This is a genomic window from Roseovarius conchicola (assembly GCF_041403425.1).
GTDB lineage: Bacteria > Pseudomonadota > Alphaproteobacteria > Rhodobacterales > Rhodobacteraceae > Roseovarius > Roseovarius conchicola.
On sequence record NZ_JBGEHK010000004.1, the window covers coordinates 295,276 to 350,455 of the forward strand.

Sequence of the window (55,180 nt, forward strand, 5' to 3'; positions counted from 1 at the left end):
GTCGAAGAAGCTGCGGCACCTGTTTCGCTGCGCAAGCCAGCCCCCAAGATTGCTGCGACCACCGTGCCGCAGGACAAGGAACGCAAACGCAAAGAGCGGCTGGGCGAGATCAAGATTGATCTGCACCGCTCGCTTCTGGACAACCTGAACCTGGCCGCGCTGGAAGACGCCACCGAAGCGGATCTGCGTGCCGAAATCGGCGCAATCACAGAGGAAGTGCTTCAGGAACGCAGCATCGTTCTGAACCGCGAAGATCGCACCACGCTGACCCAGGAACTTTATGACGAAGTCAAAGGCTTGGGCCCGCTTGAAACCCTGCTGCAAGATGAGACCGTGAACGATATCCTCGTGAACGGACCACACCAGATCTTCGTGGAACGCGCCGGTAAGTTGATGCTGTCGGACATCACCTTCAAGGATGAACGCCACCTGCTGCGTATCATCGACAAGATCGTCTCGGCCGTTGGTCGCCGCGTGGATGAATCCAACCCCTATGTTGACGCCCGTCTGGCTGACGGGTCGCGTTTCAACGCGATGGTCCCGCCGGTTGCCGTGGATGGCAGCCTTGTCTCCATTCGTAAGTTCAAAAAGGACAAGCTGGGGATTGACGACCTGGTCGCCTTTGGCGCCTTTTCTGAAGAGATGGCCGCCTATTTGCAGGCCGCTGTGGCCACACGTCTGAACGTAATTGTATCGGGCGGGACCGGTTCCGGTAAAACCACGACACTGAACGCGCTTTCATCCTTCATCGACAACGATGAACGCATCCTGACGATCGAGGATACGGCGGAACTTCAACTGCAACAAACCCACGTGGGCCGGATGGAAAGCCGCCCGCCGAACGTGGAAGGCAAAGGCGAGGTTTCCCCGCGCGATTGTCTGAAAAACGCTCTTCGGATGCGTCCTGACCGCATCATCGTTGGTGAGACGCGTGGCGAGGAAGTGATCGACATGCTGCAGGCCATGAACACCGGCCACGATGGATCAATGACCACGATCCACGCCAATAACCCGCGCGATGCGATTTCGCGTCTGGAAAACATGGTGGCGATGGCCGGCATCGAAATGCCGCTCAAGGCCGTTCGTTCGCAAATCGCTTCGGCTGTGCATCTGATGGTGCAGGCCTCGCGTTTGCAGGATGGTTCGCGCCGTATGACCTCGATCACCGAAGTGACGGGGATGGAAGGCGAAGTGATCTCCATGCAGGAAATCTTCCGCTTTCAGCGCGTGGGTCTGAGCCCTGACAACAAAATCATCGGGCATTTCACCGGTACCGGTGTCCGGTCGAACTTTTCCGAACGGTTCCGCCTGTGGGGCTACGATCTGCCTCCGCAGATCTTTGAACCAATTGCCGCGGAGTAAGGCACATGACCCTCAGTGCAGAACCAATTATCTATATCCTGATCTTCGTGGGCGTTCTTGTCCTCGTTGAAGGGCTTTACCTGACGGTGTTTGGCCGTTCGATCAGCCTGAACAGCCGGGTTAATCGCCGCCTCGAGATGCTGGACAAAAACACCAATCGCGAACAGGTGATGGAGCAGCTGCGCAAGGAAATGCAGCAGCATATGCGGTCCAAGAAAATCCCGCTTTATTCGATGCTGTCGGACAAGGCACAAAAGGCTGCAATCGCTTTTACACCCACCCAGCTGATGATGGTCATGGCCGGACTTAGCGCGGTGGCATTTATCGGTCTCTCGGTCGGCACGGCCAGTGGGTTGGCGGTGCGTATCGTGCTGTCCGTCGCGATGGGTGTTGGCGGGGTCTACACTTGGGTCAGCATGAAGGCTGGCAAGCGTATGGCGCTGCTGGAAGAACAACTGCCCGACGCAATTGAACTGATGGTCCGCTCATTGCGTGTAGGTCATCCGTTTTCCTCGGCCGTTGCAATCGTGGCCAGCGAGGTGGCCGATCCGCTCGCGACCGAGTTTGGTATGATCGCGGACGAGGCCGCTTACGGGCGCGAAATGGGCGAAGCGCTTCAGGAAATGGCGTCCCGACTGGATATGCAGGATTTGCGCTTTCTGGCGGTTGCCGTGACCATCCAACAACAATCCGGGGGTAACCTGGCGGAAATTCTGGACGGTCTGGCCAAGGTGATCCGCGCCCGCTTCCGCCTGTTCCGCCGTGTGAAGGCAATCACGGCCGAGGCACAATGGTCCGGCAAGTTCCTATCGGCTTTCCCGTTGATCGCCCTTGTCTGCATCAACCTGCTGGATCCGCATTATTACGACGAGGCCATGGAACACCCCTGGTTCATTCCGGCGTGCCTGGTGGTTGGGGTTTTCCTGACAGTTAACCTGATCGTCATGCGCGCCCTTGTAAACATTCGGGTCTGAAGAGGTAAAGATTATGCAATTCTTAACAGATATTCTTGGCCCCTTTGGCCCGATCATCGCCATGGGCACAGTTGGGTTCATCCTTATTGTTCTCGTCATTTTTGCGATCTTCAAAGAAAAGCAGGACCCGCTCGAGCGCCTCAAAGAGGCCAACCGCGACACGGGCGGCGACGACAGCAAGGCACGATTGCGGGCCGGCACAAAGAACAAGAAGCTGGAAAAATATGCCAACTTCCTTGAACCCCAAAACGAAGAGCAACTTAGCCAAATCCGCCTGACACTCATGCAGGCAGGTTATCGCCATCGTGATGCCGTGCGGTATTTCCATTTCGCACAGATGGCATTGGCCATCGGTTTTCTCATCCTCGGAGTGATTTACTTCCTGCTTGTGAAGGCGGGGGATGACTCAACCACGCAACAGGCGCTGACCTGGATCCTCGGACCCGGCTTGGTGGGGTACATGATCCCGAAATACTGGATCACCAAACGCCGCGAAAAGCGCCAGCAAGAGATCGAGGAGGGCTTTCCCGACAGTCTCGATATGATGCTGGTCTGTGTAGAAGCCGGCCAATCCATGGACCAGTCGATCATCCGCGTCTCGAAAGAGATGTATGTGTCCTTCCCGGCGCTGGCCGAGGAATATGAAATCGTCGCCCATCAGATCAAGGCCGGGCGCGACAAGCCAGCGGTGCTTGGCGAATTGGCAAAGCGGTGCGGCGTGCAGGATATCGCAAGTTTCACCACTGTTCTGATCCAAAGCCAGTCCTTCGGGACCTCGATTGCCGACGCCTTGCGGGTCTATGCGGGCGAGATGCGTGACAAACGGGTCATGCGTGCCGAAGAAAAAGCCAACAAGTTGCCGACAAAGATGACATTGGCAACGATGGCGCTTACAGTTCCGCCATTGTTGATCATTCTGGTTGGCCCGTCGGTTCTGGGCATCATGGAACTGTTTACCATGGGTATCGGAGGAGGCTCCGGAGGGTAAACGAAGACAGAGGCGCGATGTTGCGAGCGGGGCTCATCATTCTTGGCATTGCCGCGGTCCTGACGGGCTGCGGCGAAACCACATCCAACAACGGCCCCTTTGCGCCCGGCGTCGCCCGGAATGAGCAGGGTGTCGATCCGATGCTGGTCGGCCACCGGCTGATGGATGCAGGTGAACATGAGCTGGCCATCAAGTCGTATTCTCAGGCCGCGCTTGAACAAGGCATGACTGCCGAAGTGCTCTCGGGGATCGGCAGCGCCTATCTGGCTTTGGGCCGCGTCGGACAGGCCGAAGAACTGTTGCGCGATGCGATTGACGCCGATGAGACCTCGCCCGAAACGTGGAATAATCTGGGTGTTGCCCTGATGGAGCAGGGCGAAACCGCCGAGGCAGCACAGGTATTCCGTCGCGCATATGCCATAGACAATGGCCAAAGTGACTCAATTCGTGACAATTTACGCTTAGCACTCGCAAAAACAGAAAATCCTGTTTATGATGCTGAGATAGAGCAAGACTACAAAGTGGTACGGCGGGGCAGCAGTGACTTCCTGATCCGCAAGATACCCTGACTTGAGGCAGAGGCAGTAAAAGGACGCAAGAAAAATGCGCCACCCTATTCTTCTTTCCATCTGCGCGGCAGGCGCATTCGCTTTGGCTGGCTGTGAGAAATCCGGCGACCAGGAAGAGGTCGATCGCGCCCTTCAGGATCTGAATGTCGTTGATGAAACCAATCTCAACGATGTCATGTTGACCGTGGCAGATGCTGACGAGGCCGTGACTTATTTCAAACGCGCCACGACCGGACAACCGGACCGGATTGACCTGCAACGCGGATTGGCCAAATCCCTGATCCGCGCCGGGCGCAATGGCGAGGCCGTCGCCGCATGGCAGAAAGTTGTCGATCACGAGGACAGCACGGTGGATGACAAGGTCGACCTTGCCGATGCCCTGATCCGCAACAATGAATGGGATCGCGCAGATGAGATGCTTGATTCCGTCCCCCCCACCCATGAGACCTTCAAACGCTACCGGCTTGAGGCGATGATTGCCGACAGCAACAAGGAATGGAAAAAAGCCGACAGTTTCTATGAAACCGCTGTCGGCCTGACCACCCGCCCTGCCAGCGTGATGAACAACTGGGGGTATTCCAAGCTGAGCCGCGGTGATTTCCCTGGCGCTGAAAGACTGTTCGCCGAGGCGATCCAGAATGATCAAACGCTGTTTACGGCGAAAAACAACCTGATCCTGGCCCGCGGCGCGCAAAAGAAATACAGCTTGCCGGTGATCCCTTCGACCCAGGCGGAACGCGCGCAATTGCTTTATACGATGGGGCTTTCTGCCGTAAAACAAGGCGATACCACCATCGGCAAAGGCCTGTTGCGCGATGCAATCGACACCCACCCGCAGCACTTTGAAGAGGCCGTACGCTCGCTTCGGGCGCTGGAAGAAAACGCGTAAAAAGGCACCCCGGTGTCGCTTGCACTGACATATGCCGAAGGCTTGCTGTTTTTGCCCTTCGTGGCACCGATCTGCCTTTGGGTGATCTACAGCGACCTCTCAACAATGAAAATCACCAACATGTCGAACCTCGCCCTGTTGGTGATTTTCGTGGGTCTCGGGCTGTTTGTCCTCCCGATCGAAGCCTATGGCTGGAGGTTGGCGCAATTTGCCATCGTGTTGGTGATTGGGATCGTCGCCAATGCCATGGGAGTGATGGGCGCTGGTGACTCCAAATTTCTCGCCGCCGCGGCGCCCTTCGTGGCACCCGGAGATGGCATCGACATTCTGCTGATGCTGGGCGGGGTCACTATCGTCGCCGTTATCGCGCACCGGATTGTCAAGAACACCTCCTTGCGCCAAATGGCTCCGGACTGGGTCAGCTGGTCGCGACCCGGCAAATTTCCGATGGGTCTGGCGCTTGGCAGCACGCTGATCCTCTATCTTGCGCTGGGAGTGGTTCAGGGCACATAACACCCCCTGCCCCACACCTGCCGCGCCGGTTCCACAATTTCAGCACGTTTCTCTGCCAGTTTGCCCGGTGACGGGGTGCGCGACAGGCGTAGCCCACGATTTTGAGGCAAAAAAACAAGGTCTACGCAGATGAATATGCAAGTCAGCGGAAACGTTCAGGCTCCCCCGCCCCCAAGCACGCTCGAAGACATGCAGCTTCCGATCGTGATGATGCGGGATATCCTGCTGAAAACCATGTTCCGCAAGAACCTCGATCTGGTCAGCGAAATCGCCACCGCGATCTGCCTTCCTCGCGCTGTGACACAAGAGCTTGTCGACATGGCACGTCAGCAAAAACTGGTCGAGGCGACCGGGACACTGAATGCCAATTCGGGCGGCGAAATGGGCTATCAACTGACCGATGCGGGCAAATCGCGCACGCTGGATGCGCTGAGCCAGTCAGAGTATTTTGGCGCCATGCCAGTACCGCTGACGGTGTATCGCGAACAAATCAAACGCCAGTCGATCCGTAACATTCAGGTCACACGCGATCAGCTGACCAATGCGATGGGCCATCTGGTTCTGCCCAACGAATTGCTGGACCATCTGGGGCCGGCGGTATCGGCCGGGCGTTCGATCCTGATGTATGGCCCTCCGGGCAACGGGAAATCCTCGATCTCGAACGGTATCCGCGACGCGATGGGCGACAAGATCTACGTTCCGCGTGCGATTGAATATGCCGGGCAGGTGATCACCGTTTACGACCCGATCGTGCACTCCAAAGCAGAAGTCGAGATCGATGACCCCAATTCCCTGCGCCGCACACGCAGTTTCGACACGCGGTATGTGCGTTGCGAACGCCCCACGGTGATCACCGGGGGTGAATTGAGCCTTGATATGCTGGATCTGGTCTATAACCCGACCGCGCGGACCTATCAGGCGCCGCTGCAGCTGAAATCGACCGGCGGCATCTTTATCGTGGACGACCTTGGTCGTCAGGCCGAACCGCCACAGGCGCTGATCAACCGCTGGATCGTTCCGCTGGAAGAAAACAAGGATATTCTGGCCCTGCAATCGGGTGAGAAATTCGAGGTGCCGTTTGACACGCTGGTGATTTTCTCAACCAACTTCCACCCGAACGAGATCTTCGATAAGGCCGCTCTGCGCCGGATCTTCTTCAAGATCAAAATCGATGGTCCCAATCAGGAAGACTTCCTCAAGATTTTTGCCATGGTTGCCCGCAAACGTCAGGTTCCGCTGGACGAAGCAACACTCGTGCACCTGCTGAAGAAAAAATATCCCACGATCGACAACATCTACGCGAACTACCAACCGATCTTCCTGATCGACCAGATGATTTCGATCTGCGAGTTCGAGGGAATCCCCTATCAGATGTCCCCGGACCTGATGGACCGCGCCTGGGCGAACATGTTCGTCAAGGAAGAAAAAATCATTCACTAAAGTCAATGCGATTGGCGGGCCATATGATCGGCCCGCCAATTGCAGATTTAGTTACTCCAATTCGCGATAACCTCGTAGCCAGCTGGTTTCGGCGGCTCGGCCAGATGGTCAGCAAAAGCCGACCAAAGCTCAGCCACTTTCGGGGCATTCGCCTCAGACATGGCTTCACTCTCGACAACCGAGATCACATACCCGCTGCCATCATCTTTCATGACGTTGATGAAATTCTGGATCCCCGGCATGGCCATGATCTGACCGCGCAGCGAATGCATCAGTTGCGTGGCAGCGTCTTTTGACTCTGGTTTCATTCGGTATTCAGTTACGCGTGCAAACATCAGTTTCTCTCCCAAATTCAGTTATTCAAATTACCGGTGTCAAAACCGGCCTGTCTTTACTAGCATATTCTTTCAGGAATCCGAAAAACAGCAGATATCAACATCAGAAAAGCTGAAGTTAGCTTGGCAAAAAACCCCGCAATCGCTCTACATACGACCTATGACCACCTTGTCCAAAACCTTCACCGATTGGTTCGCCGCGCGCGGATGGTCGATCCATCCGCATCAGCAGGCGATGTTAGACCGGGCCGACGCCCCGGCACTGCTGCTGATCGCCCCAACCGGCGGCGGCAAGACTTTGGCCGGGTTCCTGCCCACGCTAACCGATCTTGCAACGCGTGAGCATACCGGCCTGCACACGCTTTACATCTCGCCGCTCAAGGCGCTGGCCGCCGATATCAAGCGCAATCTGCGCACCCCTGTGGATGAGATGGGCCTGTCGATACGCATCGAGGATCGCACAGGTGACACGTCATACACACAAAAACGCCGCCAGCGGGCCGACCCTCCGCACATCCTGCTGACCACTCCTGAAAGCCTTGCCCTGCTGACCTCATACGAGGATGCACCGCATATATTCGCCGGTCTCAAGCGTGTCGTTGTCGATGAAATCCACGCCCTGGCAGATAGCAAACGAGGCGATCAACTGATGCTGGCCCTGACCCGGTTGCAGGCGCTGTGCCCTGATCTGAAACGGGTCGGCCTGTCAGCCACGGTGGAGGATCCAAACGCCATTGCAACCCTGCTGGCCTGCCATCCCGATCCCTGCGATATCCTGTTGGCCGATCCCGGTCCGGACCCGGATATCTCGATGCTGGAAACCGAGGCCCATCCCCCCTGGTCTGGCGGTGGCGCGGCCCATGCCATCCCCGCTGTGATCGAGCAGATCAAGGCCCACACCACCACGCTGATTTTTCACAACACCCGCGCGCAGGCGGAAATTTTCTTTCATAATCTGTGGCTTGCCAATGATGAAGGCCTGCCCATCGGCATTCATCACGGCAGCCTTGATCGGGTGCAACGGGAACGGGTGGAAGGTGCGATGCAACGCGGCGAGCTGCGCGCGATTGTCTGCACAGGCAGCCTTGATCTCGGCATCGACTGGGGCGACGTGGATCTTGTCATCCAGATCGGCGCGCCCAAAAACGTCAAACGCCTCATCCAGAGGATCGGCCGCGCAAATCACCGCTATAACGCGCCCTCCAAGGCCCTTCTGGTGCCCGCCAACCGGTTTGAGGTGGTCGAATGCCTCGCCGCTCTTGAGGCCGCCCGCGATCATGATCTCGACGGTGAGGCACGCGGTCCCGGCCCGCTGGACGTGCTGTGCCAACACATCCTGATCCGGGCCTGCGCCGGGCCATTTGAAGCAGATGCGCTTTATGCCGAAATCACCACTGCCGGGGCCTATGCCAAGCTGTCGCCTGATGAATTCGATGATTGCCTGAGGTTTTGTGCCACCGGCGGCTATGCCTTGCGTGCCTATGATCAGTGGCAACGCCTGCTGCAACGCCCGGATGGCCAGTGGCAGCTACGCGATCCGCGGGCCGCCCGGCTGATCCGGATGAACATTGGCACAATTCAGGACACGGACACGCTGAAAGTGCGCCTGAAACGCAGCAGAGGCGGGAAGCCTTTGGGCGAGGTGGAAGAGAGCTTTGCCGCTACATTAACCCCCGGCGACACCTTCCTGATCGGCGGGCAGATCGTGCGGTTCGAATCCCTACGCGAAATGGTGGTCGAGGTCAGCCGCGACGCGCGACGCAAGCCCAAGATCGCCACGTTCATGGGCACGAAGTTCGCCACCTCGACGCAACTGTCACAGCGCATTCTGCATTTGTTTCAACAAGACGATTGGCCCGACCTGCCCGATCATACCCGAGAGTGGTTGCATCTTCAGCGCAGCATGTCGGCCCTGCCCGAACCGGGGCGATTGATGATCGAAAGCTTCCCGCGGGATGGGCGCGAACATGCCTGCGTCTATGGCTTTGCCGGGCGCAATGCACAGCAGACCCTGGGCTTGTTACTGACCAAGCGGATGGAGGAATTGGGGCTGGCACCCCTTGGGTTCGTCGCAACCGATTATGCCACGCTGATCTGGGGGCTGGAACCGCTCAGCGACCCGGCACCGCTGTTTGATCCCACCGCATTGCGCGACGGGCTTGAGGCGTGGTTGCAGGGGAACGCCTTGATGAAACGTACCTTTCGTGCCTCGGCCACCATAGCAGGGCTGATCCAACGCAACTCGCCACAGGCGCGCAAATCAGGGCGGCAAGCGACCATGTCGTCGGACATCATCTATGACACGCTGGCCAAGTATGACCCCGATCACCTGCTGCTGCGCATCACCCGGACCGAGGCGATGCGCGGGTTGATCGACTTTGGTCGGGTCGAGGACATGCTGGCACGCATCGGGCCACGGATTGATCTGCATCGCCTGCCGCATGTCTCGCCTCTCGCGGCCCCTCTGTTCCTGGAAATGGGCAAAACGCCGGTTGAAGGTATGGCGCAGGATCGCCTGATGGCTGAGGAGGCCGAGCGTTTGATGGCTGAGGCGGGGCTGACAACATAAGGCTTGCAATCACGCGCCTGCCAAGCCAAGAACATAGCATGAACGGGTATGATTTCACCCTTGCAGGCGTTCGCTTGATAGCCCTTGGATCGGGGGCGCTGTTTTGGCCTGATCAAGGGCTGCTTTGTGTGTCAGACCTGCATCTGGGCAAATCCGAGCGCCGTGCCCGGCTGGGCGAGCCGCCCTTGCCCCCTTATGAAACCCGCGACACCCTGATGCGGCTGGAGGCGGATTTGGCGGCCACCGGGGCCACAACCGTGGTGTGTCTTGGCGACAGTTTTGATGATCTGGCCGCCGCGCAGGCCCTCTCGGACAGCGAAAAACTGTGGATCGCCCGCCTTCAGGCCGGACGGCGCTGGATCTGGATCGAGGGCAATCACGATCCGGGTCCGCTTGATCTGGGCGGGACGCACCTGTCCGAACTGCCTTTGCCGCCGCTAACCTTCCGCCATATTGCCAGGCCGGGCCACAGTGGCGAGGTATCCGGCCACTACCACCCCAAAGCCACCTTGCAGGCCCGCGGGCGCAGTGTGACCCGGCCTGCCTTTCTGGTCGACAGTGATCGGATGATCATGCCCGCCTATGGAACCTATACCGGCGGTTTGCGCAGCCATGATAGCGCCCTCACACAACTGATGCGCAAAGAGGCGCTTGCGGTGCTGACCGGCACTACCCTGCATGCAATGCCAATGCCGCGTTAAGCTGTAGGCACTGTTTTGGGAACAATCCCCGCCTCTTCCAGTGCAGGGCGGTATTTGCGGCTGACCGGGATGCGATCACCATTGCTCAGCACCACCAGGGTTTTTTGGCGGTCGCCGCGGTCCACGCCGACGATGGCCGCCAAAGCAACCCAGTGCGAGCGGTGCGTGCACATGCCCTCAACCGGTTCCATCTCGTTGATCGCATCCGTCAGGCGCAGGCGCAGGGTCGCGCGCCCCATTTCCGTGGCCACTTCCACATGATGGTCATTCGCCGACAGACGCAACACCGGTGCGCGCAGCTCGGGCGGCAGCCGACGCAACAGGCGCGGTTCGACCATGGCCCTTTCCCGCGCCGCAGTGATCAGTTCTTCATCCGTTGGACAGGGTTGCAGCCGCCGGCGCAGCGCAAATATCGCCACCGACAAGATAAAGGTATTCGCGGTGATGGCCGAGCCGTTCACATAAAGCCCGTCAGCAAACTGCGCCAGATACATCCGCAGCCCGAAAACACATGGTGCAAAGACAACCGTCATTATCATCGAGGCAAGCAAATCCGTCGTCCACGGCCGCTCAAGCCCGACCAGCGCCACGCTTAACGCATATACGCCAAAGCCCAGAAAAATGGCGCCGGCGACCACACAAAACCAGTAGAAAGTGCGGAGTTCCCAATCCATCGCCTCGTAGGTGCCAAACGGGCCCGCGACGACTGTCCCCAGCCAACAAACCGCGAAAATGAAGCCAGTGATCGGGGAAAACAGCCGCTCATAAGTGACGGCGAAACTCTTTCTGATCTCTTCCAAATTCGGCATACTCACAAAACCTGCCTTCATTTCTGATAGTTGACAGGCGGGAACTCAACCCAAAATAACTTCACAATCCTGTAACTACCGTTAGGATGCAATTCGAGAGGTCAGTGCAATATGGGAAATCCCGTAGAACTTTCCCCAAATATCCATGAAAAGATCATGGCGAGCTTCGACGCTCAATCGATGATGGCGACATTCGGAGCCTCGTTGCAGATGTCCAGCCCCGGTCTGGCCCAGATATCTGCCCCGATTCTTCAAGGCAGCCTTCAGCAACAGGGCTTTGCCCATGCGGGCCTGACCTTCGCCATTGGGGACAGCGCGGCGGGATATGCGGCCCTGTCGCTGATGCCCGAGGATCACGAGGTTCTGACCACCGAGATGAAGATCAACCTGCTGGCCCCCGGCCAGGGCGATTTGCTGATTGCACGGGGTCGCGTGGTCAAGCCGGGACGGCGATTGATGGTTGTGCAGTCGGATGTCTTTGCCATCACCGACGGCGTTGAAAAACACATTGCCCTTCTGACCGGCACGATGATGCCGGTGGCGATGGGGTAGGTATTTTATATTTCGCTTATATAAGCAAATCGATATATAAAACCTCATGCTGCACACCACAGATCAGAAATTCGCTGCACTTGCCGACCCGACACGCCGCGCATTGTTGGCACGCTTGTCCCAGGGGGCGGCAACGGTCGGTGAATTGTCCGCCCCGCTGGATATGAGCCAACCCAACGTGTCCCGCCATCTGAAAATTCTGACTGAGGCGGGACTGATCACCCGCGAAGTTCAGGCACAGTACCGGGTGTATCGCCTCGCCCCCGATGCGCTCGATGGCATCGACGCGTGGATCGCAAGGCTTCGCACGGCGCTGGAGGCGAATTACGATCGCCTCGACACAGTCCTGTTTGACATGCAAAACCGTAAGAGCTGAGGATACCATGCCCCTTGAAATAGAGCTGCACGGCGAAACCGCCCTGATTGTCACCCGCCGCTTTACCGCGCCACCCGCCACCGTTTACACCGCTCATACGGATGCTGATCTGGTGCAGAAATGGATGCTCGGACCGCCAGGCTGGTTCATGCCAGTCTGCGAATATGACGCGCGGGTCGGCGGCAAAATCCGCATCCAGTGGCGCTCGGAGGATGGCGAGGAACTGTTGCTGACGGGTGAATTCCTGTCGCTCGATCCGCCGCATCGGATGGTCCATACCGAAATCTTCCACATGCCCGATCCTGCGCCCACCAATACCATCACCACAACTTTCAAGGACGATGGAGAAGGTGGATGTCTGCTGCATATGGTGATGGAACTGCCTGACGCAGATGCGCGTCAGGCGATGCTCGACATGGGGATGGCCGAGGGTATGGAGCAAAGCTATGCCCGGCTGGACGCCATTCTCTGAACGACGCCCACGCCCGGATCGTCTCAGGCAGTCAGTCCTTCCGGTTCCGCCAGCCCGTTGGCCCGGCAACAGGCCGTCACGGTGTTGGCCAGCAGGCAGGCAATGGTCATCGGTCCAACGCCACCCGGCACAGGCGTGATCGCCCCGGCCCGTTCGGATGCGGAGGCAAAGTCCACATCACCCACCAGCTTGTTTTTGCCGTCGCGTTCGATCCGGTTGATGCCCACGTCGATCACGGTGGCACCTTCCTTGATCCAGTCGCCCGGCACCATTTCAGGGCGGCCCACGGCGGCCACCACAATATCGGCGCGACGCACAACATCAGGCAAATCCTTGGTGCGCGAATGCGCGATGGTCACGGTGCAGCTGTCGCCCAGCAGCAGCTGCGCCATCGGCTTGCCCACGATGTTGGAGCGGCCAATGACCACCGCATCCATGCCAGACAGGCTGCCATGATGATCGCGCAGCATCATAAGGCACCCCAACGGCGTGCAAGGCACCATTGATTTCTGACCGGTGCCCAGCAGGCCCACGTTTGAAATATGGAACCCGTCCACGTCCTTGGCCGGATCAATCGAATTGATCACCAGATCCTCGTTCAGATGCCCGGGCAGCGGCAATTGCACCAGAATGCCATGTACCTCCGGATCTTTGTTCAGCTTGTCGATCAGCGACAGCAACACACCTTCCGAGGTATCGGCATCCAGTTTGTGCTCGTAAGAATTCATACCCACTTCGACGGTCTGCTTGCCTTTCGAGCGGACATAAACCTGGCTTGCCGGGTCTTCGCCCACCAGAACCACGGCCAGCCCGGGTGTGATGTCATTTTCTTCCTTCAGACGTGCCACATGGCCTGCCACTTTCTCACGCACGGTGGCCGCAAACGCCTTGCCGTCGATAATCTGCGCTGTCATTTTCGTCTTTCCTTTCAAACAGGTAAGGCGGGGAAACCCCCGCCCTACGCTATGATTGGTAGGGCGGGGTTCACCCCGCCGCTCATTTCTTAGAACAAGCCTTCGATCTGGCCGTCTTCATTCAGATGAATGCTCATCGCCGCAGGCTTGCTGGGCAGGCCCGGCATGGTCATGATCTCGCCGCAGACCACAACAACGAACCCGGCACCAGCACTCAGGCGCACTTCGCGGACCGGTACGGAATGTCCCGTGGGCGCCCCGCGCAAGTTGGGGTCGGTCGAAAAGCTGTACTGCGTTTTCGCCATGCAGACCGGCAGATCGCCATAGCCCTGCTCTTCCCACAGCTTCAGCTGATCGCGGATTTTCTTGTCGGCCAGAACCTCATCGGCGCGGTAAATGCGCTTGGCAATGGTCTCCACCTTCTCAAACAGCGACATTTCGTCCGGATAGATCGGTGCGAAATTGGCATTGCCCGCATCCACAACCTCAACCACCTTCCTGGCAAGATCCTCCGATCCTTCCGAACCGAATTCCCAATGCTTGGACACAACGGCCTCCGCCCCATGATCGTTTACATACGCGGCCACGGCATCCACTTCGGCGTCCGTGTCGGTGACGAAATGGTTGATTGCGACAACCACGGGAACGCCAAAGGATTTCAGGTTTTCGATGTGACGGCCAAGGTTCGGACAGCCCGCCTTCACGGCTTCTACGTTTTCCGGCCCCAGATCTGCTTTCGCAACACCACCGTTCATCTTCATCGCCCGGATCGTGGCCACCAGAACCACCGCCGAGGGCGCAAGCCCGGCTTTGCGGCACTTGATATTCATGAACTTCTCGGCACCCAGATCGGCGCCAAACCCGGCTTCTGTCACCACGTAGTCGGCGATTTTCAAAGCTGTAGTGGTGGCAATCACCGAGTTACAGCCATGCGCGATGTTGGCAAACGGGCCGCCATGCACAAAGGCCGGGTTGTTTTCCAGTGTCTGCACCAGGTTGGGCTGCATCGCGTCTTTCAGCAAAACAGTCATCGCACCCTCGGCACCAATATCGCGGCAGAAGACTGGCGAGCGGTCGCGGCGATAGGCCACGATCATGTCGCCCAGACGTTTCTCCAGGTCCTTGAGATCCTTGGCCAGGCACAGGATCGCCATAACCTCGGAGGCCACGGTGATGTCAAACCCGTCTTCGCGCGCAAAGCCGTTGGACACGCCGCCCAGAGACGAGGTGATCTGACGCAAGGACCGGTCATTCATGTCGACAACACGGCGCCAGGTGACACGACGGGTATCAATCCCGGCCTCGTTACCCCAGTAAATGTGGTTGTCCAGCATCGCGCTCAGAAGCGAGTGCGCCGAGGTGATCGCATGGAAATCGCCAGTGAAGTGAAGGTTCATATCCTCCATCGGAACGACCTGCGCATAGCCACCACCGGCAGCCCCGCCCTTCATCCCAAAATTCGGCCCCAGGCTGGCCTCGCGGATACAGACCATCGCCTTCTTGCCGATCCGGTTCAGGCCATCGCCCAGACCCACGGTCGTGGTGGTCTTACCTTCGCCCGCAGGCGTGGGATTGATTGCGGTCACAAGGATCAGTTTGCCGTTCTCATTGCTCTGAACCGAGTTGATATAGGCCTGACTGACCTTCGCCTTGTCATGGCCATAAGGCAGCAGATGCTCCGTCGGAATGCCCAGCTTGTCACCAATCTCCTGGATCGGTTTCTTCTGCGCCTCGCGGGCAATTTCAATGTCGGACTTATAGCTCATGTCGGTTCCCTCATGCAGACAAGGCGGAAATGCTGATCTGCTATAGCTGGTCTGCCACGGTATACAAATTGCGAATCCGACATTTCCACCGCTTGTTGCGGCGGGCCCCCGCCCCGGCGTTTCGGATCGGAAACAGCATGCCCCTCGAATAAAGGCACAGCGGCTACGTCCCTGCTCTTAAAATACTCACGTCAATGACCGCTTATCCAAGCGCCACGTCCAAGGCGGGCGACATCAAGAGGACACCGGGACATGCGGCACACGCGCAGGCGCATTCCATCAGGTCAGGTTTGCTTGCCCGTCAGACAGCTTTCCAGATGGGTCCAGACTCTTTGGTCCGGCACATGCAATACAAGCTCATCACCCACCGACAGCGGCCCTTCCCGCTCGACCCAGGCGGTCACGCCGCGCCGCCCCTTGGCCGCAGTCTTATAGGCTTTGCCATAGCCGGGCTTGTCCTTCTCAACCTCTTTGGCGGGGTAAAGGCAAGGACGGTTCAACATATCAATCACCAGTGACGTCCCCGCCGCGTTCATCAAACGCGACGAGGGTGGGACATGGGTGAAATCGTCGATCCCTTCGATGATCATCGACGCGCCCACCCATTCCGGTTCCAGCCCGTCCAGCCCCATCTCGGCGGCCGTCGCGGCCATTTCCTCAACCGAGAGGATCGAAAACTGTCGCACATTGCGGATTTCCGTACCCTCGGGGAACTGCGTCACCGTCCGCACACAGGAGGGGCGGGTCAGACCCGAATGCACTTCGCCCTCCACCCCGGCATAGCTGGCGTGAATGGTCGTGTTCAGAGGAACCGATCGGATGCCCTCGCCGCCTTCTTCAACCCGGCCCAGCCAAGTGATTTTTGCTTTGTGATTGGTCGGGATCAGGGCTGGCATGATATCTTCCTCGCGCGATCATTGATCCGGCCACTCTCAGTGCACCGCACGCCTGCGTCAAATGAGAAATTGTGATCGCAGTCATGAATTTCGCGCAGAAGACAGAGCAACCTAAAGCCTTATGAGCACCCTGTGTTTCGCGACACTCTCTGAGCCAGGTTCGTCGCGAAACGCTTTAAACTGTCAGCGTGAAAAACATCCGCCGGAACGGGAACAGAACCGAGCCATCATCGCGCACCGGGTAGGCCGCGTGCATCACCTCTTCGTAGCGCGCAATCAGCGTGGCTTTTTCATCGCCCTGCAGCGCCTGCAAGACAGGCCGCGCATAGGTATGTTCGGTGAAACGGCGCACCGGATGGCTACCCGATTCAGCCACAAGGCGCTGATAATACTCAGTTTCCCACAGCCGGAATTTGCCCAGCGGGGCCAGCAATTCGTCGTATTTCACCGGCGCCATGACCCCCGGTGTGCCCATCTTTTCAACCCGCCCCGGAAACAGCTCTTCGGCGAGGCTCAGCCAAACGCGATGCGATGGTGCCTTGTTCTGATGCGGCATCTGCACGGCCAGGGTGCCGCCCATGCCCAGCATCTGCACCAGCTTGGGCAATAGTTTTTCGTGGTTGCCCACCCAGTGCAAAACCGCGTTGGAAAAAATCAACCCTGGGGCGCGACGCGGATGCCAATCGGCGATATCGGCCATCTGGACACTGGAATATCCCTTGGTCTGGCGGGCTTTGTCCAGCATCGCCGGAGAGGCATCAACACCGATCACATCGCGCGTGCCGGCCCGTGCGCCCAGCGCCTTGGCCATCGCCCCGTTGCCACATCCCAGATCAACAATGTCACCCGCGCCCATCTGGCCCACATTATTCAGCAGGTCCAACCCGGGGCGCAGACGCAGGTCTCCGAACCGAGCATAGGCGCTCGGGTTCCAGTCGGCGGTTTTGGTGACGGTCCCGCTCACGCCGAAGGTTCGGGCTCCGGCCCGCCCTCGCCCAGACCGGGTGAGGACTTCGGCTTGGTCTTCGGGATCGCGGTCAGCGATGGTTTTTCCGCGGCCTCGGGGGTGCCGCTTTCGTCATCATCTTCCTCAGGCGGCTCGCCGCGCATCACCCGCTGGATTTCCTCACCGGTCAGTGTTTCGTATTCCAGCAGGCCTTGGGCCAGACGCTCCCAATCTTCCTTGCGGTCGCTGAGAATCTTATAAGCCTCTTCATAGGCCTCATCTATCATGCGTTTGACCTCGTCCTCGATCAGCTCTTTGGTGGCTGCCGAGATCGAGAACCCGCCCGCTCCGTTGCCCATATACCCCTCGTGGGCCTGCTGGTAATCGATGTTGCCAACCTTGTCGGACATGCCCCAGCGCAGCACCATGGCGCGCGCCAGTCCGCTGGCCTGTTGGATATCACCCGCCGGGCCGTTCGACACCTCATCGGCACCGTATTTCAGGATTTCAGCGGCCTTACCGGCCATGGTCATGGCCAATTTCTGCTCACACTCTGAGCGGTGCCAGTTCAGACGGTCAATCTCGGGCAGGCTGACCACCATGCCCAGCGCGCCACCGCGCGGGATGATCGTGGCCTTATAAACCGGATCGCATTTCGGCAGGGTCAGGCCCACCACCGCGTGTCCAGCCTCGTGATAGGCGGTCTTTTCCTTCTGATCGTCGGTCAGCACCATCGAGCGCCTTTCGGCTCCCATCATCACCTTGTCCTTGGCGTTCTCAAAATCGATCATGGTCACGAAACGACGGCCCACGCGGGCAGCCATCAGAGCCGCCTCGTTCACGAGGTTGGCCAGATCGGCACCCGAGAATCCGGGCGTGCCACGAGCGATAATACGCAGGTCCACGTCAGGACCAAGCGGCGTTTTGCGGGCATGCACACCAAGGATTTTCTCGCGGCCCTTGATATCGGGGTTCGGCACGGTGACCTGACGGTCAAAGCGGCCCGGACGCAGCAGCGCAGGGTCCAGAACATCCTTACGGTTGGTGGCCGCGATGATGATCACACCCTCATTGGCCTCAAAGCCATCCATTTCCACCAGCAACTGGTTGAGCGTCTGTTCGCGCTCGTCATTGCCGCCGCCATAGCCGGCGCCACGATGGCGCCCGACGGCATCAATCTCGTCGATGAACACGATACAGGGCGCGTTTTTCTTGGCCTGTTCAAACATGTCGCGCACGCGGCTTGCGCCCACGCCCACAAACATCTCGACAAAATCCGAGCCCGAGATGGTGAAGAACGGCACGCCCGCCTCGCCCGCAATCGCACGGGCCAGCAGCGTTTTACCGGTCCCCGGTGGGCCCACCAGCAGCGCGCCCTTCGGGATCTTGCCGCCAAGGCGCGAGAATTTCTGCGGGTTGCGCAGGAATTCCACGATCTCTTCCAACTCTTCCTTGGCTTCGTCGATGCCCGCCACGTCATCAAAGGTGACACGGCCATGCTTCTCGGTCAGCATTTTGGCCTTGGACTTGCCAAAGCCCATCGCCCCGCCACGGCCCCCGCCTTGCATGCGGTTCATGAAGTAAATCCAGACACCGATCAGAAGCAGGAAGGGCAGCAGGGACAGCAGGAAAGTCTGGAAGCCGGATTGTTCCTGACTTTCCGCGCTTACCGGCACGTCGGCCTCGATCAGCTTGTCGGTCAGATCGGCGTCGGCAGGCTTGATCGTCACGTAATCGCGCCCATCGGTGCCGCGGAAGCGCACACTTTCGCCATCCAGTGTCACCTGATCGACATTTCCGTCCTCGACCTGCGCAATGAAGTCAGAGTATTTCACGGTCTGGCTTTGCAGGGTGTTCCCTGATCCGCTGAACAGGTTGAAAAGCGCCAGGATCAGCAGGAACAGAACCAGCCAGAAGGCGATATTTCGTGCGTTGCCCAAGGAAAGTCTCCTCAAAAAATCGGGTGGCTTTGCGTCTATCACAAGGCCCACCTGTCTTAAATAGAGATCATAGCACTATCTTCAATGAGATAATCAGGCTGAAGCGTTCAAACACTGTTTCCCGCCAATCGGCTGAAAAAGGCCTCCGGTCCGCGCATCAGCCGCGCCTGCCAGCCGTTTTTCAACCCGGCAAGCGGAGCCGAGATCACACGCGGTCCCTCCCACAAAGCGGGACTGGCCATCAGGCTGGCCGCAGGACGACCGGTGGCCTTTCGATCGGGACAATGCGCCAGACCCGCTTCACCCAGGGCCGCGATCTCAAGCCCATCCTGCACCGGACCTTCAAACTGCCAACGGCCATCCCAAAGCGTGCCCACCGGCACTCGCATCTCGGCCACGGCCTTCCATTCACGGGTGATCCGCACGCCCTCGGGCCGTGCCAGAACCCGGCAACCACCAAGCGTCATGTCCTGCCCGGACCGGATCGCCGACAACAACCGCTCCAACGCCTCGCCCCGTGGCGGATAGTCAGCCCCACTGACCCAGATCAGCCCTGTTTTGACAACTCTGCGCAGTGCCTCGGGCGTGACGGAGTGCACACCATCATTGTCGATCAAAAGATCACCGTGATAGAAACCCACGATCCGGCGGGCATCCTGTAAAACATAGCCGTTCAAAGCGTCCCGCGCCTCACGCAACTGATCGGCCACCTGCGCCAGGCCGGTGCCTGTGATGCCATGCGGTCCGAGATCGGCCAATAACTTGCGAATCCGCACACGTTCAAAGGTGTTATCTTCGTTGCTGGGGTCTTCGGCCCAGCAGATGTTCCGCCCGCGCAGAAAATCGCGCAGCAGCTCGCGCGTGACACCAAGCAAAGGTCGATGGAAGCGCACGCCCGATACATCCCGCACCGCGGCCATGGCGGATAAACCGTCCAGCCCGGCAGCGCGCGCTAGGCGCATCAGAAACGTTTCGGCCTGATCATCGCTTGTGTGGCCAAGAACGATGTCGTTCAGATCATGAGACGTCGCCCAATCCGCCATCAGAGCATAACGCGCTCGGCGGGCCTGATCCGGCAGATTGCCCTGCCCGTCCCAGCCACTCCAACGCAGAATATCATGCGGAATGCCCAGATCGGCGCAGAGCGCGGCCACTTGCCTTGCCTCATCAGCGGCCTCAGCGCGAAGCCCGTGATCCACCGTGGCAACGCGCAGATCGGCGCGGCCCCAATCCGCCAGAAGCACCAATAGGGCGACCGAGTCACCCCCGCCCGAAACGGCGACTCCCATCTTTTTCGGAGGGTCAGGCGCGAAATGTGCGTCGAGAGTGGAGATCAGATTAGCGGAATCCGCCGTCACGGGCAGCTCAGGTTGGCCATCGCCGATTGCGCCTCAAGCACGGCATCCGAGTTGGGGAACCGTTGACCAACCTCACCCAGAGTCACGCAAGCCTCGTCGGTCTGGCCCAAGGCTCCAAGGCTGCGGCCCAGATTGTAAAGCGCATCGGGGGCCATTGGCCCTTCGGGTGCTGTGCTGAACACATCAAGATAGGCGCGTGCCGCCCCAGTCAGATCGCCCGCCCCTTCCAGAGCATCACCACGCATGATGCCTGCTTTATCGGTCAGCGGGCCACCGGGATAGTTCTGGCGGAACGTCTCGAACAACTGTGCGGCCTCGGCCCAATTGCCGGCGGCCAGCGCTTCTTCCGCTTGGTTGAAATCGGCCTCTTCGCCGACGGCCATCTGCACATCAGGTTGTTCGGTGGTCTGCCCGATGGTGGTGCCAACGTCAGTGGTTACCTCGACCCCGCCCAGCGTCGTGCCTTCGCTCAGCTGTCCCAGATCGCAATCGGCTTCAAGCTCGCACAGGCGAAACTCAAGATCGCCAAGGCGGTTGGTGCCGTCCTTGACCACGCTTTGAATGCGCAGATCCAGCTGCTCGGTTTGGGCGGTCAGGCGCTGCAATTCGCTTTCAATCGCATTGACCCGGTCAATCAACGACCCACCCGCAGTCGCGGTACCGGCCGAACCGGTGGTCGACAGCTCACGGTTCAGGCGCTGTATTTCGACGTAAAGCACCGACATTTCCTGCCGGATATCGGCCAATGTCTGGTCCGAGGATTGCGCCTGCCCCATGGCGGGCAAGCTCAATCCAACAACAACGAGTAAACTGAAAAACCGGCGCATTTTACGTTCTTTCTTAGCTGGTCGGCACGACCGACACGACCGTTACAGCGCGGCGGTTCTTGGCGTAGCAGGCTTCTTCGCTGCAAATCTCGATCGGGCGTTCCTTGCCATAGCTGACCACTTTCATGCGGTTGGCAGGCACACCCCGACTGTTCAGATATTCCTGTACCGCATTGGCGCGGCGTGCGCCCAGCGCCAGGTTATACTGGCGGGTCCCTTGTTCGTCGGCATGACCTTCGATCAGGGCGGTATATTCCGGGTTGTTGGTCAGCCATGTCGCCTGTCCATCAAGGGTGGACTGGCCCAGGGCCGTCAGGGTGGATTGATCCACCGCGAACAACACGCGATCACCAATGGTTTGCTGGAAATAGGCAGGCGATGTCGGATCATTGGCCGATCCGGCAACAACGCCGGCCCCACCGTTCAGGTTCACATCGTTGGTGTCATCAAACCGGTCCGGATTGGTACAGGCGGCCAGCGCAAGACCTGCACATAGCATTGTAATCTTTGTTGTCAGTTTCATGGAGTTGCCCCACTCATTGTTGTTTTACTCATCTGCTCTTGACGTTGTTTTAACATATCTTAACACCGCTTCGCACCTATTTCTGCAAGGGTGACCAGGCCGGGTCACTGGCCCCGGTCTGCGTGGACACCTGACGCAGGTTGCGCCCGGTGATATCCACCGAATAAAGGCTGGCGCGGCCTTGTTCCCCTTGGGTTTCACGCGTGAACATGATCACCCGGCCATTCGGGGCCCATGTCGGCCCCTCATCCAGAAACGATGCCGTCAACAGGCGTTCTTCACTGCCATCAAGACGCATCACGCCGATATGGAACCGCCCCTTGGATTGCTTGGTAAAGGCGATCAGATCGCCACGCGGCGACCAAACCGGCGTGCCATAGCGGCCATTGCCACCACTGATCCGGCGCGCTTCGCCGCCACCCGCAGGCATGATATAAAGCTGCGGCGTGCCCGAGCGGTCGCTTTCAAACACGATCTGGCTGCCGTCGGGGCTATAACTCGGAGCCGTCTCAATCGACGGGGCCGAGGTCAACCGCGTGCTGGCACCACTGGCCAGATCCATGGTGTAAAGGTCGGTGTTGCCCCCGGTGCTGAGCGAATAGACCACGGTTTGCCCATTCGGCGCAAAGCGGGGTGCAAAACTCATCGTGCCTTCCTGATTTTCCAGCACCCGGCGACCGACATTGGCCACATCCAGCACGTAGATGCGCGGGAAGCCGGTTTCATAGCTGGTGTAAAGCACGCGGTCGCCCGTGGGCGAGAAGCGCGGGGCCAGCACGATCGAGGCGCTGTCGGTCAGATATTTCACGTTGGCGCCGTCATAATCCATGATCGCAAGGCGTTTCTGGCGGGCATCCTTGGGGCCGCTTTCAGCGACAAACACGACGCGGCTGTCAAAGTACGGTGCCTCACCGGTGATGCGCGAATAAACTTGATCGGCCACCTTGTGGGCAATCCGCCGCCAGCCTTCCTGCGTGCCAACCAGCTGCAGGCCCTGACCCAGTTCCTGCCCGGAAAACACATCATAGATACGGAACTGTACGATCACCTGCCCACCAGCATCCAAACTGACCGCGCCGCTGATCAACGCCTGCGCATTGATCGCTTTCCAGTCGGCATATTGCACCGGGCTGGCAAAGCTGGTGATCTGGCTGATGAACGCATCAGGGGGGATTTCACGGAACAGCCCCGTGCCGGTCAGATCGGCGGCAATCACGTCGGAAATTTGTCGTCCCAGATCACTTGCCGCCGCACCGTCGCCGACAAAATCGGGCACCGCAAAGGGCAGTGGTTCGATCACACCTTCGGTGATTTCAATCCTCAAAGGCCCACCATCCTGTGCGATAGCAGGCAGGCACCAGATACTCAGGGCCAGCAAAAGGGTCAGTACACGTACCATCATTTGATCCTCATCTTCTCAGGATTGAAGGTCATTTCAATATCACGCCAGCGATCATACTTCTCAACTGGCAGGTCATAGCCCCGGGCGCCGCAGCGGATAATCGCGCGCCGGGCGGCCTCGTAGGCCTGTTGTGCTGCTGCACCGCTGCCACCGGACGAGCTGAGCATCTGGATCGAGTTGGTCTGCGGCTTGCCATCCTCGGACATTTTCACACCCACGACCACGGTGGTATTCAACGCCTCGGAACTTAAGGAACCCACATTCCAGCACTGCTCGACAGCTACCCGCAGGGCGTCTTTTTCACCGCTCGTCAAAGGCGGACCAGTCGGTTCGGGGTTTGTGTCGGTGCCATCTGTGCCCAAGGCCTCGGCCAAGGCGTCATTCACCGCATCATTGCTGGGTGTCGTGTCCTCAGAGGGTTCAGGTTGGGCCGCGCGCTGAGGGCGCGTTTGCGGGCGGACCGAGCGGCTGGGGGCAGCCTGAGCCACTTCATCGGCCTCGGTCACGATCTCGGTTGTCGCCTCTTCGGGTGAGGTCGCTTCAGTGTCTTCCTGAACCGTGCCGGCATCCTCGGACGGCGTGGTTTCTTCCTGCACGACATCGTCAATCGCCACGTCCGGATCGGGCTGTGCCACGGGTTCGGGGGCAACACGGGGCGCCGGGCGCGGCTGTGGACGGATATCGGGTTCGGGCAACAAGACCGCCATGTCCTCGGATGGCGTTTCAAGCACCGGCGGTTCATCCGCCACTTCGGTGTCCGGCGCTGGTTGGGGCACATCGGGAACCGCGTCAGGTTCGGTCGCCTCGGCCACATCCGGCTGGGTCACCTCGGGTGGATCATCCGGCGTGGCGGCCATATCAGGCGTGGCATCTTCGATTTCGGGTGCATCCGGGGTAACGATATCAGACGCCGCATCAGGACTGTCCTGACGCGCAACAAGGGCAGCGTATTCCTCAGAGGATATCGCCATCACCTCGGTCACCTCAAAAGGCAGCGGTTCGGACGAGAAAACCCCGCCAAACAACGCCCAGCCGATCACGCCGATATGGCCGGCCCCGGAAACGATTTGCCCTGTATTGAGAGGCGGGATCATCATCTGCCCGGTTCACCCGTCCTGCTCGTCAAGCTCGGGGCCGCCAGCGTCAGTGACCAGACCGATATTGGCAAAACCACCCCGGTTCAGCGCGCCCATGACCTGCATCACCTCGGCATAAGGCACGGTGCCATCTGCGCGCAGGAACACCCGCGTGCTGTCACGTTCCGTGGCGATGGCGCGCAGGCGGTTGACCAGTTGCGCGCGCTCGATCTCGGTGGTCTGGATCATCACAACGCCATCGGCGGTGACTGTCACCGTCAGCGGTTCTTCCTCTTCACCCGGCAACGCATTGGCCGCAGTTTTCGGCAGTTCCACAGGCACACCGACGGTCATCAACGGGGCAGCGACCATGAAGATGATCAACAACACCAGCATCACGTCGACAAAGGGCGTGACGTTAATCTCCGACATCGGGCGGGATCGGCCCCGCCCCCTGCGGCGGCGACCGCCCTCACCCGTTTTCTGGACGACTCCGGCACCCATGGCCTAGGAATCCAACTGGCGGGAAAGGATGGTGGCAAACTCGTCCGCGAACGCCTCGTAAGACGCGACGATCCGGTCACTATCGGCGCTGAGCTTGTTGTAAAACACCACCGCCGGGATCGCGGCCAAAAGGCCAAGCCCCGTCGCCAGAAGCGCCTCGGCAATACCGGGGGCGACAACGGCAAGGTTGGTGTTCTGTTGCTCGGCGATCTCGATAAAGGCGTTCATGATGCCCCAGACTGTGCCGAACAGGCCCACGAACGGCGCGACCGAGCCAACCGTGGCCAGAACCGACAGGCCACTTTGCAGGTCCTCGGATTCCTTGGCGATGGCCACATCCATCGAGCGATCAATCCGCGCTGTCGCCCCGGCGATCAGACCGCCGTCATTGCGATGGCTGCGTCGCCATTCCATCATGCCGGCGGCAAAAACCCGTTCGGATTGCCCCGCCGGATCGGTGCCGATCTCATCAAACAGCTCGTCCAGAGGTTCACCTGACCAGAACCGCCGGTCAAAGATCTCGGCCTCTTTCTGCGCCTTGCGATAGGTGATGATTTTCTGAATGATGATCGCCCAGGCCCAGAAAGAGGCCGCGATCAGCATCAGCATCACAAGTTTCACGATAAAGGTTGCGCGTGCGAATAGCGCCCACATGGAGAATTCCATCTCCTGTGCCAAAGCCAGAGTTTCTGCTTCCATTCTGCCTGCTCGTTTTATGTTGGCCGGTGCGTTGCGGCCTTATTGCGTCTTAAATTAGCCTATTTCCAAGGGGAAAGCCAACACGATCGCGTCATACGCGGCAAAAAGCGTGCTTTAATGGACGGTCCGGCGGATATTTGCCGGTAAACGGGCGGGCTGTCCGGCGTCATTCACACATACCAATGTCACGACGGCCTCGAACAGCAAGGTATCCGCGCGATAAAGGTTTTGCACCATGATCAGCCGGGCACCTGTCACGGTCTGCACGGTCGTGCGCACCTCAAGTTCGTCATCGAACTTGGCCGGTGCGTGGTAATCGGCCTCAACCCGGCGCACGGCAAAAACCACCCCGTCCTCCTCACGCATGGCGTTTTGATCAACCCCGATATCGCGCACCCAATCACTGCGCGCGCGTTCTATGTATTTGAGGTAATTGGCATAATAGACGATGCCCGCCATGTCGGTATCTTCATAATAGACGCGGATCGGAAAGCTGTGAATCATGGATTAAGCCTTAGCTTTCAACAACGCAGCAAGCAATATTCATTTGAGGGAGAAGACGCCGTGAATGATTGCTCTTAACGACAGCATATCCAATGCCCAAGCCTGCGGTGCCGCCCAAAGCACACCTCCTTTCCTTCCGACGAAAGGGCTGAGTTCAGAACAGCCCATCGGCAGTGCGTCGGATCAAAATCGCCTTGATGAAAAGACGAAAAGGGGCGAGAGAACCCGATAAGCGGGTGGCCAGCTGACCGATAACTGCACAAGGCGCGCATCCACCAGTTCAAGAAAAACTCACAGTATAAATAGGCGTTTAGCGTTTGACCCTCTCGCCGAGCCCGGTGTATTCAAAGGCGGAAGCGCGCGTAACAGTGGATGAGGGCAAGATGACCAACCTGCTTGAAGAAACTCTGGCCGCCGCTACGAAAGACGGCCCCGCACGGCTGCGCAATGACGCCCCAGACGTGATACTGCCGGAAGGCGCCGAACTGCGCTATGCGGCAGTGCGGATGGATGATCGCGGGTCACTGATGGAAGTGTTACGAAACTCGGACGAGCCTGACACACCGATTGAGCAAGTCTATACCGTGTCAGTTCGGCCAGGCCTCGTGAAGGGATGGGCGTTGCATAAACTGCACGATGACAGGTATTTTATTCTGAGCGGGGATCTTTTGGTGGTTCTTTACGATGTGCGCCCGGAAAGCAAAACCTGTGGGCAGATTTTCAAACTGGTACTGTCCGGAAACAGGCCGGCGATGCTTAGAATTCCTGCCAATGTCTGGCATGCAGACCACAATGTCGGAACCAGCGATGTGTTGATGCTCAACCTTCCGACCATGGAATACGATCTGGAAGACCCCGATAAATTCCGGTTGCCGATCGACACCGACCTGATCCCCTACAGCTTTGGCGCGGCATCGGGCTGGTAAAGTGGCAGTGTTTTCAGTCCTTTTGCCAACCCATAATCGGCCTGAAGTTCTTGAATATGCGATCCATTCGGTACTGGCCCAGACATACGACAAGTTCGAGCTTTTGGTAGTCGGAGACGGCTGTACCGATCACACCGGCGATGTCGTCGGCAGCTTCAACGATACGCGCATTCGCTGGTTTGATCTGCCCAAAGCACCCGGCTTTGGTTATGCGAACCGCAATCTCGCCCTGGCCGAAGCGACAGGGGATTTGATCGCGTTTTTGGGCCATGACAACTTGTATCTTCTGGATCACCTTGAGCGGATGGCGCATCTGTTTGACCAGAACCGGCAATTTCGCATCGCCTATAGCCGCCCTTTATGGATCAATGATGAGGGCACGATTTTTCCGTCCTACGTGAACCTGAAGTATCCCCCCATCTATCGTCAGTTCATGACCCGGAGGAATGTCCTGCCCGCGACAACGGTGGTCTATCGGCGAGATTGTCATGATGAGGTCGGAGGCTGGCCCGAAGACCAAGAGAGAAACGGAGACTGGCATCTCTGGCGCAAGATACTCGACGGGCACGGGCCTGGCGTTGTCGGAATTGTGGCCGATCCGACCTGTCTGCATTTCCGGGCCAATTGGCGGGACAAGCAGAACTGGGCTCCGGCCCCGATCCCCTACCTGGAAAAGATGCACAAATCTGTCCAGCATTGGCCCGCCGGACTGCAGTTGGAGATCGGTCCTTCCACTAATGTTCCGCAAAAACCATGCTGGGAACTGATGCAGCAGGACCCGCCGAGGTTTGCCCAGCAAATACGGCACGGCTTTCGATACTTGCAGGATATCCTGGCTTACAACGCAGGAATGGACCCGAATTTCACCCGTTAAAGCGTGATGTCGGCTCGCCTGTTACTTCAGTTGATCCCAGAAAATCTCAAGATGGCGCGAGACGATCTCGTTATAGCGCCCGCTGTCGCGCAATTCGGCTAGGCCCGCGTTGAGGCGGTAGAGATGCGTCGTCCCCCGCCAATGGGTTTTCGAGATGATCACATGCAGCTTTTCTCGGCTGAGCGGCAGGTCGATCGGCACTGCCCGTCCGCGCAGGCCCATCGCCACGATCTTGGTCGCCCCAAGAAACACATTCACCGTTACCGCATCCACGTCGCCCGCCATCAGCGCCTCGAAACAGGCTTCGGGGCTGTCAGGCTGCACCAGAGTGATCGCCCCCTCGGTGAGCCAGCGCCGGTCCGCCCGATCCAGATCATGCGTGGAGTAACCCGCCGGGCGGCATAGGGTCTTGCCCAGAACATCGGAATCCGTTTCGTAATTGAAACTGCCCCCCTGCCGCTTGAACAGCATCATGGGCAGGTCCATCAACGGCTCGGAAAAGTGGAAACTGGCGCACATCTGGTTGCCGGTATCAGTATCGCAATCAGGCCGGATCCACGGGAACCCCATGTCATAGGTCTTTTCGTCCAGCAGCGGGAACAGATGCTTGCCCCAGTCATCCTCCCACGCAATTGCGTAAGGAACTGGTGACGGGCTCATCTCCAGCGCGGCGTTGACCAACTCGGTCGCCAGCCCTTCACCGGGCCAGCTTTTGTCAGCAAAAGGGGCATAGTTGCTGCCGGTCAGCAGCGTCATCTCGGCGCTGACGGTTTGTTGCAAGGGCGTGGCGTCGGGCTCAATGCTCTGCGCAGGGCATGGGATATAGACATCCTGCCCCACCGACACCTGCTCAACGCCGCTCAGAACGCCTTGATTTGAATAGTAAATCAGCGTCCACTTCTCGCGGTCGCCATAGTGGAATTCCGCCACCGAAAACAGCGTATCGCCGGGCTGAATCTTGTAAGTCACATCGCACAGGGCACGGGCCGCCCCCGGCAGTCCAAGCGCCAGAGAGAGAGCCAGCCCTTGTATCCATACGCGAAGTGCCATTCTAGAACTCGGCCCAGATGCGGGTCATGTGGGTGTCAATGATCTGCTGATAGTTGCCATTCTGCTTGATCCCGCGCAGACCCGCGTTGATCGTCTCAAGCATTTGCTCGGCTTGCGGATGGGTCTTGTGAATCAACACATGCAGCCCTTCTATGGCCAGCGGGCGGGCGCTGACGATCTCGACCTGATCCTTGATTCCAAGCTCCTTGATCACGGTGCGGCCGGTGAATTCGTTCAGCACCACAGCGTCCACCTCCCCGGCGACCAACATGGTAAAGCAATCGGCCACCGAACGGGGTTGTTTGAACTCGATCAGATTGTCGCTCAGCCAGCGCCGGTCGGGCCGGTCCAGTTGATGCACCGCATAGCCAGTCGGGCGGCAAAGTGTCTTGCCGTGCACATCACTGTCTTGCGTGAATGGGATCGGATCAGACTTGCGCGTGAACAGCAGCATCAGCATTTCAAACATCGGGTCCGAAAACAGGAAATTGGCACAGCGATATTCATCCGGCGTCGCCGCGCAGTCGGGTTGGATCCATGGAAAACCCATGTCCAGCAAGGCGTTAGACAAGAGCGGCTCCAAATGTGAATCCCAACCTTCAACCCAGTGGATCGCATAACCTGCCTCGGGTGCGGCCTGCGCCATCGCCGCGTTGACGACGTCCGTCAGCAGCCCGCCATTGGGAAGATCGCGGTCACTGAACGGGGCGTAATCGCTGCCGGTCATCAGGTTGATCTTCGGGCGTGTCGCAGCGGTGTTGCCTCCTGTCGCAATGGGTTGCGAGACGCGGGTGGATGCCAGTTCGCTCCCGCCCTGAAGCCCGGCAGGACGCCCGTCAACACAGCTTATCGACAGGGTCATACCCACGCGGATCGCATTGGGGTTGTCGCCGATCTTATTCAGGTTGTTAGAGTGGATCACCGTCCACATGCCCGCGTTGCTGTACAGGGCGTCAGCGATCAGGGACAAGCTTTCACCACGCTTGACGGTGTAAGTGCCGCCGCAGGTGGCGGCGGAAGCAGGTGTCACGAATAGAGCAACGGCAAGCACAAGCCAGCCAGCGATGGTGGTCCGCATCAACAATCTCCCCAGATTACGGGAAATAACGCGAATATAGTAGTTTAGGTCAAGCGATATGGCATATTTTGTGGGCTATACATTGCGTGCCAGCCCCCTGACCCCGTGCGAAATAGGGTCATATCATTGAATCCGCTCGGCAAATCAGGTCTGCGCCAGACGCGCTGACAATCTCAGCGCATGGGCCGGGTCTTGGGCAAGGGGCGGTAGAACCGGATCATAGGCGGCACGGATGACCCCGGCGATGTCGGGACGCAGAATCACCATATCGCTTCCGGGCACCGCGGCCAGCGGCGAAGCATCCCGGAACGCCATGTCCGACCAAAGCAGGATGGTCTGCACGATCTGGCTAAGTGCGAGTGTCTCGGCGGGTACAGCGCTCAGTTCTTCATCCATGCGCAGAAAGACAAAACTGGCCTTGATCGCGCCGCTCTCATCAAAGCGAAAAAACCTATATTGATTAGCACCTTGCGTCTTCAACTTGTCCACCAACGGGACCAGATCAGGGACCAGACGGTTAAGATCGGGCACCTCGGTCAACTCATCCCAATCGAGGAAGAAAAACATCATCAGATTGGCACCCAGTTCAGGATCGGTTTCTGCCATCTGGTGATTTGCCAGCGTTACCACCGCCTCGATCGCGCCTTTGACGATTTCCAGTGTTGCATCATCAACCCCGAAGACAATCGGTGCGATCGGCCGCCCCCACCGGGCACAGGCAAATGCGCCATCCGAACGGGTGAACAAGGCTTCGATCTGGTCAGGTGTCATGGGTGGCTCCGCAAAAGCAAAAGACGTTCAGAAGACGTATCCTCTGCGTTTTGTACAAAATGGGGCAAGTTCCAAGTGCGAATTTCCCATTTTGTACATGTCTGGCAAGGCGGTCAGTGCAGGCGCTTGACCCCTCCCAGCATGCTTGCCGCCGCAAAGCAAACGGCCGCGATGCATACGATTGTGGGACCGGCTGGCGTATCGAACACATATGCTGTTCTGAGACCGACGATGGCCGAGCCAGCGCCGATGATCGCAGCGGTCACAGCCATGCCTTCGGGTGTGCGCGACAGGGGTCGGGCGGCGGCGGCGGGGATGATCAGCAGCGCCGCGATCAGCAACACGCCGACAACCTTGATGGCGACAGCCACCGTGATTGCCAGCGCCAGGGTCAGAACCAGCTTTTCCCGCTTGGGATCAATCCCGCAGGAATAGGCAAGGTCTTCGTTCAGCGTGGCGGTCAGCAAGCCCTGCCACCGCCAGACGATCAGGCTGACCACAAGGGCTGCCCCGCCCCAGATGACCACCAGGTCCCCGCGCGAGACCGACAGAATATCGCCGAACAGATAGGCCATCAGGTCAATGCGAATGCCGGACAGGAAAGACACCGCCACTAGGCCGAATGCCAGCGCGGAATGGGCCAGAACGCCAAGCAGCGTGTCCATGGCATAGCCGCGCCCGGACAAGGCCGAGACGGTCAAAGCCATGATCAGGGCAACCGCGACAGCGCCAACGAAGATCGACATCGACAAGGCCAGGGATAACGCAACCCCCAGGATCGCGGCATGGGCCGTGGCATCGCCGAAATACGCCATGCGCCGCCAGACCACGAAACTGCCCAGCGGGGCTGCGGCGAAGGCCACACCGACGCCCGCCAGAGTGGCCCGCATCATGAAATCATCCAGCATTACTCGGCGGCCTCTTTGGAAGAATGGTCATGATCACAGCCGTGATCATGCGTATGGTCGTGATCATGCCGGTAAAGGGCGAGGGCGCCACCGGTACCGCTTCCGAACAGCGCGCGATACTCGGGCGCCGATGACACGATGTCGGGCGAACCCTGACAGCAGACGTGACCATTGAGACAGATAACCCGGTCCGAGGCCGCCATGACCACATGCAATTCATGGCTGATCATGAGCACAGAGCATCCCGTTTCGCGGCGCACGTCTTCTATCAGGCGATAAAAGGCGGCAGAGGCTGGCTGATCCAGCCCTTGTGTCGGTTCGTCCAACAGCAGCAGGTCAGGGCTGTTGGCCAATGCACGGGCCAGCAAAACCCTTTGCAATTGGCCGCCGGACAGCTGGGACATCTGCCGGGAGGCGATATCCGGCACACCGGCGCGCTCCAGAGCGGCGGCAGCCGTGTCCTTGTTGGTGCCGTACGGCAGGCCCAGAAACCGCGCCACAGTGATCGGCAATGTCGGATCGACATGCAGGCGCTGGGGCACATAGCCGATCCGCAGGCCCGGTTTTTTCACCACCGACCCCTGCGCGGCGGGTATTGCACCAACGATGGCGCGCAACAGGGTCGTCTTGCCTGACCCGTTCGGGCCGACCACGGTGACGATCTCGTTTGGCTGCACGACGAGGCTGACATCATGCAATGCGCGATGCGCGCCATAGCTGACGCTGAGCTGTTCGACAGAGATCAGGGTCATGGGGTGGCCTTGTCGACGCAGGTGGGGCACAGGCCTTCGGCCTCGACCACCGTTTTCTCGATCACGAAACCCGCCGCCTTGGCCGCATCGCCCAGTGCCCCGCGCGCGGGCATCGACTGCGTTTCGGCCACCGAGTCACATTCGCGGCAGATCATGAAGGCGGGCGAATGTGCGCTTCCGGGATTCGCGCAGGCGACAAAGGCGTTCAGTTTCTCGATCTTGTGGACAAATCCATTCGCCACGAGGAACTCCAAGGCGCGGTAGGCCACGGGGGGTTGCGAGCCGAACCCCTCTTCCCGCAGACGGTCCAGAACCTCGTAGGCGCCAAGAGCACGATGCTCCTGAAGCAGGATTTCAAGCGTCTTCCGGCGCACCGGGGTGAATCGCAGGTTTTCCTTTGCGCAGCGGGTCTCGGCCGCGGCCATGCCGTCTTGCACACAGACGTGATGATCGTGCTGCTCGAAGCCGAGCGCATCGGTTTTGGGATCCGCGTTCTTGGCGCTGTCACTTGTCATGTTATAGCATTTCAGTTATCGGGTATGTAACGTTATACAATCACATGGAGACTCCGATGTCCAGAAAGCTGTTTTCCGTTGGTGCAGTCGCGACACTGATCGGCAGCACCGCGCTTGCCGATGTGCCGGGCGTGGCCACTGATATCGCCCCGGTTCATTCGCTCGTGGCGCGCGTGATGGAGGGCTTGGGCACGCCTGAGCTTGTGATCGCACAGGGGGCCAGCCCGCATGAATACAGCCTGCGCCCGTCCGAGGCCGGTGCCCTGCAAGAGGCCGATCTGGTGTTCTGGATCGGAGAGGACCTGACCCCGTGGATGGAAGGCGCGATTGATACCCTGACCGAAGATGCAGCGGTGATCGCGTTGCTTGACGCGGAGGGCGCGACCCGGCTGGCGTTTCGTGAGAGCGCGCTGTTTGAGGCACATGATCATGGCGATGAACACGAGGACCACGATGATCATGAGCACGAACATGACGACCACGCCCATGAGGAAGATCACGATGGCCACGCCCATGGCGAACATGATCCCCATGCCTGGCTTTCACCTGAAAATGCGGCCGTTTGGCTGAACGTCATCGCGGCCGCGCTGTCTGCTGCTGATCCTGACAATGCGGGGGGTTACTATGCCAACGCTGCCGCTGGCATTGAAGAACTGACCGCGCTGTCCGACGAGGTCAGCGCCACGCTGGATCCGGTGCGAGGCGAGAGCTTTGTGGTGTTCCACGATGCCTACCAATATTTTGAAACCGCGTTTGATTTTCCGGCCTCCGGTGCGATCTCGCTGTCTGACGCGTCGGACCCCAGCCCGGCCCGCATCGCGGAAATTCAGGGGCGCATTGCCGATGAGGGCATCGCCTGCGTTCTGTCCGAGCCGCAGTTCAATCAAAACCTGGTGGCAACCGTGATGGACGGGACCGAGGCCAGAACAGCGGTGCTTGACCCGCTTGGTGCGGATATCGAACTGGGTCCCGAATTCTATCCGCAACTTCTGCGAAACCTTGCCAACTCGCTCGCAGAATGCTTGTGAAGCTGTGATCCGCATGGCAGCGTGAACCATCGGTGAAAGAAGGTGGTTTTTTATGCGGTATCGCTTTGCCCTCTTGATGATGCTTGCGCTGGCCTATGGGCCAGCCTCGGCGCATCCGCATATCTTTGTCGATACCAAAACCGGCTTTCACGTCAACGAGGATGGTTTGCTGACCGGCCTTGAGATCTCCTGGACCTACGATCCGTTCACCACGCTTTTTCTGTTCGACGTGCTTGACCTTGATCGCGACGGGGATGGCGAACTGAACGACGAGGACTACGCCGCCATCCTGCGGGGTGAAACCGAATGGGCGGACGATTACGTGGGCGATATCTATCTTGAGGTGAACAAAAAGGTGCATCCGCATCTCAAACCGGTTGATGCCGAGGCCGTGTATCGCGACGACCAGATCACCGTCCGGTTCGACCTGCCCCTTGCAGAGCCTGTCCAAGTGCCGGGCCAGGAAGTTGTTCTCAGGGTCTATGACCCCAATTACTATTACGCCTATTCGGTCGTCGAAACCACCGGGCAGCAATCTTTGCCCGCGCCCTGCGAAACATCGCTTCATGCCTTTGAGCCCGATGCCGTCACCAGTGATCTGCTGATCACGCTTGGCACCCTGTCCCGTGAAGAAACCCCGGAACAAGCCAATGTCGGGCGGCTGTTTTCCGACGAAGTGGTGCTGTCGTGCGACTAAGCTGGATTGTACCCGGTGCTGTTGTTTTGGCCGCAGGGTTTCTTCTGTGGGCGTTGGTACCGTGGTTCGAGCTGTCGCAATGGGCCGCGGCGCAGCAGCGCGAGTTTCAGAATGCCATGGCGCGGGCCTTGCGCGCCATCCGGGACGGAGAGCCGCGGGCGCTGTGGTTGCTTTGCAGCGCGACAGCGGCGTACGGCATCGTTCATGCGATCGGCCCGGGGCATGGCAAAGTGTTGTTGGGTGGCGCGGCTTTTGCAAGCGGCGCGACATTCCGGCGGCTGGCGGTTCTCACCCTGGCATCCAGCCTTGCACAATCCGTCACGGCGATCCTGCTGGTCGGCATATTGGTGTTCGGCGTGCGGATCGGCGCAGGAGACGCGGCAGACCTGACGGAAACCTGGCTTGCACCGCTCAGCCTTGTGGCCATTGGCGCGATAGGCGCGCTTCTGATCTGGCGGGGCCTGCGCGCGTTCGGCAGGCTGGCAACAGTGAAGAGTGACAGCCACTCCTGCGGATGCGGCCACTCGCATGGTCCGTCGGTGCAGGATGTCACGTCGCTGGAAACGTTTCGGGACGCGCTGGCCCTGATCGCCAGCATCGCGATCCGCCCCTGTACCGGGGCCTTGTTCGTGCTGGTCATTGCCGCGCGGTTTGACGCGTTTGCGGCAGGATGCCTTGCGGTTCTGGCCATGGGATTGGGCACGGCGTCGTTCAACCTGATCGTGGCGGGTGGTGGGACGCTGGCGCGCCGGTTTGCACTGGTCGGCCAAGGTGCCGGATCGGAAAGCGCCTTACGACTATCTGCGCTTTTTCACATCTTCGGCGGGGGCCTGATCATCATGTTCAGCCTGTTGACCCTTTTGGGCTAAAAGCACGTTGCCGGGAAAGATCAAATCATACCGAGGAACAAGCGCGCGTAGAAGGCGGGCTTATCGGTCAGGCTGAAGCTCTGCCAATCCGGAACGGCTTTGAAAGCCGAACTGACGGGCTGCGATATCTCCCAGTTCGGGGGAGGTGCGTAAGAGGTCGGCAACCCCGCGTGCGATGGCGCGCCGCGTAGATCCTGACGCGGTCTTGTACTGAATGGCCAGAGCCTGCAGAAGCCGTTCCCGGGTCGTCGCCGACAGGCCGTCAGCCTTCAAATGGCGGTCGAGAATATCCTGAACGGCCGCCCGCCCTTCCAACTCGATCATGGCGGTCGCATAGGCGCCCATGTAGGGCACTTCGCGCTGGATTGCCGCGTCCAGTTCTGATGACAGATAAGGGGTCAAGCTGCGGTCTTTCGAGAGGCCTGCCAGCAGGACGCGAATGGGCATCAAATCCTCATCGCCGGTCTCGAGGTCCTGCCGGAGATTTTGAACCCTTGGCAGCCGCAAGCTTTTGAGGGCACCGTAAGGCGCGCGGTCCAACTCTTGTAAAGCCAGACGGCGGATATCGGGGTTTTGATCGTTCAGGAGTTCAGCAAAAAGCCGGAACCGTTTCTTATCGCCCCCCAAAAGCAACTCTGACTGTCGGTGCAGGACCTGGCTGACGAACGCGCGATAGGTTTCGTCCAGGATGGCGATCTCCAACCATGGCCCGTAAGACCCGTCCCGGGCCAGCAACACGGTCGATGACGGTTTGCCGTTGAGCAAGGCGCGCGTTGTTGGGGTCATACGGATCGGAATATCCTGAACGTCAGGGCCAGCGAGCGTTTCAAGTGGCATGTAGCGGTTCGGGTCTGACGGTGCAGGGCGTGCGATCACGACCTGTTCGGTTGCCAAAAGGATATCTATGAGCGTTGGATTGGGTGTGTACCCGTGAAAGGCACAGGCTTTCGCGGCCCCTGCGGTTCCAAGGCTAAGCGTTCCGCTGAGAATCCACGCCAGTATCCTGTTCGTCTTGCCCATTTGACCCCTTACCAGCCGGGACGGCGCGCCCGGCCAAGATTAACACGCGCTGGACGGGCATCTGCGCGCCGCCCACCCCGATTCATAGTCGAAACACGTATTTCATGTAAGGGGATGCGGGATCACATCTGCCCCTGATACGCATTTGTGACCGGGCGTCTGAACATGGCGCGAGAGGCCAGACCGTGCGTTGGCAAGAATCCGCCCGCGGAAGGCTGCTTTGATCCACTTTTGCATCCTTTCCGCAAAATTCAGGGCCGTATGCGCAATCCCCATCTTGCAATCCAATAACGTTATGTCATAACATTTCAATTCTTATCACTAGGCCCAACACCGATGATCAACAAAGACCCACGCCTTCCCGTAACCCTGCTGACAGGCTTTCTTGGTGCCGGAAAAACGACACTGTTGAATGCCATTCTGCAGGACGCATCGGCAGGGCATATCGCCGTGATCGTCAATGAGTTTGGCGAGGCAGCGCTGGACCACGATCTGATCGAGACGTCAGAGGAAGACGTTGTTCTGATGCAGTCAGGATGCCTGTGCTGCTCGATCCGGGGGGATTTGTCCAAGACCACGGCCGATCTGCTGGCGCGGCGAGAGTCGGGTGCTGTCGCCTTTGATCGGGTCGTGATCGAAACCACCGGCCTCGCCGATCCTGCCCCCATCCTGCAAACGCTGCTTGTCGACCCGGCATTGGCGTCGACTTTGCGTATGGATGGCGTGATCACGCTGGCGGATGCCGCCGCAGGACCGGCCACGCTTGATGCGCAATTTGAAGCCGTGTCGCAGGTGGCCATGGCCGACCTGATCGTTGTGAGCAAGACCGACCTGGTCACAAAGGCGGAGGCCGCAGATTTTCAAGATCGCCTGCGCAGCCTCAATCCGACGGCGCGCATCCTGCCAGCGAACCACGGCAAGCTGCCCGCACAGAGCCTGTTCGGCCTCAGCGGTCTGCGGCGCGATATCAAGGCCAAGCAGGCGCTGGACTGGCTGGCCCCGGCAAAGCCTGATCCCCTGGCCAATCTTTCCGGTCTCGCGCCAACGCCCAAAACCCCGGCTTTTTCACCGCATGACACGCGCATTCAATCGGTGTCCATCGTGCTGGACCACCCCTTGCCGGACGCTGCTTTCGATCTCTGGCTCGATACGCTGATCGGCCTGAAAGGGCCCGATATCCTACGCGTCAAGGGCCTTGTGTTCCTGAAAGGGGATAAGAGACCTTTTGTCTTTCATGGCGTGCAGCACATCTTTGATCCGCCGGTACAACTGCGCGACTGGCCGGGTGGCGATACCCGCTCGCGGATCGTGGTGATCGCGAAAGATATCACGCGTCCGGAACTCCAACGCAGCTTCGACATGCTGAGGGCCACCCAGCCCGACATAGACCTTCCCACCGATAGCAAGAAAGCGCTTGCCACATGAACGATCCCCGCCTTCCCGTCACTGTTCTGTCCGGCTTTTTAGGTGCCGGTAAAACCACGCTGCTCAACCGTATCCTGAACAATCGTGACGGACGCCGGGTTGCAGTCATTGTCAACGATATGTCCGAGGTCAATATCGATGCTGATCTCGTGCGCGCCGAAACCGATCTCAGCAGGACGGATGAAACGCTGGTTGAGATGTCGAACGGCTGCATCTGCTGCACCTTGCGCGATGATCTTCTGATCGAGGTGCGCCGCCTCGCGGGTGAGGACCGGTTCGACTATCTGTTGATCGAATCTACCGGCATTTCCGAGCCTTTGCCCGTCGCCACGACGTTTGATTTTCGTGATGAGAATGGCGAGAGCCTGTCAGACGTCGCCCGGCTGGATACAATGGTCACTGTTGTCGACGCCGTGAACCTGCTCAAGGACTACGCCAGCCACGATTTCCTGCGGGACAGGGGCGAAACGATGGGCGAAGAGGACGAGCGCACGCTGGTTCACCTGCTGACCGACCAGATCGAGTTTGCGGATGTTGTGATCCTCAACAAGGTGAGCGTCGCAACGCCTGAACAGGTCCAAGCCGCTGGCAAGATCATCCGAAGCCTCAATGCCGATGCGCGGATCATCCAGACGGATTTCTCGGATGTGCCTGCCGACGCCATCCTCGACACCGGGCTTTTCGATCTGGACAAGGCGCATGAACACCCGATGTGGGCCAAGGAACTGTATGGCTTTGCCGATCATGTCCCCGAGACCGAGGAATATGGTGTGGCGTCTTATGTGTACCGCGCGCGTCAACCCTTTGAGCCGGAAAAGATCATGGCCGTGCTCAATGGCGAGATGCCCGGTGTGATCCGCGCCAAAGGGCATTTCTGGATCGCCACCCGTCCGGAGTGGGTGGCAGAGTTTTCCCTGGCGGGCGCCTTGTCCAGCGTGTCTCCGATTGGAACATGGTGGGCCTCGGTCCCGAAAGAGCGATGGCCCGATCATGAGAGTGTGCAGGCTTACATGGCCAATCATTGGTCCGAACCTTGGGGGGGACCGGCGACAAGAGATTGTCTTTATTGGGTCGGACATCGACTGGGCCAAGCTGAAAGCGCGGCTTGATGCCGCTCTTGCACCCAGCCACCTTGCGCCCGGCCCCGATGCGCTGCCTGATCTGCCAGACCCGTTTCCGATCTGGCGCCGCGCGGAGGCGGCCGCATGAGTTTGCAACGCAAGGTTCTCAGGGACGCGGCGGTCGGCGTCGGGATCGCGGAGACGGCAGAAGACTTGAGCGTCATCCACAAACCGGGCTGCGCCGCCGCGATCTGGCGTCGGTCGCCAACACCGGTTCTGCAATCCTTTCTGGAGGAGTTGGAGCCAAAGCGTTTCCCCAAGGCAAGGGTGATCCTGCGGCCGGATGACGTGCGCCAAGCCGTTGCCGAGCTGTGCAATGCTGTCGAGATGCCCGACTGTGATGGGCGCGCGATGCTGATCGACGACATCGCGATGTTGGCCGATCTTTTTGCAGACATGACAAAGGCGCGTTATCTGCGGCTGCGGCTTGAGGTCGTCACCACGAATGCCTGCCGAAAGTTCCATATCGACGCGGTTACCGCCCGGCTGATCTGCACCCATCGCGGCACCGGCACGCAATATGGCATATCGACAGATGGGTCCGACCCGGCACGCGTCTACACGGTTGCGACGGGCATGCCCATGATCTTACGCGGAACGCTATGGCCAAGCGATCCGCCTTCCGGTCTTCTCCACCGCTCCCCTCCGATTGAAGGCACGGGCGAGACGCGGTTTGTGCTGGTCCTCGATCCGGTCAGTGATCCGGAGGATGAGATATGAACAGCAATCTTGGCGCGACCAGTCTCAAGCGGCGGCGGCGCAGTGACGATCCGATGCGCCTGTTCGATACCCTGCCGCCGGAGCTTCGCGTTTGGCTGAGCACGGCCGCGCTGCCCTGGTCACCGCGATCCTGCGTCAAAATCTGGCGAAAGGCCCGGCGCGAGGGATTGTCGCCCACCCAGGCCATGGCCCGCCTGACCCAAATCGAGCAACGTGCCTTGCAACGCGACAGCATGCAGATCAAGGCGTCACTATAAGCCCGCCAAAAGTTCTCGGCATTGGGGGAGTCGGTTGGATTCCTATTTTGAGTATCCGGTCTATCCCTCGAACAGGTCCGATTGCCCCTTGGGGGTAGGGGCCGCCATGCCAAGATGCGTCCAGCCGCGTTGCGCCAGCATGCGCCCGCGCGGGGTGCGTTGAATCAGGCCTTGTTGCAGCAGGAAGGGTTCAATCACCTCTTCCAGTGCGTCGCGGCTTTCGGATAGCGCGGCGCTGAGCGTTTCGATCCCCACGGGGCCGCCTTGATAGGCCTCGGCGATCAGGCGCAGATAGCGGCGGTCGGCCCCGTCCAGCCCCAGTTGATCCACCCCCAGACGGGTGAGCGAACTGTCGGCCAGCGCCTTGGAAATACTGCCGCCGCCTTCGACCACGGCGAAATCCACCACCCGGCGCAGCAGACGCCCGGCAATGCGGGGCGTGCCGCGCGAGCGTTTGGCGATTTCGCGCGCGCCGTGATCTTCGGTGGGGATATTGAGCAGGGCGGCATTGCGGGTGACGATCTCGTGCAGTTCGTCCTCGGTATAGAATTGCAGGCGGGTTGGTATGCCGAACCGGTCGCGCAGGGGCGTGGTCAGCAGACCCAGACGGGTGGTCGCGCCGACCAGCGTGAAGGGCTGCAACTCGATCCGGACAGTGCGCGCGGCGGGGCCTTCGCCGATCACCAGATCCAGCTCAAAATCCTCCATCGCGGGATAGAGCACCTCTTCGACCGCCGGATTCAGGCGGTGAATCTCGTCGATGAAGAGAACATCATTGGCTTCCAAGTTGGTGAGGATCGCCGCCAGATCGCCGGCCTTGGCCAGCACCGGGCCGGAGGTCATGCGGAAGCCGACGCCGAGTTCCTTGGCCATGATCTGGGCCAGGGTGGTCTTGCCCAGGCCGGGGGGGCCGTGGAACAGGGTGTGATCCATCGCCTCGCCGCGTTGGCGGGCGGATTGGATAAAGACCTTGAGGTTCGCGCGGGCCTCTTCCTGGCCGATGAATTCGTCCAGAACCTGCGGGCGCAAAGAGCGATCCGTGTCCTCTGGCAGGGGATCGGCGCGCAATGTCGGGTCAGGCTCGGACATGGGTTATCCCTTTGGGGCCAACAGCTTGAGAGCGGCGCGGATCAACGCGGCGGTGTCGGCCTCGGGGGTGTCGCCCGCCGCCTGCGCCACGGCACCTGCCGCCTCGCCCGGGGCATAGCCCAGATTGGTGAGGGCCGACAATGCCTCGGCCTGTGCGCCCGACCCGGCCATGGGCGCGGGGGCGACGGGCGTTGGTGTGGGTTCGATCACGTCGCCGTCCTCGGCAGGAGGGGGCGGAGCAGCGGTTCCCATGGCCATCACGGCGGGGGCCTTGTCTTTCAATTCATTCACAACGCGTTGGGCGGTTTTGGGGCCGATGCCCTTGGCGGCCTTGACCGAGTTCCAATCGCCCAGCGCAATCGCGCGCCCCACGCCTTCGGGGCCCAAGGTGCCCAGGATCGCCAGCGAGGCCTTAGCGCCGATGCCTTGGATGGACATCAGAAGCCGGTGCCATTCTTTTTCGATCAGGGTGGTGAAGCCAAAAAGCTGCAGATTGTCTTCGCGCACCAGAAGGTCGGTATAAAGCGCGGTATGCTCGCCCACCGAGGGCAGCGCGGCCATCGTGCGTTCCGAGCAATAAACCAGATAACCCACCCCGCGCACATCCAGCAGAACGTGATCCTCGGCGCGGTAATCAATCCGCCCGGCCAGCCGCCCGATCATGCGCGCACCCGTTCCATGGCCTGCACCGATTTGGCGTGAAAGGCGTGGCAAATGGCAATCGCCAGGGCATCGGCTGCATCCGGACCAGCCAGTTGCACGCCCGGAAGCTGAACCTTCACCATATGCGCGATCTGGTTTTTATCCGCATGGCCCACCCCCACGACGGTCTTTTTCACGGTATTGGGCGCATATTCCCCGATGCTGAGACCGAATTGCGCAGGCACCAGCATGGCGATGCCGCGCGCCTGCCCCAGTTTCAGGGTGGCCGCACCGTCTTTGTTCACGAATGTATGCTCAACCCCGGCGGTGTCGGGCTGAAACTGTGCCAGCACGTCGCTGAGTTGTTGATGCAGAGACAGCAGCCGCGCCGCAAGGTCGGTGCCCGCTGATTTGCACACGCCATTGGCCACATGGCTGAGCCGGTTGCCCGCGACGTCAATCACCCCCCATCCGAGGTTGCGTAACCCGGGGTCGATGCCCATCACCCTCATGCCATGGCCCTGCTCTGTTGCCTGTTTTTCAACGCCTAAAGCGTTTCGAATTATTGTTGAATCACGACAATAATTCGAAACGCTCAGGCCCTATCGATGTTGTGGGCGTTTCGAAATCAAGTTGTGATCCAACCTGCTCTCAAAACGCTTTAGCACGAAACAAGAACAAACGCCAAGAGGATTGCGAGAGCAGCGATTTGACCAATCGGTACAATTCGCGGCATTTCCGCCACAGATTATGGCGGAAGAAAGGCAAGGGATTCCTATATAAATAATTATAAATCAATAGGTTATACAAAATATTCAGATATGCAGAAATTGCATAGGGCCTATGCAATAATCCCCGCTTGTCCAGCCGAAGGGCGCGTCCTAGATGCAGTTCATAACGCAATCGGGCTGCCGCATGGCCCCGACCGAACAAGGAATGAAACAATGGCTGTTATCGACACCACCCGCGCCTACGCCGCCCCCACCGGCTTCGTCGGCACCCTCTATGCAAACACCATCGGCACCATCGCCGCATGGAATGACGCCCGCGCAACCCGCGCCGCCCTGGCAAAATTGTCGGATCGTGAACTGGACGATATCGGCCTGTGCCGCGGCGACATTGACTCGGTTGTCAACGGCCTCTGAGCCGGGCGACTGCTGCAAAAGAAAAACCCTGCATCGGGAGCAAACCGATGCAGGGTTTTTTTGTTTTCCTGAGTGTCTTAATCGTTACTTTACAAAGGGACGTACTTGTTGGGCAATGCCCTGGCTGATCGGGTCGGCCTGCATCATGAATGCACCCGCCTGTTCAACCACCGAACCGGTTGCGAGAAGATCTACGCGCGCGGTAAATACCTGTTCGCCCAAGTGTGCCAGAAGAAGGCCCTTGAAGCAGAAGAAACCAATAGCAAGGATCAGAAGCCCCTTGAGGGGGAAGCCACGCGATGCACGACGGCTGGGCCGAAACACGATCAGACCATCTTTGCCGACCTGGCTTGTATAGCCATTTAACAGCTTGGCCCGCTTGCGGCTGATCCGAAGCAGCCGTTTGTCGAAGCCCTGATATGCGTTGCTCATAGCAGCGTCCTTGATTCACCTGGCCCCCACCAAGATCGGAATCACGCTAGATTTGAAATGTGGCGAAACTTGGGCAGTTGCCTCAAATTTGCTGATTTTCCTCTATTTTTCAAAGTTTTTCGAGAGGATTAGCGTCGTCCATTCACCAATCTCTTCGCGGTGATGCAGACTGTTTCCTGAGCGTGTATAAACCGCCACAATCTCGTCAGCTTGCTCGTTGAGAATCCCCGACAGAATCACCTGTCCACCCGGTTTCAGGTGTGACGTAACGTCACCCGCCAGTTCGATCAGTGGCCCTTTCAGGATATTGGCAAAGATCAGGTCATAGGGTGCGGCCTTGGCCAGATCGGGATGATCGAAGCCTGCGGCCTCGACACAGGCGATACGCCCCGTCAGCCCATTGGCCGCCACGTTGGCGCGCGCCACGTCCACCGCCACCTCGTCAATATCGCTGGCCAGCGTGGTGCAGGGCCAGGTGCGCGCCGCCGCCATGGCCAGAACGGCCGTACCACAGCCCAGATCCAGCACACTGGTGGCCGCGAACCCTTCGCCGATCAGCCGGTCCAGCGCACGCAGGCAGCCCAGCGTGGTGCCATGATGCCCGGTGCCAAAGGCCATCGACGCCTCGATCAGCAATCCTTCCGCCCCCTCGGGCACCTTATCGGCATCATGGCTGCCATAGACAAAGAAGCGCCCGGCCTCGACCGGGGTCAGCTCGCGTTTGACCTTGGCCACCCAATCGGTTTCGGGCAGTTCGGACACCACGAAGGGTTTCGCGCCATGCAGGGCGACCAGCAGGGCCAGCCCGGCCTCGTCCGGGGGACCTTCAAAATAGCCGCCCACTTCCCACAGGCCCGAGCCATCTTCCAGCTCGAACACCCCCACGCCGGTGGGTTCGGGGATCAGGCGTTCCATGCCTTCGCCCAAAGCATCTGCTGCGGCTTTGCCGGTCACGGTGGTCAGGGCGGTGAAAGTGGCCATGGTTACTACTCCGCAGGGGCCGGGGCGAACCGGCTGAAGATTGTCTCGTTGCCGCGTTCGGGGTGGCGTGGGATCATCAGCGCCAAGATCAGCGAGATCACCGCCATGCCAGCGGCCAGCAGAAAAACCGAGGCGGGCGAGGCCAGCCAGAGATAGCCCAGCAAGGCGGGCAGGAACACGGCCGCGATATGGTTGATGGTAAAGGCCACGGCGGCGGTGGGGGCGATATCCTGCGGATCGGCGATTTTCTGGAAATAGGTTTTCAGGGCGAGCGCCAGCGAGAACAGCAGGTGGTCGACCACATAGAGGGTCGCCGCCAGCACCACGCCCCAGCCGAACATGTAAATCCCGCCATAAGCGAGGAAGACCAGCGCGAGGCCGACATATTCAAAGATCAGCGTGTTGCGTTCGCCGAATTTGAACACGGCTTTGCCCATCAACGGGCCGACCGCCATGTTGGCCACCAGGTTGATCAGGAACAGGGCCGTGACCTCGTGCACGTCAAAGCCGAATTTCTCGACCATCATGAAACCGGCAAAGACGATGAAAATCTGGCGGCGCGCACCGGCCATGAATTGCAGCGCGTAGTAGAGCCAGTAGCGGCGGCGCAGGATCATCTTTTTCAGCTGCGGGTTTGGCGCCTCGAACTGTGGGTAGGCGATCATGCAGAAAATCGCGACCAGCGCCGTGAACCCGCCCGCGATCAGGTAGACCGTGTCATAGCTCAGGCCCAGCGCCTCCCATGTCATCACGATCAGCAGGTAGGCCACCAGCGTCGCGGCAGACCCTGCGGCAACCATCCAGCCCAGCACCTGCGGCGCGCGGTCCTTGGGCAGCCATTGCAGTTGCAGGGATTGATTGACAGTCTCGTAATAGTGAAAGCCGATGGAACTGAGCATGGTGATGGTCAGGATACCGCCCATCGACGGGAAATGCGCGGTCAGGGCGGTCGCCACGCCCAGCAGGATCAGCGAGACCAGTCCAAGCACCTGTTCGCGCACAAAGATGATGATGGCGATCACGCCGATGGCAAAGAAGCCGGGGATTTCGCGCACCGTGTGCAGCCAGCCAATGTCCGAGCCATCAAACCCCGCCATTTCGATGACGAAGTTATTGAGCAGCGCCGACCATGTGGCGAACGCAATCGGCATCGCCATCGCCATCAGGAAAAGCAGCGTGATAGGGCGGCGCCACAGCGGCAAGGCTTGCGCATCGGCAAGAGGAACAAGACGGGTCATGGGGCCGGTGTACGCCCCTGCGTTGAAAATGGCGAGGGTGATCGTGTTTATCTGCGCACAGCCCATCTGCGCTGCACTAACCAGCCGACACCCGCAAAGGCGGGGCGCGGCCACGCGACGCCTGCCCCCTGCCCGGCAGCGATTTTGGTTGCGGCGGCCTCGTTCAGAAAACGAGTGGCACCAGTACCAACCCCGCAACCAGAGACATGGAGAACGCTGTTGCGATCTCGGTCACACCTGATGTTGCTTTAGGCGTATGAAGGGTCCAGTTTTCCCATTTTTTATGGGTATTCAACTGGCTTGGCTCGTTCCGGAAACTCATGGCAACCTCGTTCAGTGCCCCCACCGAACGAGGCTTAAATGTATCGAAATTACGGCAAAATTATGGCAAGTTAGACAAAACTGCGACAAATACGGCCAATCCATGGCGCGTGTTGGCCTGTCCTCATCAGGCCATCTGCATCCAGGGGAACCGTGCTATGATTGGTCGATGGGTCGAGTGGCAGGAGGGTTGACTGTTGGAAATGAATGCGGTCCGCCGCTGGATGATGGTTTTGCTGCTTGCGGCCTTGCCAGGGATGTTCGCAACGCAAGGAATGTCGCAGGGCGCTGACATTCCGAACTGGTTGCAACGGCATGTCGGCACCGGGGATGGGCAGATCGCCCCCGTGGTGTTGCAACGGGCGCGGGCGCTTTATCAGCAGAAACGTCGCAAAGGGAAAGTCCGGAACCCCTGCTATATGGCCATGGATGCCACCCGGCCAAGCGCTGCGCCGAATGGTCAACCGGGACGCCGGTTTTACGTCATTTGCGAGGCGCGCAAATCCTTCCGCGCCGTGTCTTCGGGCTATGGCAATGGACGCAAGCTGCAACGGGCGAATTTCGCAAACGGGCGGCAATGCGCGAAAAACTTCAGCAACGCGGAAGGATCGAAGCTGACCACTGGCGGGTCTTATGTGACGGCGGAGACACGGACGTCGTTCAAGGGCTATTTCCGCCAGTCGGGCAAGAGGGTTCCGTTTTACCGCACGTTTCTGCTGTTTGACGGTGAGGGGGACACCAGAAATGCACGAGAGCGGGCGATTGGCGGGCATCCGGCGGTTTTCCTGAAATGGCAATGCCGCTTCAAGAACCCAGGCAGCCCGCATGCCGATAAGGACGGGTATGTCCCGTTCGGGCGACTGGTCGATTACACCAGCGGGCGCAGCAATGGGTGCACCACCTGGTCGCAGGCCGATTCCAGGGAGATCCTTGCGCTGGTCGAGGACAATCCAACGACGCTCTATATCTATCCTGAATCGGGTGACATTGATGCCGTGGCCAACACGGTCAAGGCCGGTGCATCGGTGGCGCGCGCGGGGCTTTACTGGAACGCGGCCTGCCTGTCAGCCATCGGCGCGCCGAAATTCTGGCCCAAACGCACGCTGCAGCCGATCATCAACAGCTGGCGACGGTCCCTGCCGAAACAGCCACCGCTGGAGTTACCCGTCTGCAAGTAACGTGGGTTAGGAGGACCGGACAGCGCGTTTTCAGATTTTGACGGGTGTCTGTTCTTGAGTCACAGCTAAGCGCCCAGCCGGTTAACAGCCGCACGGCGGCCCGGTCATCGTCCACTGACCGAAAGTCGATTGCCATGCAATTGACGCAGGTGGCCCCTCCCTTGGGCTGACGCTGGCCTGCGGTGGGTTGACACATCGGGAAGGTTCGCTTCGTCCTGCAAAGCCCGCGCGATGGCCAGACCGCGGGATGGCGATCAGACCTTTGTGTGATGCACTTTATGGCAGCCAAATCCGCAAAAGATCACCGCATTGCGCCTCCCTTGCCAAATCGCCAGCCCTTGCGGGCGGTCTGGCGATCGCGCGGCGGCCTGCGGCCTTGAGTCCGCGCGGGGGAAATCCCGCTTCGCCCTGCAAAGACCATTCCCGGACTTTAGCCGCGGCGCAGGAACTGGAACGCCGCTGACGCCCCCCAACCAGCGGCAATGGCGATGGCAAGCGACATGATCCCGTACCAGAACGGCTGTTCGCGCGAGAGCGTATAAAGCCAGCGTTCCAGCCCGACTTTGCGCACGTCGATCACGGTTTCGAACTCGGACACCACGCGGCCCTCGCGAGTCAGCAGAATACGGGTCAGATAGTCACCGGCCGTCAGGTTGGCCGGCAGCGCAATCGAGGTACGAAACAGGGTCTGTTCGTCGAGATTCACAGCGCCTTCCTGAACCGAGTAGGCACCGCTGTCCTTGCGGATACGGATGACGGCGTCGGTAAAGGATTGCGCATCCGCGACGGTGCTGGGTGCCCCGACCGAGCGGATGGCCTGCGGGATCGACACCCGGTGGCGCAGATCCTCGACATTCGACAACACCTTGGAGAGCGGCCCGGTTGTGGCCACGGTGTAATAGCTTGGGGCTGCGTCCACCTCGACGGACTCGACATTGACCCAGATGCCAAACCGGCGCTCTTTGCGGCGCACGGTAATCGGCTCGGACGGGCCGGAAATGGCGACCACGACGTCCAGCGGGGTCTCGGAAATGGGGGCTTCACGCTTGATCGCTCCAAAGACCAGGATTTCAGACCCATCGAAATTGGTGGTGATCGCCACCTTGTCCTTGGACAGGCCCAGCACCACCTCTTCTGCCATCGCGGGCAGCGCCATGAGGCAGAGAAGAGCGGCCAGTCTCAGCATCAGTGCCCGCCCCCGGCCCCGCCCAGCGAGAACAGCTCGCTCGGCATGATCAGCAGGTCCAGCGCCAGCTTGCCACACACTGCCAGCACCATGATGGCCAGCAGGATGCGCAACTGCTCGGCAGGCATTTTCACACCGATCCGCGCACCAACCTGTGCGCCGATCACGCCTCCAATCAACAGCAGCACCGCCAGGACGATATCGACCGTAAAGTTGGTCGTGGCGTGCAGCATCGTGGTGAAGGCGGTCACGAAAATGATCTGGAACAGCGACGTGCCCACGACCACCTTTGTCGGCATCCCCAGAATATAGATCATCGCGGGCACCATGATGAACCCGCCACCCACGCCCATGATCGCAGCCAGAACGCCGACGCAAACCCCGACGATCAACGGTGGAATGGCGCTGATGTAAAGTCCGCTGGTGCGAAACCGCATCTTGAACGGCAGCTTGTGCACCCAGCCATGTTTCTTACGCTTGGGCGGTGCCCCTTTGCGCGTATTGCGGATCGCGCGCAGGCTTTCGACAAACATCATCGCGCCGATGATCCCGAGGAACACCACGTAACACAGCTTGACCAGCAGATCGACCTGGCCCAGTGATTTCAGGTAGTTGAAGACCAGAACACCCAAGGCGGCACCGAAAAGGCCGCCGATCAGCAGCACCGTTCCCATCTTCAGATCGACCGTTCGTCGCTTCAGATGGGCCAGCACGCCCGAAAAGGAGGAGGCGACAATCTGGTTGGCTTCCGTCGCAACGGCAACGGCGGGTGGGATGCCGATGAAAAACAAAAGCGGCGTCATCAGAAAGCCGCCGCCAACCCCGAACATGCCGGACAGAACCCCGACCAGACCGCCCAATCCCAACAACAGGAAGGCGTTGACGGACACTTCGGCGATGGGGAGGTAAATTTGCATGAAAACTCCTAGCCCCATGTCCCTGTCCATTGCAAGGGAAGAGGCCGGGGAAAAGCCGTCAGGCCTGATCAATTCTGCCGAACTGGACTTATCAGTTGCCCGTCTGGCCCTAGAACGGACCTATCTTTCCTTCACATAGGGTTCGCCACCGGCGCGCGGCGGGATGGCTTTGCCGACGAAACCGGCCAGAATGATGACTGTCAGGATGTAGGGCAATGCATCCATCAGCTGCACCGGGATCACCACACCACCCAGATCAATGTTCTGATAGCGCAGGGCAATCGCTTGCAGGAAGCCGAACAGCAACGTCGCCCATAGCGCGTGCCAAGGTCGCCATTTGGCAAAGATCAGCGCGGCCAGCGCGATGAACCCACGCCCCGCCGTCATGTCCTTCACGAAGCCCGCCTGCAGAGCGGTGGCCAGATAAGCCCCGGCGATACCACACAGCACACCGCAGATCGCCACCGCGGCAAAGCGCAGACCAACAACCGACACGCCCGCCGTGTCCACCGCCGCCGGGTTCTCGCCCACTGCCCGCAGGCGTAGCCCAAAGCGTGTGCGATACAGCAGCCACCAGCTGGCCGGGACACAGGCCAAGGCCAGATAGACCAGCATCGTGTGCCCCGAGATCAGCTCGTAGTAAAGCGGACCCAGCAAGGGTATGTCGCGTAGGGCCTCGGCAAACGGCAAGGTGATCGGCTCAAACCGCGCGCCGCCCACGAGGGAGGGCGTGCGACCGCCTTCCTTGAACCAGTCCTGCGCGATCAGCACGGTCATGCCGGCTGCCAGGAAATTGATCGCCACGCCCGAGATCAGTTGATTGCCCCGGAAGGTGATCGAAGCCAGTCCATGCAGCCCGCTGAGCACCATCGACGATGCGATCCCGGCCAGCAGGCCGATCCAGACCGAGCCGGTGACAAACGCCACCGCCGCCGAGAAGAACGCCGCCATCAGCATCTTGCCCTCAAGCCCGATGTCGAAAATCCCCGCCCGTTCGCTGAACAGCCCCGCCAGACAGGACAGAAGCAGCGGCGTGGCCAGTCGGATCGTGCTGTCGAGCACCTGAAGGGCGGTCAGAAAATCCATGGCGCTACACTTTCGTCGTGGCCAGTTTATAGGCCGCAAAGACAAAGAAGGTGCCCAACGCCCCTTCGATCCAGCGTCGCGCCTTGGTGTAGGCTGCGCGAATGGGCCGGGCCGACATCGCCATGGCCCAGGCCCCGTGGCAGACAAAGGAAATCGTGCAGGCCCCGGCAATGAAGAGCAGGACAATCCCGATGCCCCCGCCCGCCGTCGCCCCGATCGAGGCAATAGCCAGCCAGAAGGCAATCGCCTTGGGGTTGGTGACTTGCAACAGATAGCCGATCATGAAATGCCGCCGTGCACTGCGCCGTTTGACGTTGAGTGGCTGAAGATCAGGTGGATTTCGCATCTTCCTGAACGCGCCCCAGGCCAGATAAAGCAGATAGGCAGCCCCGATGACGCGCAGGCCGGTCATGGCCCAGGCGGCCTGGGACAGCAAAAGGCCGACCCCCAACATGGTCAGGATGTTGATCGTCGCGCTGCCAAGGGCAATGCCCGCCGTGGCGATCAGGGCAGGCCCGCGCCCTTCGCTGGTGGCCACACCAATCAGCATCGCAACCGATGGTCCCGGCGAAGACGCCCCGACCAGCAGGATCGCATAGGCGGCGATGAAACCGGGGAGAAAGGGGGTGATATTCATCATTCAGCTCCGGTAGGTCGCGATTTTGAAGGCCGCGAAGGTAAAGAACACGCCCAGCCCCGCTTCGATCCAGCGGCGGGCACGTTGATAGAAGGCCACCACCGGACGGGTGGAAAAGGTGATCGCATAAGCAAGATGGCCCAGTGCCGAGATCACTGTCGCACTGACGATCAGCGCCAGCCCCATCCAAAGCGGGGCCTCCGGGCCGAGGCCGATCCCCACGATGGCAATCCAGTGCAGCGCTGCCTTGGGGTTGGTCATCTGGATGGTGATACCCCGAAGGTACAGATTACCGCCCTTTGCCGCTTTTGTGACCAGCCGGTCCGATGGCGTTGCGGCAGAGCGAAACGCCTTATAGGCCAGCCATAGAAGATAAAGCGCGCCAAAGATTTTCAGCACCGTGATCGCACCTGCATAGGCCGAGACCAGCGCGGTCAGGCCCGTCACGGTCAGTGTGGCCCAGAGGCCCGAACCGGTCGCCACGCCCAGGGCCAGGGCGCTGCCTTGGGCACGGCCGCGCTCCATCGAGGTGCCGATGATCGACAGGATATTGGGGCCGATGCTGATGAAGCCGACCATGAAAATGCCAAGGGCGAGGAAGAGGCTGCTCAACTCTGCGCTCATGTCTGCTTGTCCTTCCGAAAGGCCAGGAACACGCGTTCCAACGGCATCCGCACCATGTTGTCCAAGGCTCCGGTGAACAGGATCACCAGCGCCTGAATGACCACGATCAACTCGCGGGGGATCGACGTCCAAAGAGCCAGTTCCGCGCCGCCCTGATAGAGGAACCCGAACAGGATCGCCGCCAGGAACACGCCGATGGGATGGTTGCGCCCCATCAGGGCCACGGCGATGCCGATAAAGCCCGCGCCCTCGGTCGCGTTCAGCACCAACCGTTCGGCCTCGCCCATGACGTTGTTGATCGCCATGCAGCCCGAAAGCGCGCCCGAGATCAGCATCGCAATCACGACAATCCTGGTCGGGGATATCCCGGCATAACGCGAGGCGGATTCCGATTTCCCCAGCGCGCGGATTTCATAGCCAAGCCGCGTGTGCCAGATCAGCAACCAGACCAGCACGCAGGCGATCAGCGCCACGATCAGGCTGATATTAACCGGGGCGGCCTTGGAAAACGCGATGCCAAAGGGAGCTAGAATGTCATGCAGAGTGGGCAGATGCGCCCCTTCGGGGAACTTGGCGGTGGCCGGGTCCATCGCGCCTTCGGGGCGCAGCACATTGACCAGCATGTAGTTGAGAAAGGCCGCCGCGATGAAGTTGAACATGATCGTAGTGATCACGATATGGCTGCCGCGTTTGGCCTGCAACCAACCCGGGATCAGCGCCCAAAGGGCACCAAACACCGCCGCGCCGATGATCGCCGCCGGCAGGGCCATGGCCCAGTGCGGCCATGGGATCATCAGGCAGACAATGGCCACGCCCAGCCCGCCGACCATGGCCTGCCCTTCCGAGCCGATATTGAACAGCCCCGCATGGCTGGCCACGGCAAAAGCAAGGCCGGTGAACATGAAATTGGTGGCATAGTAAAGCGTGTAGCCCCAGCCATAGGACGATCCCAGCGCACCGGTGATCATCAGCTTGACCGCCTCCACCGGGTCTTCGCCGATGCCGATGATCACGAGGGCAGACAGGATCGCAGCCAGCAGCAGCGAGATCAGCGGCACCAGCACCGCATCGGCCCAGGCTGGCATCTTATCCATGATGGCTCTCCACCTCTTCAGCCTGTGCAAACTGTGCGGCCTCGACGGCCGCAAATTCATCGTCCGGATGACCGGTGACACCGGCCATCAGCAGACCCAGTTCCTTCTCATCCGTCTCGCCGGGCAGACGTTCGCCCATGATCTTGCCATCGAACATCACCGCGATCCGGTCGGACAGGGACAGGATTTCCTCAAGTTCGACACTGACCAGCAGAATGGCCTTGCCCGCGTCGCGCAGGCTGACGATCTGTTGGTGAATAAATTCGATCGCGCCGATATCGACGCCGCGTGTGGGTTGTCCGACCAGCAGAAGGTCGGGATTGCGCTCGATCTCGCGGGCCAGAACAATTTTCTGCTGATTGCCGCCACTGAAATTCTTCGCCGACAGGCGCGGATTGGGGGGGCGCACGTCAAAGCGGCCCATCTTGGCCTCGGCCTCGGCCAGAATGGCCTTGTTGTTCATCAATGCCCCGCGTTGATGCGCCGGGTCGTGGTGATACCCGAAAATAGAGTTCTCCCACGCGGCGAAATCCATGATCAACCCTTCGCGCTGACGGTCCTCGGGCACGTGGGCAATGCCCCGCGCGCGCCGCGATTGCCCGTCCGAGTGGCGCCCGGTCAGATCAATCTCCTGCCCGTTTACGCGCACCTGCCCGCGGGCGGGCTGCATCCCGCCCAGCACCTCCAACAGCTCGGATTGGCCATTCCCGGCCACGCCCGCAATGCCAAGAATTTCACCGGCCCGCACGGACAAATCGATGCCTTTCAGACGCTCGACACCCTGATCGTCGGTGACGGAAAGCCCTTCGATTTCCAGCACGGTATCTTTCGGTGTCGCGGCCACTTTATCCACCTGCAACAAGACTTTACGCCCCACCATCAGCTCGGCCAGATGTTCGGGGCTGGTCTCGGATGTCTTGACGGTCGCCGTCATCTCGCCCCGGCGCATGACCGAGACGGTGTCGGTAATCTCCATGATCTCGCGCAGTTTATGGGTGATCAGAATGATGGTTTTGCCTTCATCGCGCAGCCGGTCGAGGATGCGAAACAACTGATCCGCCTCGGCCGGGGTCAGCACGCCGGTGGGTTCATCAAGGATCAGGATATCGGCCTGCCGATAGAGCGCCTTGAGGATCTCGACCCGTTGCTGCATGCCCACGCCGATATCCTCGATCAACGCGTCGGGTTTCACATGCAGGCCGTATTCGTCGGCCAGTTGTTCCAAGGCAGTACGCGCCTTGGCCAGACTTGGGCGCAGAAGCCCGCCATCTTCGGCCCCGAGGATCACGTTTTCCAGCACCGTGAAATTCTCAACCAGTTTGAAATGCTGGAACACCATGCCGATGCCCGCAGCAATCGCCGCCTGGCTGTCAGGGATCTTAACCTCTTGCCCGGAAATGAAAATCTGACCGCTATCGGCCTTGTAGAACCCATAGAGGATCGACATCAGCGTGGATTTACCAGCGCCGTTTTCGCCGATGATCCCGTGGATTGTGCCCGGCATCACCCGGATGGAAATGTCTTTATTGGCCTGAACCGGCCCGAACGCCTTGGAAATCCCTTTCAGTTCGATGGCGGGATCGCTCATCAAGAGGCTCCCCAGGCTTTTAACAATGCTGCATTTCGATCTGACATCGCTTGTCCCCCGGCTTGGTCAAAGGGCGCGCAAGACAGCTCCGCGCGCCCTGTCTGCTTACTCGACCGGGCAGGTGTTGTCGGACATGTAGTCATGCACCACCAAGGCACCGCTGCCGATCTCTTCTGCAGCCGCATCGACGGCGGCCTGCATGTCGGCAGTTACAAGGCTTTCGTTATGTTCATCCATGGCATAGCCAACACCGCCATTGCCAAGACCCATGACAAAGAAGCCGGTTTCCAGATCTTCGCCGGCCTTCATTGCTTCGTAAACCGCGTTATCGACGCGTTTCACCATAGATGTCAGAACCTTACCGGAATGCAGATAGTTCTGGTTGCTATCAACACCGATTGACAGGATGCCTTCATCCGCCGCGGTTTGCAGCACACCCACGCCCGTGCCACCGGCGGCTGCGTAAACCACATCGGCACCCTGGCTGATCTGGGCCTTGGTCAATTCCGAGCCCTTGACCGGGTCGTTCCAGGCCGCAGGGGTGGTGCCCGTCATGTTCTGGATCACGACAGCATCCGCGTTGGCCGCCTTGGCGCCCTGCACATAGCCACAGGCGAATTTGCGGATCAGGGGAATGTCCATCCCGCCGATAAAGCCGACCGTGCCGGATTCCGAGGCCATTGCCGCCATCATGCCCACCAGATAGCTGCCCTCGTGCTCGTTAAAGACGACCGAGCGCACGTTGGGTTGATCCACCACCATGTCGATGATGGCGAACTTGGTGTCAGGGTAATCCGGCGCTACCTCGGCCAGTGCGTCGCCAAAGGCAAAACCGGTCATCACGATGGGGTTGTTGCCCGCCTCGGCAAATCGGCGCAGGGCCTGTTCACGCTGGGCTTCGGATTGCATTTCAACTTCGTTATAGCTGCCGCCGGTTTCCTCGACCCAGCGTTGCGCGCCGTTATAGGCGCTTTCGTTGAACGACTTATCGAACTTGCCGCCCAGATCAAAGATCAGTGCCGGATCGGCCAGCGCCATGCCTGTGCCCAGCGCAAGAGCAGCCGCAGCGCCGGAGAGCGTTTTGAAATATGTCATGAAGTGTCTCCC

58 protein-coding genes and 1 pseudogene (1 of these 59 cut by a window edge) are annotated in these 55,180 nt (G+C 59.7%); 23 read left to right on the top strand and 36 right to left on the bottom strand.

What is annotated here, in order from left to right; genetic code table 11:
- The 7 genes from V6N02_RS13545 to V6N02_RS13575 all read left to right on the top strand — a co-directional run.
- Positions 1-1,362 carry the 3' portion of a TadA family conjugal transfer-associated ATPase gene (locus V6N02_RS13545; protein WP_371226131.1) on the top strand. The gene continues 96 nt to the left of window position 1, outside the view, so 1,362 of the gene's 1,458 nt are visible here — the last part of the coding sequence; its start codon lies off the left edge, out of view; the stop codon is at positions 1,360-1,362.
- A 5-nt stretch (positions 1,363-1,367) separates the two neighbouring features.
- Complete coding sequence (locus V6N02_RS13550; protein ID WP_371226132.1) at positions 1,368-2,336, top strand: type II secretion system F family protein; 969 nt, start codon at positions 1,368-1,370, stop codon at positions 2,334-2,336.
- A gap of 13 nt (positions 2,337-2,349) precedes the next feature.
- Positions 2,350-3,324, top strand: coding sequence for a type II secretion system F family protein (locus V6N02_RS13555; RefSeq protein ID WP_371226133.1), 975 nt, complete (start codon positions 2,350-2,352; stop codon positions 3,322-3,324).
- A gap of 17 nt (positions 3,325-3,341) precedes the next feature.
- Entirely contained in the window at positions 3,342-3,893 is a 552-nt protein-coding gene (locus tag V6N02_RS13560; RefSeq protein WP_371226134.1) for a tetratricopeptide repeat protein, read from the top strand.
- A gap of 34 nt (positions 3,894-3,927) precedes the next feature.
- Complete coding sequence (locus tag V6N02_RS13565; RefSeq protein ID WP_371226135.1) at positions 3,928-4,782, top strand: tetratricopeptide repeat protein; 855 nt, start codon at positions 3,928-3,930, stop codon at positions 4,780-4,782.
- Between the two features lie 12 nt (positions 4,783-4,794).
- Positions 4,795-5,295, top strand: a complete 501-nt coding sequence (locus V6N02_RS13570; RefSeq protein ID WP_371226136.1) for an A24 family peptidase — start codon at positions 4,795-4,797, stop codon at positions 5,293-5,295.
- A 129-nt stretch (positions 5,296-5,424) separates the two neighbouring features.
- On the top strand, positions 5,425-6,735 hold the full coding sequence (locus V6N02_RS13575) for an ATPase (protein ID WP_371226137.1): 1,311 nt from the start codon (positions 5,425-5,427) through the stop codon (positions 6,733-6,735).
- A gap of 47 nt (positions 6,736-6,782) precedes the next feature.
- Here the strand turns inward: V6N02_RS13575 and V6N02_RS13580 are convergent, their stop codons facing one another.
- Positions 6,783-7,043, bottom strand: a complete 261-nt coding sequence (locus tag V6N02_RS13580) for a hypothetical protein (protein ID WP_371226138.1) — start codon at positions 7,041-7,043, stop codon at positions 6,783-6,785.
- Between the two features lie 187 nt (positions 7,044-7,230).
- Here V6N02_RS13580 and V6N02_RS13585 point away from each other — a divergent pair, with 187 nt between their 5' ends.
- Both V6N02_RS13585 and pdeM read left to right on the top strand, forming a co-directional pair.
- Complete coding sequence (locus tag V6N02_RS13585) at positions 7,231-9,639, top strand: ligase-associated DNA damage response DEXH box helicase (protein ID WP_371226139.1); 2,409 nt, start codon at positions 7,231-7,233, stop codon at positions 9,637-9,639.
- 38 nt (positions 9,640-9,677) lie between these two features.
- Positions 9,678-10,340, top strand: a complete 663-nt coding sequence (gene pdeM / locus V6N02_RS13590; protein WP_371226140.1) for a ligase-associated DNA damage response endonuclease PdeM — start codon at positions 9,678-9,680, stop codon at positions 10,338-10,340.
- On the opposite strand, the gene V6N02_RS13595 is transcribed toward pdeM, so the two are convergent.
- The gene (locus tag V6N02_RS13595; protein ID WP_371226373.1) at positions 10,337-11,149 is read right to left on the bottom strand and encodes a LytTR family DNA-binding domain-containing protein; all 813 of its coding nucleotides are present in this window, start codon (positions 11,147-11,149) and stop codon (positions 10,337-10,339) included. The two genes, pdeM and V6N02_RS13595, sit on opposite strands and share 4 nt — an antisense overlap.
- Positions 11,150-11,305: 156 nt before the next feature.
- On the opposite strand from V6N02_RS13595, the gene V6N02_RS13600 reads away from it, so the two are divergent.
- From V6N02_RS13600 to V6N02_RS13610, 3 genes are read left to right on the top strand one after another with little or no spacing between them, the layout of a single operon-like run.
- Positions 11,306-11,701: a PaaI family thioesterase gene (locus tag V6N02_RS13600; RefSeq protein WP_371226141.1), complete on the top strand. Its 396-nt coding sequence runs from the start codon at positions 11,306-11,308 to the stop codon at positions 11,699-11,701.
- A gap of 46 nt (positions 11,702-11,747) precedes the next feature.
- Positions 11,748-12,077 carry an ArsR/SmtB family transcription factor gene (locus tag V6N02_RS13605; RefSeq protein ID WP_371226142.1) on the top strand — a complete coding sequence of 110 codons (330 nt, stop codon included), beginning with the start codon at positions 11,748-11,750 and terminating at the stop codon, positions 12,075-12,077.
- A gap of 7 nt (positions 12,078-12,084) precedes the next feature.
- Positions 12,085-12,549 carry an SRPBCC domain-containing protein gene (locus V6N02_RS13610; protein WP_371226143.1) on the top strand — a complete coding sequence of 155 codons (465 nt, stop codon included), beginning with the start codon at positions 12,085-12,087 and terminating at the stop codon, positions 12,547-12,549.
- Between the two features lie 23 nt (positions 12,550-12,572).
- Here V6N02_RS13610 and folD read toward each other — a convergent pair whose 3' ends face one another.
- The 13 genes from folD to ybgC all read right to left on the bottom strand — a co-directional run bounded on the left by folD (position 12,573) and on the right by ybgC (position 25,904).
- Positions 12,573-13,463: a bifunctional methylenetetrahydrofolate dehydrogenase/methenyltetrahydrofolate cyclohydrolase FolD gene (folD, locus tag V6N02_RS13615; protein ID WP_371226144.1), complete on the bottom strand. Its 891-nt coding sequence runs from the start codon at positions 13,461-13,463 to the stop codon at positions 12,573-12,575.
- 89 nt (positions 13,464-13,552) lie between these two features.
- Positions 13,553-15,229 (bottom strand): formate--tetrahydrofolate ligase, encoded by a 1,677-nt coding sequence (locus tag V6N02_RS13620; protein ID WP_371226145.1) that lies wholly within the window; start codon positions 15,227-15,229, stop codon positions 13,553-13,555.
- A 284-nt stretch (positions 15,230-15,513) separates the two neighbouring features.
- Positions 15,514-16,125: an MOSC domain-containing protein gene (locus V6N02_RS13625; protein WP_371226146.1), complete on the bottom strand. Its 612-nt coding sequence runs from the start codon at positions 16,123-16,125 to the stop codon at positions 15,514-15,516.
- Positions 16,126-16,300: 175 nt separating this feature from the next.
- On the bottom strand, positions 16,301-17,008 hold the full coding sequence (locus V6N02_RS13630) for a methyltransferase domain-containing protein (RefSeq protein WP_371226375.1): 708 nt from the start codon (positions 17,006-17,008) through the stop codon (positions 16,301-16,303).
- A 77-nt stretch (positions 17,009-17,085) separates the two neighbouring features.
- A complete protein-coding gene (ftsH, locus tag V6N02_RS13635; protein WP_371226147.1) occupies positions 17,086-19,011 on the bottom strand; it encodes an ATP-dependent zinc metalloprotease FtsH in 1,926 nt (641 codons plus the stop codon).
- A 107-nt stretch (positions 19,012-19,118) separates the two neighbouring features.
- Entirely contained in the window at positions 19,119-20,300 is a 1,182-nt protein-coding gene (tilS, locus tag V6N02_RS13640) for a tRNA lysidine(34) synthetase TilS (RefSeq protein ID WP_371226148.1), read from the bottom strand.
- A 65-nt stretch (positions 20,301-20,365) separates the two neighbouring features.
- On the bottom strand, positions 20,366-21,196 hold the full coding sequence (ybgF, locus tag V6N02_RS13645; protein WP_371226149.1) for a tol-pal system protein YbgF: 831 nt from the start codon (positions 21,194-21,196) through the stop codon (positions 20,366-20,368).
- Positions 21,197-21,209: 13 nt separating this feature from the next.
- Positions 21,210-21,719 (bottom strand): peptidoglycan-associated lipoprotein Pal, encoded by a 510-nt coding sequence (pal, locus tag V6N02_RS13650; protein WP_371226150.1) that lies wholly within the window; start codon positions 21,717-21,719, stop codon positions 21,210-21,212.
- Positions 21,720-21,795: 76 nt separating this feature from the next.
- Entirely contained in the window at positions 21,796-23,118 is a 1,323-nt protein-coding gene (tolB, locus tag V6N02_RS13655; protein WP_371226377.1) for a Tol-Pal system beta propeller repeat protein TolB, read from the bottom strand.
- Positions 23,118-24,218, bottom strand: a complete 1,101-nt coding sequence (locus tag V6N02_RS13660; protein ID WP_371226151.1) for an energy transducer TonB — start codon at positions 24,216-24,218, stop codon at positions 23,118-23,120. The genes tolB and V6N02_RS13660 overlap by 1 nt, the downstream gene beginning before the upstream one ends.
- 9 nt (positions 24,219-24,227) lie before the next feature.
- Positions 24,228-24,701 (bottom strand): protein TolR, encoded by a 474-nt coding sequence (gene tolR / locus V6N02_RS13665; RefSeq protein WP_371226152.1) that lies wholly within the window; start codon positions 24,699-24,701, stop codon positions 24,228-24,230.
- 3 nt (positions 24,702-24,704) lie between these two features.
- Positions 24,705-25,400, bottom strand: a complete 696-nt coding sequence (gene tolQ / locus V6N02_RS13670) for a protein TolQ (protein WP_371226153.1) — start codon at positions 25,398-25,400, stop codon at positions 24,705-24,707.
- Positions 25,401-25,514: 114 nt separating this feature from the next.
- Positions 25,515-25,904, bottom strand: coding sequence for a tol-pal system-associated acyl-CoA thioesterase (gene ybgC / locus V6N02_RS13675; protein ID WP_371226154.1), 390 nt, complete (start codon positions 25,902-25,904; stop codon positions 25,515-25,517).
- Between the two features lie 383 nt (positions 25,905-26,287).
- Between ybgC and V6N02_RS13680 the strand changes: the two genes are divergently transcribed.
- Both V6N02_RS13680 and V6N02_RS13685 read left to right on the top strand, forming a co-directional pair.
- Positions 26,288-26,830 (top strand): polysaccharide biosynthesis C-terminal domain-containing protein, encoded by a 543-nt coding sequence (locus tag V6N02_RS13680; protein WP_371226155.1) that lies wholly within the window; start codon positions 26,288-26,290, stop codon positions 26,828-26,830.
- Between the two features lie 22 nt (positions 26,831-26,852).
- Positions 26,853-27,704: a glycosyltransferase family 2 protein gene (locus tag V6N02_RS13685; RefSeq protein ID WP_371226156.1), complete on the top strand. Its 852-nt coding sequence runs from the start codon at positions 26,853-26,855 to the stop codon at positions 27,702-27,704.
- 21 nt (positions 27,705-27,725) lie between these two features.
- Here the strand turns inward: V6N02_RS13685 and V6N02_RS13690 are convergent, their stop codons facing one another.
- The 6 genes from V6N02_RS13690 to V6N02_RS13715 all read right to left on the bottom strand — a co-directional run bounded on the left by V6N02_RS13690 (position 27,726) and on the right by V6N02_RS13715 (position 32,778).
- Entirely contained in the window at positions 27,726-28,754 is a 1,029-nt protein-coding gene (locus V6N02_RS13690; RefSeq protein ID WP_371226157.1) for an ABC transporter substrate-binding protein, read from the bottom strand.
- Position 28,755: 1 nt separating this feature from the next.
- Entirely contained in the window at positions 28,756-29,832 is a 1,077-nt protein-coding gene (locus V6N02_RS13695) for a transporter substrate-binding domain-containing protein (RefSeq protein WP_371226158.1), read from the bottom strand.
- A gap of 144 nt (positions 29,833-29,976) precedes the next feature.
- Positions 29,977-30,603, bottom strand: coding sequence for a hypothetical protein (locus V6N02_RS13700; RefSeq protein ID WP_371226159.1), 627 nt, complete (start codon positions 30,601-30,603; stop codon positions 29,977-29,979).
- A gap of 113 nt (positions 30,604-30,716) precedes the next feature.
- Positions 30,717-31,511: an iron chelate uptake ABC transporter family permease subunit gene (locus tag V6N02_RS13705; protein ID WP_371226160.1), complete on the bottom strand. Its 795-nt coding sequence runs from the start codon at positions 31,509-31,511 to the stop codon at positions 30,717-30,719.
- Entirely contained in the window at positions 31,511-32,263 is a 753-nt protein-coding gene (locus V6N02_RS13710; protein ID WP_371226161.1) for a metal ABC transporter ATP-binding protein, read from the bottom strand. The genes V6N02_RS13705 and V6N02_RS13710 overlap by 1 nt, the downstream gene beginning before the upstream one ends.
- Positions 32,260-32,778, bottom strand: coding sequence for a transcriptional repressor (locus tag V6N02_RS13715; RefSeq protein WP_371226162.1), 519 nt, complete (start codon positions 32,776-32,778; stop codon positions 32,260-32,262). Before V6N02_RS13715 ends, V6N02_RS13710 begins: the two co-directional genes overlap by 4 nt.
- 56 nt (positions 32,779-32,834) lie before the next feature.
- Here V6N02_RS13715 and V6N02_RS13720 point away from each other — a divergent pair, with 56 nt between their 5' ends.
- From V6N02_RS13720 to V6N02_RS13730, 3 genes are read left to right on the top strand one after another with little or no spacing between them, the layout of a single operon-like run.
- A complete protein-coding gene (locus V6N02_RS13720; protein ID WP_371226163.1) occupies positions 32,835-33,806 on the top strand; it encodes a zinc ABC transporter substrate-binding protein in 972 nt (323 codons plus the stop codon).
- Between the two features lie 52 nt (positions 33,807-33,858).
- On the top strand, positions 33,859-34,503 hold the full coding sequence (locus tag V6N02_RS13725) for a DUF1007 family protein (protein WP_371226164.1): 645 nt from the start codon (positions 33,859-33,861) through the stop codon (positions 34,501-34,503).
- Entirely contained in the window at positions 34,494-35,372 is an 879-nt protein-coding gene (locus V6N02_RS13730) for a nickel/cobalt transporter (protein ID WP_371226165.1), read from the top strand. The genes V6N02_RS13725 and V6N02_RS13730 overlap by 10 nt, the downstream gene beginning before the upstream one ends.
- Before the next feature lie 60 nt (positions 35,373-35,432).
- Here the strand turns inward: V6N02_RS13730 and V6N02_RS13735 are convergent, their stop codons facing one another.
- Positions 35,433-36,392, bottom strand: coding sequence for a hypothetical protein (locus V6N02_RS13735; RefSeq protein ID WP_371226166.1), 960 nt, complete (start codon positions 36,390-36,392; stop codon positions 35,433-35,435).
- 336 nt (positions 36,393-36,728) lie between these two features.
- Between V6N02_RS13735 and V6N02_RS13740 the strand changes: the two genes are divergently transcribed.
- The 4 genes and pseudogenes from V6N02_RS13740 to V6N02_RS13755 all read left to right on the top strand — a co-directional run bounded on the left by V6N02_RS13740 (position 36,729) and on the right by V6N02_RS13755 (position 39,915).
- Positions 36,729-37,817, top strand: coding sequence for a CobW family GTP-binding protein (locus tag V6N02_RS13740; RefSeq protein WP_371226167.1), 1,089 nt, complete (start codon positions 36,729-36,731; stop codon positions 37,815-37,817).
- Positions 37,814-39,026, top strand: a pseudogene (locus tag V6N02_RS13745) (GTP-binding protein). The gene V6N02_RS13740 and the pseudogene V6N02_RS13745 overlap by 4 nt, the downstream one beginning before the upstream one ends.
- Positions 39,023-39,658, top strand: a complete 636-nt coding sequence (locus tag V6N02_RS13750; protein WP_371226168.1) for a DUF1826 domain-containing protein — start codon at positions 39,023-39,025, stop codon at positions 39,656-39,658. The pseudogene V6N02_RS13745 and the gene V6N02_RS13750 overlap by 4 nt, the downstream one beginning before the upstream one ends.
- Positions 39,655-39,915 (top strand): DUF6525 family protein, encoded by a 261-nt coding sequence (locus V6N02_RS13755; protein WP_371226169.1) that lies wholly within the window; start codon positions 39,655-39,657, stop codon positions 39,913-39,915. Before V6N02_RS13750 ends, V6N02_RS13755 begins: the two co-directional genes overlap by 4 nt.
- 60 nt (positions 39,916-39,975) lie before the next feature.
- On the opposite strand, the gene ruvB is transcribed toward V6N02_RS13755, so the two are convergent.
- Genes ruvB through ruvC form a run of 3 tightly spaced genes read right to left on the bottom strand, consistent with a single transcriptional unit; the run spans position 39,976 to position 42,158 of the window.
- A complete protein-coding gene (gene ruvB, locus V6N02_RS13760) occupies positions 39,976-41,004 on the bottom strand; it encodes a Holliday junction branch migration DNA helicase RuvB (protein ID WP_371226170.1) in 1,029 nt (342 codons plus the stop codon).
- Between the two features lie 3 nt (positions 41,005-41,007).
- Positions 41,008-41,667, bottom strand: a complete 660-nt coding sequence (ruvA, locus tag V6N02_RS13765) for a Holliday junction branch migration protein RuvA (protein ID WP_371226171.1) — start codon at positions 41,665-41,667, stop codon at positions 41,008-41,010.
- Entirely contained in the window at positions 41,664-42,158 is a 495-nt protein-coding gene (ruvC, locus tag V6N02_RS13770) for a crossover junction endodeoxyribonuclease RuvC (protein WP_371226172.1), read from the bottom strand. Before ruvC ends, ruvA begins: the two co-directional genes overlap by 4 nt.
- A 432-nt stretch (positions 42,159-42,590) precedes the next feature.
- Between ruvC and V6N02_RS13775 the strand changes: the two genes are divergently transcribed.
- A complete protein-coding gene (locus tag V6N02_RS13775; protein WP_371226173.1) occupies positions 42,591-42,791 on the top strand; it encodes a DUF1127 domain-containing protein in 201 nt (66 codons plus the stop codon).
- An 84-nt stretch (positions 42,792-42,875) separates the two neighbouring features.
- Here V6N02_RS13775 and V6N02_RS13780 read toward each other — a convergent pair whose 3' ends face one another.
- The 3 genes from V6N02_RS13780 to V6N02_RS13790 all read right to left on the bottom strand — a co-directional run bounded on the left by V6N02_RS13780 (position 42,876) and on the right by V6N02_RS13790 (position 45,442).
- Complete coding sequence (locus V6N02_RS13780; RefSeq protein ID WP_371226174.1) at positions 42,876-43,223, bottom strand: hypothetical protein; 348 nt, start codon at positions 43,221-43,223, stop codon at positions 42,876-42,878.
- A gap of 102 nt (positions 43,224-43,325) precedes the next feature.
- Positions 43,326-44,204, bottom strand: coding sequence for a 50S ribosomal protein L11 methyltransferase (locus tag V6N02_RS13785; RefSeq protein ID WP_371226175.1), 879 nt, complete (start codon positions 44,202-44,204; stop codon positions 43,326-43,328).
- Positions 44,205-44,209: 5 nt separating this feature from the next.
- Positions 44,210-45,442, bottom strand: a complete 1,233-nt coding sequence (locus tag V6N02_RS13790; protein ID WP_371226176.1) for an MFS transporter — start codon at positions 45,440-45,442, stop codon at positions 44,210-44,212.
- 596 nt (positions 45,443-46,038) lie between these two features.
- On the opposite strand from V6N02_RS13790, the gene V6N02_RS13795 reads away from it, so the two are divergent.
- The gene (locus tag V6N02_RS13795) at positions 46,039-46,941 is read left to right on the top strand and encodes a hypothetical protein (protein WP_371226177.1); all 903 of its coding nucleotides are present in this window, start codon (positions 46,039-46,041) and stop codon (positions 46,939-46,941) included.
- Positions 46,942-47,371: 430 nt separating this feature from the next.
- Here the strand turns inward: V6N02_RS13795 and V6N02_RS13800 are convergent, their stop codons facing one another.
- The 8 genes from V6N02_RS13800 to V6N02_RS13835 form a co-directional block, all read right to left on the bottom strand.
- Positions 47,372-48,127, bottom strand: coding sequence for a TIGR02186 family protein (locus tag V6N02_RS13800; RefSeq protein ID WP_371226178.1), 756 nt, complete (start codon positions 48,125-48,127; stop codon positions 47,372-47,374).
- Positions 48,127-49,044, bottom strand: a complete 918-nt coding sequence (locus tag V6N02_RS13805; protein WP_371226179.1) for a sulfite exporter TauE/SafE family protein — start codon at positions 49,042-49,044, stop codon at positions 48,127-48,129. Before V6N02_RS13805 ends, V6N02_RS13800 begins: the two co-directional genes overlap by 1 nt.
- Before the next feature lie 120 nt (positions 49,045-49,164).
- Complete coding sequence (locus V6N02_RS13810) at positions 49,165-50,130, bottom strand: ABC transporter permease (RefSeq protein WP_371226180.1); 966 nt, start codon at positions 50,128-50,130, stop codon at positions 49,165-49,167.
- Positions 50,131-50,134: 4 nt separating this feature from the next.
- On the bottom strand, positions 50,135-50,767 hold the full coding sequence (locus tag V6N02_RS13815; protein WP_371226181.1) for a LysE family translocator: 633 nt from the start codon (positions 50,765-50,767) through the stop codon (positions 50,135-50,137).
- A 3-nt stretch (positions 50,768-50,770) separates the two neighbouring features.
- Positions 50,771-51,391 carry a LysE family translocator gene (locus tag V6N02_RS13820; RefSeq protein ID WP_371226182.1) on the bottom strand — a complete coding sequence of 207 codons (621 nt, stop codon included), beginning with the start codon at positions 51,389-51,391 and terminating at the stop codon, positions 50,771-50,773.
- Entirely contained in the window at positions 51,388-52,485 is a 1,098-nt protein-coding gene (locus tag V6N02_RS13825; protein ID WP_371226183.1) for an ABC transporter permease, read from the bottom strand. The genes V6N02_RS13820 and V6N02_RS13825 overlap by 4 nt, the downstream gene beginning before the upstream one ends.
- The gene (locus tag V6N02_RS13830; protein WP_371226184.1) at positions 52,478-54,073 is read right to left on the bottom strand and encodes an ABC transporter ATP-binding protein; all 1,596 of its coding nucleotides are present in this window, start codon (positions 54,071-54,073) and stop codon (positions 52,478-52,480) included. The genes V6N02_RS13825 and V6N02_RS13830 overlap by 8 nt, the downstream gene beginning before the upstream one ends.
- Positions 54,074-54,178: 105 nt before the next feature.
- On the bottom strand, positions 54,179-55,168 hold the full coding sequence (locus tag V6N02_RS13835) for a BMP family lipoprotein (protein ID WP_371226185.1): 990 nt from the start codon (positions 55,166-55,168) through the stop codon (positions 54,179-54,181).
- Positions 55,169-55,180 lie beyond the last annotated feature (12 nt).

What these genes read in the sequence shown, in the direction of transcription:
- tilS (WP_371226148.1), bottom strand. Translation starts at nt 20,300, where the DNA reads ATGGGAGTCGCCGTTTCGGGCGGGGGTGACTCGGTCGCCCTATTGGTG.
- V6N02_RS13620 (WP_371226145.1), bottom strand. Translation starts at nt 15,229, where the DNA reads ATGAGCTATAAGTCCGACATTGAAATTGCCCGCGAGGCGCAGAAGAAA.
- V6N02_RS13755 (WP_371226169.1), top strand. Translation starts at nt 39,655, where the DNA reads ATGAACAGCAATCTTGGCGCGACCAGTCTCAAGCGGCGGCGGCGCAGT.
- V6N02_RS13810 (WP_371226180.1), bottom strand. Translation starts at nt 50,130, where the DNA reads ATGGATTTTCTGACCGCCCTTCAGGTGCTCGACAGCACGATCCGACTG.
- V6N02_RS13790 (WP_371226176.1), bottom strand. Translation starts at nt 45,442, where the DNA reads ATGACCCGTCTTGTTCCTCTTGCCGATGCGCAAGCCTTGCCGCTGTGG.
- V6N02_RS13690 (WP_371226157.1), bottom strand. Translation starts at nt 28,754, where the DNA reads ATGGCACTTCGCGTATGGATACAAGGGCTGGCTCTCTCTCTGGCGCTT.
- V6N02_RS13820 (WP_371226182.1), bottom strand. Translation starts at nt 51,391, where the DNA reads ATGAGCGCAGAGTTGAGCAGCCTCTTCCTCGCCCTTGGCATTTTCATG.
- V6N02_RS13555 (WP_371226133.1), top strand. Translation starts at nt 2,350, where the DNA reads ATGCAATTCTTAACAGATATTCTTGGCCCCTTTGGCCCGATCATCGCC.
- V6N02_RS13830 (WP_371226184.1), bottom strand. Translation starts at nt 54,073, where the DNA reads ATGAGCGATCCCGCCATCGAACTGAAAGGGATTTCCAAGGCGTTCGGG.
- V6N02_RS13565 (WP_371226135.1), top strand. Translation starts at nt 3,928, where the DNA reads ATGCGCCACCCTATTCTTCTTTCCATCTGCGCGGCAGGCGCATTCGCT.
- V6N02_RS13780 (WP_371226174.1), bottom strand. Translation starts at nt 43,223, where the DNA reads ATGAGCAACGCATATCAGGGCTTCGACAAACGGCTGCTTCGGATCAGC.
- tolR (WP_371226152.1), bottom strand. Translation starts at nt 24,701, where the DNA reads ATGGGTGCCGGAGTCGTCCAGAAAACGGGTGAGGGCGGTCGCCGCCGC.
- V6N02_RS13605 (WP_371226142.1), top strand. Translation starts at nt 11,748, where the DNA reads ATGCTGCACACCACAGATCAGAAATTCGCTGCACTTGCCGACCCGACA.
- ybgF (WP_371226149.1), bottom strand. Translation starts at nt 21,196, where the DNA reads ATGCGCCGGTTTTTCAGTTTACTCGTTGTTGTTGGATTGAGCTTGCCC.
- V6N02_RS13740 (WP_371226167.1), top strand. Translation starts at nt 36,729, where the DNA reads ATGATCAACAAAGACCCACGCCTTCCCGTAACCCTGCTGACAGGCTTT.
- V6N02_RS13575 (WP_371226137.1), top strand. Translation starts at nt 5,425, where the DNA reads ATGAATATGCAAGTCAGCGGAAACGTTCAGGCTCCCCCGCCCCCAAGC.
- V6N02_RS13795 (WP_371226177.1), top strand. Translation starts at nt 46,039, where the DNA reads ATGTCGCAGGGCGCTGACATTCCGAACTGGTTGCAACGGCATGTCGGC.
- V6N02_RS13695 (WP_371226158.1), bottom strand. Translation starts at nt 29,832, where the DNA reads ATGCGGACCACCATCGCTGGCTGGCTTGTGCTTGCCGTTGCTCTATTC.
- V6N02_RS13585 (WP_371226139.1), top strand. Translation starts at nt 7,231, where the DNA reads ATGACCACCTTGTCCAAAACCTTCACCGATTGGTTCGCCGCGCGCGGA.
- ruvC (WP_371226172.1), bottom strand. Translation starts at nt 42,158, where the DNA reads ATGAGGGTGATGGGCATCGACCCCGGGTTACGCAACCTCGGATGGGGG.
- V6N02_RS13710 (WP_371226161.1), bottom strand. Translation starts at nt 32,263, where the DNA reads ATGACCCTGATCTCTGTCGAACAGCTCAGCGTCAGCTATGGCGCGCAT.
- V6N02_RS13550 (WP_371226132.1), top strand. Translation starts at nt 1,368, where the DNA reads ATGACCCTCAGTGCAGAACCAATTATCTATATCCTGATCTTCGTGGGC.
- V6N02_RS13560 (WP_371226134.1), top strand. Translation starts at nt 3,342, where the DNA reads ATGTTGCGAGCGGGGCTCATCATTCTTGGCATTGCCGCGGTCCTGACG.
- ruvA (WP_371226171.1), bottom strand. Translation starts at nt 41,667, where the DNA reads ATGATCGGGCGGCTGGCCGGGCGGATTGATTACCGCGCCGAGGATCAC.
- V6N02_RS13610 (WP_371226143.1), top strand. Translation starts at nt 12,085, where the DNA reads ATGCCCCTTGAAATAGAGCTGCACGGCGAAACCGCCCTGATTGTCACC.
- ybgC (WP_371226154.1), bottom strand. Translation starts at nt 25,904, where the DNA reads ATGATTCACAGCTTTCCGATCCGCGTCTATTATGAAGATACCGACATG.
- V6N02_RS13825 (WP_371226183.1), bottom strand. Translation starts at nt 52,485, where the DNA reads ATGGATAAGATGCCAGCCTGGGCCGATGCGGTGCTGGTGCCGCTGATC.
- V6N02_RS13720 (WP_371226163.1), top strand. Translation starts at nt 32,835, where the DNA reads ATGTCCAGAAAGCTGTTTTCCGTTGGTGCAGTCGCGACACTGATCGGC.
- V6N02_RS13775 (WP_371226173.1), top strand. Translation starts at nt 42,591, where the DNA reads ATGGCTGTTATCGACACCACCCGCGCCTACGCCGCCCCCACCGGCTTC.
- V6N02_RS13785 (WP_371226175.1), bottom strand. Translation starts at nt 44,204, where the DNA reads ATGGCCACTTTCACCGCCCTGACCACCGTGACCGGCAAAGCCGCAGCA.
- V6N02_RS13660 (WP_371226151.1), bottom strand. Translation starts at nt 24,218, where the DNA reads ATGATGATCCCGCCTCTCAATACAGGGCAAATCGTTTCCGGGGCCGGC.
- V6N02_RS13625 (WP_371226146.1), bottom strand. Translation starts at nt 16,125, where the DNA reads ATGCCAGCCCTGATCCCGACCAATCACAAAGCAAAAATCACTTGGCTG.
- V6N02_RS13715 (WP_371226162.1), bottom strand. Translation starts at nt 32,778, where the DNA reads ATGACAAGTGACAGCGCCAAGAACGCGGATCCCAAAACCGATGCGCTC.
- V6N02_RS13835 (WP_371226185.1), bottom strand. Translation starts at nt 55,168, where the DNA reads ATGACATATTTCAAAACGCTCTCCGGCGCTGCGGCTGCTCTTGCGCTG.
- V6N02_RS13705 (WP_371226160.1), bottom strand. Translation starts at nt 31,511, where the DNA reads ATGCTGGATGATTTCATGATGCGGGCCACTCTGGCGGGCGTCGGTGTG.
- V6N02_RS13750 (WP_371226168.1), top strand. Translation starts at nt 39,023, where the DNA reads ATGAGTTTGCAACGCAAGGTTCTCAGGGACGCGGCGGTCGGCGTCGGG.
- tolB (WP_371226377.1), bottom strand. Translation starts at nt 23,118, where the DNA reads ATGGTACGTGTACTGACCCTTTTGCTGGCCCTGAGTATCTGGTGCCTG.
- V6N02_RS13805 (WP_371226179.1), bottom strand. Translation starts at nt 49,044, where the DNA reads ATGCAAATTTACCTCCCCATCGCCGAAGTGTCCGTCAACGCCTTCCTG.
- pal (WP_371226150.1), bottom strand. Translation starts at nt 21,719, where the DNA reads ATGAAACTGACAACAAAGATTACAATGCTATGTGCAGGTCTTGCGCTG.
- V6N02_RS13800 (WP_371226178.1), bottom strand. Translation starts at nt 48,127, where the DNA reads ATGCTGAGACTGGCCGCTCTTCTCTGCCTCATGGCGCTGCCCGCGATG.
- tolQ (WP_371226153.1), bottom strand. Translation starts at nt 25,400, where the DNA reads ATGGAAGCAGAAACTCTGGCTTTGGCACAGGAGATGGAATTCTCCATG.
- V6N02_RS13725 (WP_371226164.1), top strand. Translation starts at nt 33,859, where the DNA reads ATGCGGTATCGCTTTGCCCTCTTGATGATGCTTGCGCTGGCCTATGGG.
- V6N02_RS13580 (WP_371226138.1), bottom strand. Translation starts at nt 7,043, where the DNA reads ATGAAACCAGAGTCAAAAGACGCTGCCACGCAACTGATGCATTCGCTG.
- pdeM (WP_371226140.1), top strand. Translation starts at nt 9,678, where the DNA reads ATGAACGGGTATGATTTCACCCTTGCAGGCGTTCGCTTGATAGCCCTT.
- folD (WP_371226144.1), bottom strand. Translation starts at nt 13,463, where the DNA reads ATGACAGCGCAGATTATCGACGGCAAGGCGTTTGCGGCCACCGTGCGT.
- V6N02_RS13815 (WP_371226181.1), bottom strand. Translation starts at nt 50,767, where the DNA reads ATGAATATCACCCCCTTTCTCCCCGGTTTCATCGCCGCCTATGCGATC.
- V6N02_RS13680 (WP_371226155.1), top strand. Translation starts at nt 26,288, where the DNA reads ATGACCAACCTGCTTGAAGAAACTCTGGCCGCCGCTACGAAAGACGGC.
- V6N02_RS13600 (WP_371226141.1), top strand. Translation starts at nt 11,306, where the DNA reads ATGGCGAGCTTCGACGCTCAATCGATGATGGCGACATTCGGAGCCTCG.
- V6N02_RS13595 (WP_371226373.1), bottom strand. Translation starts at nt 11,149, where the DNA reads ATGCCGAATTTGGAAGAGATCAGAAAGAGTTTCGCCGTCACTTATGAG.
- V6N02_RS13735 (WP_371226166.1), bottom strand. Translation starts at nt 36,392, where the DNA reads ATGGGCAAGACGAACAGGATACTGGCGTGGATTCTCAGCGGAACGCTT.
- ruvB (WP_371226170.1), bottom strand. Translation starts at nt 41,004, where the DNA reads ATGTCCGAGCCTGACCCGACATTGCGCGCCGATCCCCTGCCAGAGGAC.
- V6N02_RS13700 (WP_371226159.1), bottom strand. Translation starts at nt 30,603, where the DNA reads ATGACACCTGACCAGATCGAAGCCTTGTTCACCCGTTCGGATGGCGCA.